Raw genomic sequence first — 55,892 nt, 5'->3', positions numbered from 1 at the left:
GCACGGGCCTGCTTGGTATAGCCCTTGCGCGTTTCTTCGGTGAGCGCCGGCATCGGCACGCGGATGGTGGTGCCGGCGGTTGCCGGGTTCAGCCCCAGGTCGGAGGTCATGATGGCCTTCTCGACCGCCTGGATCATGCTCTTGTCGAAGACGGTCAGCGCCAGGGTGCGCGAATCTTCCGCCACCACGTTGGCCACCTGGCGCAGCGGCGTGTCGGCGCCGTAGTAGGACACCATCACGCTGTCGAGGATGCTCGGGTGCGCCCGGCCGGTACGGATCTTGGCGAAGGCGTAGTCCAGCGACTCCAGGCTCTTCTTCATGCGCTCCTGCGCGTCTTGCTTGATCTCGTTGATCATTGGTTCGCTTCCTCGATCAGTGTTCCTTCGGCGCCGCCGAGCACGATGTTCAGCAGGGCGCCGGGTTTGTTCATGTTGAAAACGCGCAGCGGCATGGTGTGATCGCGGCACAGGCAGATGGCGGTCAGGTCCATCACGCCAAGCTTGCGATCGAGCACTTCGTCATAGGTCAGTTGCGCGAACTTCTCGGCATTGGGGTCCTTGAACGGATCGGCAGTGTAGACGCCGTCGACCTTGGTCGCCTTGAGCACCACATCGGCCTGGATCTCGATGGCACGCAGGCAGGCCGCCGAATCGGTGGTAAAGAACGGATTGCCGGTACCGGCGGAGAAGATCACCACTTCGCCGGACTTGAGATGACGCATGGCCTTGCGGCGGTCGTAGTGATCGGTCACGCCGACCATGGAAATGGCCGACATCACCAGCGCGGGGATGTTCGAGCGCTCCAGCGCATCACGCATCGCCAGGGCGTTCATCACGGTCGCCAGCATCCCCATGTGGTCGCCGGTCACCCGATCCATGCCCGCAGCGGAAAGCGCCGCGCCACGGAACAGGTTGCCACCGCCGATCACCAGACCGACCTCGACACCGATACCCACCAGTTGCCCGACCTCCAACGCCATGCGATCGAGCACCTTGGGATCGATGCCGAAATCTTCGGAGCCCATCAGGGCCTCGCCGCTTAATTTGAGCAGAATGCGTTTATAGCGAGGATTGCGTGCACTCATCTGCTGAGCCATTGGCGTGTAATCTCCTGCGGCGTGCTATGACTAGAACTGGATTGATCAGACAAAAAAATATCTGCGCTTTGACAACGCAACACTGAGTTGGTGCCAGGCGAAGACTATAACGTGACAGAAAAAACAATTCCGCCGCCCCATTCGACAAAGAGGCCGCGCGCGTAAGCGGGCAGCCTCTTCATCAGGACGACAGAGCGACCTTACTTCTTGGTGGCGGCCACCTGGGCAGCTACTTCGGCAGCGAAATCGACTTCGGCCTTCTCGATACCCTCGCCCACTTCGTAGCGAACGAAGGAAACGATTTCGGCACCGGCCTTCTTCGCCAGCTCGCCGACCTTGACTTCCGGGTTCTTGACGAACGCCTGCTCGACCAGGCTGGCCTCGGCCAGGAACTTGTTGATACGGCCCTTGACCATGTTCTCGACGATGTTCTCCGGCTTGCCGGCGATCTTGTCGGCGTTGAGCTGCATGAAGATTTCCTTCTCCTTGGCGATCAGCTCTTCGGACACGTCGGAGGGGTTCAGCACGGCCGGGTTGCTGGCCGCCACATGCATGGCGATTTCCTTCGCCAGCTCGGCATCGCCACCCTTCAGGGTAACCAGCACGCCAATGCGATGACCGTGCAGGTAGGCACCCACCACCTCGCCTTCGACGGCGGTCAGGCGACGGATGTTGACGTTCTCGCCACACTTGGCGACCAAGGCTTCGCGGGCGGATTCGCGGGAAGCGATCAGCGGGGCCACTTCGGTCAGCTTCTGCTCGAAGGCTTCGTCCAGGCTTTCCTTGACGAAGGCCTTGAAGTCGTCCTGCAGAGCCAGGAAGTCGGTCTGCGAATTGACTTCGATGATCAGGCCACGGCCACCTTCGACGCGAACGGCGATCGAGCCTTCGGCGGCGATGTTACCGGACTTCTTGGCGGCCTTGATGGCACCGGAGGCACGCATGTCGTCGATGGCCTTCTCGATGTCGCCGTTCGCGGCAACCAGTGCTTTCTTGCACTCCATCATGCCCTGGCCGGTACGCTCGCGCAGTTCTTTGACCAAGGCTGCAGTGATTTCTGCCATGTAGGGAATCCTCTCGATTGGTTTCTAACCATTCACCCACGGACTCGGGTGATCAATTCGCAAGAGACAAAAAGGGGGCCTAGCCCCCTTTTCGTTTATCGGGTGTCACGCTGCAGTGCGTCGCACTCAGCCCTGAGCCGCTTCGGAAGCCACTTCCTCGACGAACTCGTCGGCACCGCTGGCGCCGTTCTGGCGACCACGCAGGACGGCATCGGCCATCGAACCCAGGTACAGCTGAACGGCGCGGATGGCGTCGTCGTTACCCGGGATGATGTAGTCGACGCCTTCCGGGCTGCTGTTGGTATCGACGATGCCGATGACCGGGATGCCCAGCTTGTTGGCTTCGGAGATGGCGATGCGCTCGTGATCGACGTCGACGACGAACATGGCGTCCGGCAGGCCGCCCATGTCCTTGATGCCGCCCAGGCTGCGCTCGAGCTTCTCGAGGTCGCGGCTGCGCATCAGCGCTTCTTTCTTGGTCAGCTTCTCGAAAGTGCCGTCCTGGGACTGGGTTTCCAGCTCGCGCAGACGCTTGATGGAAGCACGGATGGTCTTGTAGTTGGTCAGCATGCCGCCCAACCAGCGATGATCGACGTACGGCGAACCGCAACGCGCAGCTTCTTCGCGAACGATCTTGCCAGCGGAACGCTTGGTGCCGACGAACAGAATCTTGTTCTTGCCTGCAGCCAGTTTCTCAACGAAGCGCAGGGCGTCGTTGAACATCGGCAGGGTCTTTTCCAGGTTGATGATGTGGATCTTGTTGCGCGCGCCGAAAATGTACTTGTCCATTTTCGGGTTCCAGTAACGGGTCTGGTGGCCGAAGTGCACACCGGCCTTCAGCATATCGCGCATGGTGACTTGAGACATGATAAGTCCTCGAATAAGTCGGGTTAGGCCTCCACGCGTCCCGATATCCAACTCTTTCGAGCACCCAGGATACCGTGTCGACACGTGTGTGGGGTTCAAGCGCAACGGGTAGTCCCGTCGAGCGGCGCGTTTTATAGCATAGAAAGCGGCTACAAGCTACAAGCTGGAAGCTGGAAGCTGGAAGCTGGAAGCTGGAAGCTGGAAGCTGGAACGGGTTCGGAACGGCGCAAAGGCCGTCAAGCCTTATCGAGGCAGATGCGGTTCCTGCAAGAGCGAGCCATGCTCGCGAACACTGGCCACGCAAGAGCGTCGCGGGCATGGTTCCTGCCCATGTCCGCCGGCCGCTTCCAGCTTCAGGGTTCCAGCTTCAAGCTGCTAACATACCGCCCTTTCCTTTCGTGCCCGAGAGCTTGCAATGACTGTCACCATCAAGACGCCCGAAGACATCGAGAAAATGCGCATCGCCGGGCGGCTCGCCGCCGAAGTGCTCGAGATGATCGGCGAACACGTCAAGCCTGGCGTCACCACCGAAGAACTGGACCGCCTTTGCCATGACCACATCGTCAACGTGCAACAGGCGATTCCGGCGCCCCTCAACTACAAGGGCTTTCCCAAGTCGATCTGCACTTCGATCAATCACGTGGTCTGCCACGGCATTCCCAACGACAAGCCGCTGAAGGATGGCGACATCCTCAACATCGACATCACCGTCATCAAGGACGGCTACCACGGCGACACCAGCAAGATGTTCCTGGTCGGCAAGACGCCGGAATGGGCGCAGCGGCTCTGCCAGATCACCCAGGAGTGCCTATATAAAGGTATCGAACTGGTGCGTCCGGGCGCCCGCCTGGGGGATATCGGCGAGGTGATCCAGAAGCACGCCGAAAAGAACGGTTTCTCGGTGGTGCGCGAATACTGCGGCCACGGCATCGGCAAGGTCTTCCACGAGGAGCCGCAAGTCCTGCACTACGGCCGCGCCGGCACCGGCCTGGAGCTCAAGGAAGGCATGACCTTCACCATCGAGCCGATGATCAACCAGGGCCGCGCCGAGACCCGCCTGCTCGGCGACGGCTGGACCGCCATCACCAAGGACCGCAAGCTGTCGGCGCAATGGGAGCACACCATCCTGGTCACCGCCGACGGCTACGAGATCCTCACCCTGCGCAGCGACGACACCATCGCACGCACCTCCGCCTGAGCCAGGCCCCACTCGATCGCGGTACCACGGGAGGATTTCGCATGCCCCAGGTTGATCCGGAACTGTTCGATCCCAGCCAGTTCCAGGCGGAACTGGCGCTCAAGGCAAGCCCCATTGCCGCGTACAAGAAGGCCATCCGCCAGGCCCGGCAGGTGCTGGACGAGCGCTTCAGGAGCGGCCGCGACATCCGCCGCCTGATCGAGGACCGGGCCTGGTTCGTCGACCAGATCCTGTACTCGGCCTGGAGCCGCTTCGATTGGGACAAGGGTGCCGACATCGCCCTGGTGGCGGTCGGCGGCTACGGCCGCGGCGAGCTGCACCCCTATTCCGACATCGACCTGCTGATCCTGCTCGACGACAACGACCAGGAGGTTTTCCGCGATTCCATCGAGGGCTTCCTCACCCTGCTCTGGGACATCGGCCTGGAAGTCGGCCAGGCCGTGCGCTCGGTCGCCGAATGCGCCGAGCAGGCCCGCGCCGACCTGACCGTCATCACCAACCTGATGGAAAGCCGCACCATCGCCGGCCCCGAGCGCCTGCGCCAGGCCATGCTGAAGGTCACCAGCACGCAACAGATGTGGCCAAGCAAGGAATTCTTCCTGGCCAAGCGCAACGAGCAGCGCGTGCGCCACTCCAAGTACAACAACACCGAATACAACCTCGAACCCAATGTGAAAGGCTCGCCCGGCGGCCTGCGCGACATCCAGACGATTCTCTGGATCGCCCGCCGCGAGTTCGGCACGCTGAATCTGCAGGCCATGGTCGACCAGGGCTTCCTCACCGAGGGCGAACACAGCCTGCTGACGGCCGCCCAGGAATTTCTCTGGAAGGTTCGCTACGGCCTGCACATGCTCGCCGGCCGCGCCGAGGACCGCCTGCTGTTCGACCACCAGCGCAGCCTCGCGGCCCTGCTCGGCTATGAAGACAACGATGCCAAGCTGGCCATCGAGCGCTTCATGCAGAAGTACTACCGGGTGGTCATGAGCATCGCCGAACTCAGCGATCTGGTCGGCCAGCATTTCGCCGAGGTGATCCTCTGGGAGGGCGACTCGGGTCCGGCGCAGCCGCTCAACAGTCGCTTCCAGGTACGCGACGGCTACCTCGAGGCGACCAACCCGACGATCTTCAAACGCACGCCGTTCGCCCTCCTGGAAACCTTCGTCCTGCTTGCCCAGCACCCGGACATCCAAGGCGTGCGCTCCGACACCATCCGCCTGCTGCGCGACCACCGCTACCTGATCGACGATGCATTCCGCCAGGACCTGCGCAACACCAGCCTGTTCATCGAACTGTTCAAGTGCAAGGAAGGCATCCACCGCAACCTGCGGCGCATGAACCGCTACGGCATCCTCGGCCGCTACCTGCCGGAGTTCGGCCATATCGTCGGGCAGATGCAGCACGACCTGTTCCACATCTACACGGTCGACGCGCACACGCTGAACGTCATCAAGTACCTGCGCAAGCTGACCAAGCCGGGCGTCGCCGAGAAGTACCCGCTGGCCAGCAAGCTGGTCGAGCGGCTGCCCAAGCCGGAACTGATCTACATCGCCGGGCTGTATCACGACATCGCCAAGGGGCGCGGCGGCGACCATTCGGAGCTGGGCGCGGTGGATGCCGAACAGTTCTGCAACCGCCACAAGCTACCGGCCTGGGATACCCGCCTGGTGGTCTGGCTGGTCGAAAACCATCTGGTGATGTCGACCACGGCGCAGCGCAAGGACCTGTCCGACCCGCAGGTCATCAACGACTTCGCCCAACGGGTGGGCGACGAGACGCACCTGGACTACCTCTACGTGCTGACCGTCGCCGACATCAACGCCACCAACCCGACATTGTGGAATTCCTGGCGCGCCAGCCTGCTGCGCCAGCTCTACACCGAGACCAAGCGCGCCTTCAAGCGCGGCCTGGAAAACCCGCTGGACCGCGAAGAGCAGATTCGCCAGACCCAGCGGGCGGCGCTCGACCACCTGGTACGCAGCGGCACCGACCCGGACGATGCCGAGCAGCTCTGGGCGCAACTGGGCGACGACTATTTCCTGCGGCATACCGCGATGGACGTGGCCTGGCATACCGACGCGATCATCGAGCACCCGGACGATGGCGGGCCGCTGGTACTGATCAAGGAGACCACCCAGCGCGAATTCGAAGGCGGCACGCAGATCTTCATCTATGCGCCCGACCAGCACGACTTTTTCGCCGTGACCGTGGCCGCCATGGACCAGCTGAACCTGAACATCCACGACGCGCGCATCCTGACCTCGAGCAGCCAGTTCACCCTCGATACCTACATCGTGCTGGATGCCGACGGCACTCCGATCGGCAACAACCCCGTGCGCATCGAGGAGATTCGCCAGGGCCTGATCGACACCCTGCGCAATCCGGACGAGTACCCGGCCATCATCCAGCGCCGCGTGCCGCGCCAGCTCAAGCATTTCGCCTTCCCGCCGCAGGTCACCATCCACAACGACACGCAGCGGCCGCAGACCATCATCGAGATCATCGCGCCGGACCGCCCCGGGCTGCTGGCACGAGTGGGCCAGCTGTTCCTGGCCTTCGACCTGTCGGTGCAGAACGCCAAGATCGCGACCCTCGGCGAACGCGTGGAGGACGTGTTCTTCGTCACCAATGCCGATAATCAGCCGCTGTCCGACCCGCAGCTCTGCGAACGCCTGCAACAGGCACTGGTCGAGGAGTTGCAGCAGGAGAACGAGCAGCAGCCCTCGCCCAGCAGCTTCCTGATCTGAAACGCCGCTCGCGGGAGCGGCGTTTCAGATCAGTCCCAGGGCTTGCCGCGGGTCTGCTCCGTGCAAGGCAGTTTCTGCTGCATCGCCGCCTTGGCCAGCATGTGCGCACTGACCGGGGCGGTGATGAAGAGGAACAGGGTGATCAGCAGCTCGTGCAGGCTCAGGCCATCGTTCTGGCTGCTGAAGAAGATCATCGACGCCACCACGATGCCGCCGACGCCCAGCGTCGTCGCCTTGGTCGGCCCGTGCAGGCGGGTATAGAAATCGGGAAGACGATACAGCCCGATCGCTCCGACCAGCGCGAAAGCGCTGCCGACGATCAGGAACACGCAGACCAGCACTTCAATCCAGAAAGGCATATCGCTCTCCTCAGTCGATGATATCGCCGTGCAGCAAGTGCTTGCCCACCGCGACGGTACTGACGAAGCCCATCACCGCGATCAACAGTGCCGCCTCGAAGAACAGATCGGACGCGAGCCAGATACCGAACAGCACGATCAGCGCCAGGGCATTGATGTAAAGGGTATCCAGCGCGAGCACCCGATCCGGCATGTCCGGCCCCTGGATCAGGCGCACGACGTTGAGCACGGCTGCCAGGCCGAGAACGGCCAGGCAGAAAGGAATCACGTAGGCGAGCATTCGAAAATCTCCAGTAGCGGCGCTTCATAGTTGCGCTTCACCTCAGCGACGAGCATCTCGCTATCCGGCACATCCAGCGCATGGAGGATCAGTGTCTTGCGATCCTCACTGAGGCCGGCCGAGACGGTGCCCGGCGTCAGCGAAATGATGCTGGTCAACGTCGCCAGGACGAACTCGCTCTCGATCGCCACCGGCACTTCGACGAAGGCCGGCCGCAGATGACTCCTGGGGCCGAGCACCAGCTTGGCCACGTGGATGTTGGCGACCGCGATGTCGTAGAACACCTTGAACGTGAACAGGACCAGCTTGAGCGGCTTGCGCACCCGTGGCACCTCGATCAGGAAGCCGCGCACCAGCAATGGAATCGCCCAGCCGAGAAACAGCCCCAAGAGCAGATGAGCGAAACTCAGCGTATTGTTCAGCAACAGCCAGATCAGCGTGAGCAGCAGCGTCAGGGCCGGATTGGGTAGCCAGCGGGCCTTCATGCCTCACCTCCCGAGACGATCTGCAGATAGGGCGTCGGATCGAGCAGCTGCGCCGCGGCAGCCTGGACATATGCCTGCAGCGGTTGCGCGACAGCCACCAGCAGCAGGCTGCCGAGCAGCAGGCCGAGCGTGGCCAGCACCCGGACCGGATCGGCCGCCAGGCCGATTGCCGCCTCGCTGGAGCGCCAGAACACCAGGCTGCCGGCGCGGCTCAGGGCAATCAGCATGCCCAGCCCGCCGACCAGTACCACGCCCCAGAGCAGCATCGCCTCCGCCCCCGGGGCGACGGAGCGCAAGAGCATGAGCTTGCCGAGGAAGCCCGAAAAGGGCGGCAACCCGGCCACCGAAATCGCCCCGGCGAAGAACATCGCGCCCAGCAACAACGGCTGGCGCAGGGCCGGAGCGGAAATCAGGTCGGTGCCGAGTTCGCCGCGCTGGCGGGCGATGAGATCGGCCAGCAGGAACAGCGCCCCCGCGATGAGGGTGCTGTGGATCAGGTAATACAGGGCCGCGGCCAGACTCTGTTCGCTGCCGATGGCGACCCCCGCCAGCAACGTGCCGACCGAAGCCACCACCAGATAAGCCAGCAGCACCTGCAGATTGCGTGCGGCCAGCGCCCCGATCACTGCCGCCCCCAGGGTGAGCAGCGCCAGCGGCCAGAGCCAGACCATGACCAGGTTGCTCAGCTCGCCGGCCTCGCCGCCGAAGATCAGCGTGAATACCCGCACGATGGCATACAACCCGATCTTGGTCATGATCGCGAACAGCGCGGCAACCGGCGCAGTGGCCGAGGCATAGGCCCGCGGCAGCCAGAAATACAACGGCATGACCGCCCCCTTGAGGGCGAAAACCACCAGCAACAGATATCCCGCGGCCGCCACCAGCGGCGCCTCGCCTGGCCCGACCCGACTCACGCGCAGCGCCAGATCGGCCATGTTGAGCGTGCCGAGCAGGCCGTAGAGCATGCTCACCCCGATCAGGAACAGCGAAGAGCCCAGCAGGTTCAACACCACGTAATGCATGCCCGAACGTACCCGTCGCGGGCCATGGCCGTGCAGCAGCAGCGCATAGGAGGAGATCAGCAGAATCTCGAAGAACACGAAGAGATTGAACAGATCGCCGGTGAGGAACGCACCATTGATGCCCAGCAACTGGAACTGGTACAGCGCATGGAAGTTCGGCCCACGTTCGTCATCGCCGCGGCAGGCGTAGAGCGCGGCGAAACCGGCCAGCACGGCGGTGACCAGCAGCATCAGCGCGCTCAGGCGATCGAGCATCAGGATGATGCCGAATGGCGGTTGCCAGTTGCCCAGCGCATAGGTGCGCAACTGGCCGTCACCCGCGAGCAGCAGCAACCAGAGGGCGACCGGCACCAGCGCCCAGGTGGCCGCCAGCGAAAGCAGGCGCTTGGCCGGCTTGCCCAGGCGGTGGAACAGCAGCAACGCCGCGCCCGTGAACAACGGCAGGAGGATCGGCAGGATCAAGGCATGCTTCATTTGCTCGGCTCCTGCCCATCCACATGGTCGGTGCGCAGCTCGCCGATGCTGCGCAGCGCCAGCACCACCACGAAGGCGGTCATGGCGAAGCCAATGACGATGGCGGTCAGCACCAGCGCCTGCGGCAGCGGGTCACCGTAACTGCCGCTCTTGCCGATCACCGCCGGCACCCCGGTCGCGAGCCGGCCCATGGAGAAGATGAACAGGTTGACCGCATAGGAGATCAGCGTCAGCCCCATGACCACCGGAAAGATCCGTGCGCGCAGCAACAGATAGACCCCACTCGCCGTCATGACCCCCAGGGTGATCGCGAATAGCGCCTCCATCACACCACCTCCTTGCTGGACTCGTCCTGACTGACGTGACCGATATTGGAAAGAATCAACAGGGTCGCGCCCACCACCACCAGATATACCCCCAGGTCGAAAAGCATCGCCGTCGCCAGCTCGAACTCGCCGATCAGCGGCAGATGGAAATGATCGAACGCCGACGTCAGGAACGGATAACCGAAGAGCCAGCTGCCCAGGCCGGTCAGCCCGGCAATCAGCAAACCAGCCCCGCTCAGGGTGTGATAGCTGAGCGGCTGGCGCTCCTGGGCCCAGGCCACCCCGTGCGAAACGTACTGGAGAATCAGCGCCACGGCGGTGATCAGGCCGGCGATGAAGCCACCTCCCGGCAGATTGTGCCCACGCAGAAAGATGAACACCGAGATCAGCAACGCCATTGGCAGCAGCGTCCGGGCCAGCGTATCCAGCACCATGGGATGCTTATCGGTGGACCAGAGCCGCCCGGCGTAGTCGCGAACCGGGTGCGGCAGGTGCAACCCGTGCAACAGGCCGTAGATCGCCACGCCGGCGATGGCCAGGACACTGATCTCGCCCAGCGTATCGAAGCCACGGAAGTCGACCAGAATCACGTTGACCACGTTGGCCCCGCCACCGCCGGACACGCTGTTCTCCAGGAAATAGGCGGCGATGCTGTCGTACGGGCGGGTCAGCACCGTGTACGCCAGCAAGGCGACCATGGTGCCGCAACCGCCGGCCAGCAGCAGATCCCTGAAACTGCGCAAGCTGCTGGACTCGGCCGGCGTGCGATCCGGCATGAAGAACAGCGCCAGGATCAGCAGGATGATCGTCACCACTTCCACGGACAACTGGGTCAAGGCCAGATCCGGCGCCGAGTAGCGGGCGAAGAGCAGTGCCACCATGAGCCCGACGACACTCAGCACCATCAGCGCCACCAGCCGGCGGCGGTGGAACAGCACGGTGAGCAACGAGGTGAGAACAAGGATAGCCATGCCCAGCACCGTGATAGCGTCCAGCGGTGTCAGGGCCACCGTGCCGTGCAGCGACGCCAGCGGCGTCAGTGCGAACACCACCAGCACCAGGCTGCTGATCAGCATGAGCGCGATGTAGCGCTGCAACGAACCGTTGTCCAGCAGGCAATTGATGTAACGGGCGGCCAGCGTCAGCCCGCCGATGACCCGCTCGAAGACCTCCAGGGAGTCGACCGAAGGCAGCCCGTCATACCAACGGAATGCCCACTTGCGCAGCGAGTAGATGACAATGCCGCCGATCAGCGCGACGAAGCTCATGGCCAGCGGCAGGTTGATGCCGTGCCAGATCTTCAGGCTGTACTCGGGCACGTTGCCGTTCAAGGTGCCCGACACGGCGGCGGCCAGCAGCGGCCCCACCGTGAAGGCAGGCAACATGCCCACCAGCAGGCAGAGCAGCACGAGAATCTCCACCGGAATCTTCATGTAGCGCGCCGGCTCGTGCGGCGGGTATTTCGGCAGGTCGATGGGCTCGCCATTGAAGAACACGTCGTGCACGAAGCGCAGCGAATAGGCCACCGAGAAGGCGCTGGCCAAGGTCGCCACCGCCGGGATGGCCCAGTAGAAGCTGCCGAGCAGATGCTGTTCGAGCGTTTCGGCGAAGAACATCTCCTTGCTCAGGAAGCCATTGAGCAAGGGCACCCCGGCCATCGCCAGCGAAGCCACCATGGCAAGCGCCGCGGTGTGCGGCATGTACTTCCACATGCCATTGATGCGGCGCATGTCACGGGTGCCGGTTTCATGGTCGATGATTCCGGCCGCCATGAACAACGAGGCCTTGAAGGTCGCGTGGTTGATGATGTGGAAGATCGCCGCCACGGCCCCGAGGCGCGAGTCCAGGCCGAGCAGCAGGGTGATCAGCCCCAGGTGGCTGATGGTCGAGTACGCCAACAAACCCTTGAGATCGTGCTGGAACAGCGCCATCACCGCGCCCAGCAGCAACGTGGCCAGGCCGGTCATGCTGACCAGGTAGAACCACCACTCCGATTCCGCCAGCGCCGGATAGAGCCGCGCGAGCAGGAATACCCCGGCCTTGACCATCGTCGCCGAATGCAGGAATGCCGAGACCGGCGTCGGAGCCGCCATCGCCTGCGGCAGCCAGAAATGAAATGGAAACTGCGCCGACTTGGTGAAGACGCCGAGCAGCACCAGAATCAGGGTCAGCGGGTACAACGCGTTGCCCCGGATCAGATCGCCCGCGGCCAGCACCGCGCTCAACTCGAAGCTGCCGACGATATGGCCGATCAACAGAATCCCGGCCAGCAGCGCCAAGCCACCGCCGCCGGTGACCGCCAGTGCCATGCGTGCGCCCTGCCGGGCATCGGCACGGTGGTTCCAGTAGCCGATCAGCAGGAACGACGACAGGCTCGTCAGCTCCCAGAACATCAGCATCAGCAGCAGGTTCTCGGATAGCACCACGCCGAGCATGGCGCCCATGAACAGCAGGAAGAAGCCATAGAAGCGCCCCATCGGGTCCTTCTTCGACAGGTAGTAGCGGGCGTAGAGAATCACCAGCAGGCCGATCCCGAGGATCAGCAGGGCGAAGAGGAAACCCAGGCCATCGAGCCGCAGGCTGAGGTTCAGGCCCAACTCCGGCAACCAGTCGGAATGGGCGATTTCGGTCTGGCCGGCAAATACCCCGGCCCGTTTGGACAGCAAAAGAATCAGCGCCGCCAATGGCGCCATGGCTGCGCCGAATGCACAGGCCGAGCGCCCGAAGCGCTCCAGCAGCAGGGGCAGGAAAATGCCCAGAAATGGCAAAGCGATAATCAGCGCAAGCGCCATGAACGAGACCCCTTAAGCCACCGATTCGGAGGCATTCTTATCCTTGGCAGGCAAAGCAACTGCCTGAAGCAGCACACAAATGTGCGCCCGATTATCCATACGGATGATGCTGGCGTCATGAATTCATGTATTTCGAAAAACGAAAGGCGCTGCCCCCGCTCCTTTCGGAGCGGATGGCAGCGCCTTGCGGGATGGGCCCGGTGTCAACTCATGGCGTCATGGCGCAACGCGGCTGGTACCACTGACGGTCATGATGCGCACCCGCTGGCCGACGCGGAATACCTGGTTGGGCTCGACCTCCTGAACGTAGGCGCGAACATTGCCATCATCTTCACGCACGGTGATTTCCACACCCTGGGTTCGCGTGATCCCCTCCTCGGCCGCCGCACCCAGCATGCCGCCGGCCACCGCACCGATGACCGCAGCCACCGCGCTGCCCCGCCCACCGCCGACACCACTGCCGGCAACCCCGCCGACGACCGCGCCGGCGCCAGCGCCGATGGGCGTCTTGGTGCCCTCGATCTGGACCGGGCGCAGGGACTCGATGGTGCCATAGCGCACAGTCTGAACGGCACGCGCCTCGTCCCGGGAATAGGTATCCCCGGTCAGGCTGGACGCGCATCCCCCCATGGCCAGCGCCAGAGCAGTGAAGGAAGCGACACAAATGGACTTGCGCATTGGGAATTCTCCTGAGAAACAGCTGTTTCACTCCGATGGACTGCAATGGGCGGCCACGATGAAAAAGCGCTTGGCAACTTCACCATCCTGACTCAGCATTCGCCCCCGTCGAGCATACTTATGCCCTATGCGAGTCGAACCTGGCTCGCCTCCTTCCAACGAGACTGCCCATGGATTACTTCATCATAGCCATCACAACCGTGGCCGGCTTGGCTTTTCATGCCTGGTTGATCGTCCGCTTTCGTCGCTGGGCCGACCGCGACCTGGCGTTGTCGATCGCCGGCAGCGATCCGGACAGGCGCGCCTGGATGCTGCAACGGCTCGCCGAGGCCAAGCTGCAGAAGGTCAGACGGCGGGAACTGCAGGCATGGCTCGAGCAGCAGGCGCAGCGCTACCCGGAAGCCTGAGACAACGCATCCCCGGAAGGCTGGCACTGATCCGGGTTAATCTTCGACACCGCTACAGCCTCCGCCCGATACCAGCCTTCGCCATCCGATCCGCGCCTTTCCGGAAACAGCAGGCTCAGGGCGCCAGGCGCTCACGCCGCCAGCCGTTGGCAACCAGACGGTAATCGAGCCGGTCGTGCAGACGGCTCGGGCGTCCCTGCCAGAACTCGATGCGCTCCGGCAAGAGACGATAACCGCCCCAGTGCGGCGGACAGTGCGGCGCCTTGTCGAGGAAGCGTTGTTCGGTCTCGGCCAGCAGCCGTTCCAGCTCTGCCCGATCGCGGATCACCTGGCTCTGCGGCGACGCCCAGGCTCCCAGCCGGCTGCCCAGCGGCCGCACATGGTAATAGGCATCCGACTCCTCTTGAGTCACCTTCTCCACGCGCCCTTCGATACGCACCTGGCGCTCGAGGGTCGGCCAGAAGAAGGTCATCGCCGCATACGGCGTCGCCTGCAGTTCCTGCCCCTTGGCACTGTCGTAGTTGGTGAAGAAGGTGAAGCCGCGCTCGTCCAGCGCCTTGAGCAGCAGGACCCTGCAATGCGGCCGCCCCTCGGCATCGACCGTCGCCAGGGTCATCGCGTTGGGCTCCACCGGGGCCTGCTCGGTTTGCATCGCCTCGGTGAACCACTGACGGAACAGACCGAAGGGCTCGGCCGGCGCATTGGCCTCGCTGAGTCCGTCACGGGTATAGTCGCGGCGCATATCGGCCAGGGTCTGGATCATCGCGTGGCTCCTAGTTATCGAATAGGCAGGCCTCGGCGTAGCGGGTGATTCACAGCTGGCAGAGGGCAATGAACCGGGTCGACCTGCGGAGGACAAGCTTATCCGTTTTCACCTGCGATCCGCTTGATTCAAGGCAAGCCCGCCCAACGAAAACAGGCCCGCATGCGGGCCTGTTCGGATTCACGCCATCTGCATGGCGCCTTATTTGACCGCCTCGGCCGTCGCCACCTGGGTCGCCGCCGGGGCCGGCTGGTTGTACTCGGCGAGCAGGGCCAGCAGCGTGGTCTGCGGCGCCAGCACCATCTCGACCCGGCGATTCAGCGCACGGCCTTCCTTACTGTCGTTGGCCGCACGCGGCATGTCGGAGCCCAGGCCCCGAATGCGCAGCCGATCATGCTTGAGGCCGCTCAGGCGGAAGATGGCCGCGACCGCGCCGGCACGCTCGCGGCTGATGGTGCGATTGATTTCGTCGGAACCGGTGCTGTCGGCATGGCCGAGCACGATCACCGCCGTCTTGTCATCCTGCTCGACCAGCTTCGCCACACGGGTGATCGGTGCAAGGGTGACCGGCAGCAGCATGCCCGGGCGATCCGGGTTGAAGGAGGAGTCCACCGGTGCGGTGACCACCAGCACGCTGTCACGACGCTCCAGTTCGAAACGACTGTCCTTGAGGGCCTCGCGAAGGCGCGTCTCGTAATCGTCGAGCCAGGCTGCATCGATCTTCGGCGCGACGGCCGCGACCTCGGCAGGTTTTTCACTATTGGAGCTACAGCCGGTAACGATCATGCAGAGAATCAGGGAGGCGCTCTTCAGCAGGTTCATGTGCAAGGTTCCGTCGACCAGAAGCGTTCAGGAGAGGCACGCCCCATCCAAGCGGGCGGCTAGTGAAGTATGGGCTGAAATTGTGGACGCAAGTCCTTCTTCTGGAAAGCCTCTGGATTCAGAACTGACGAGTGGTTCAACCCAGGCATTCGGCGACGCAGCGCGCCAGCGACTGCGCGCGCGGGTCCATCAGCACGTAAGGGCCCAGCGTGTTGGTCACGAAGCCGAACGCCAGTTCCCGCTCGGGATCGGCAAAACCGATGCTGCCTCCGGCGCCGGGATGGCCGAACGCCTGCGGCCCCATGGCGAAGGTGGCATTGGCGACCTGGGGCTGGTCGAGCCAGCAGCCCAGGCCGAAACGCGTCTGCGCCAGCAGCGTGCGATCCTCGCCGACACTGTGCTCGCGTGTCATCTCGGCCAGCAACGCATCATCGAGCAGGCGCCCTTGCAGCAGCCCCATGTAGAAGCCGGCCAGCGCACGGGCATTACCGTGACCATTGGCGGCCGGTTGCGCCATGCGCCGCCATTCGGGCTTGTTGCCGCTGTTCATGATCGATGGCGGGTTGTTGAACGCCCGGGCACTGAGCGAAGCCGGCTCGCCGACCATGGCCTGCAGCAGGCGCTGCGCCGCGGCATCGCCGAAGTCGTTGCGGCCACGGGTCAGATGGGCGACGCGGTGGAACTCGCTGTCGGCCAGCCCCACGTGAAGGTCCAGGCCGAGCGGCGTGGCGGTGCGCGCCACGATCGACTCGCCGGGCCCGCAACCATCGACACGCCGCAGCAACTCGCCGACCAGCCAGCCATAGGTCATGGCGGCATAGCCCTGGTCTTCGCCCGGCGTCCACCAGGGTTGCTCGGCCGCCAGCGCCGCGGTCATGCTCGCCCAGTCGTACAGCGCCTCGGCCGGCAGCGGCTGGCGTATCGCCGGCAGTCCGGCCCGATGGCAGAGCAACTGGCGCAGGGTGATCGCCTGCTTGCCGTTCACGGCGAACTCCGGCCAGATCCGCGCGACTGGCTCGTCGAGTTCCAGCTTGCCCTGCGCGACCAGTTGCAAGACCGCCACGGCAGTGAACGCCTTGGTGCAGGAAAACAGGTTCACCAAGGTATCGCTGTGCCAGGCCTGCTCGCCCGAATTGTCGGCGACGCCGGCCCAGAGGTCGACCACCGTCTCGCCGCCGATCTGCACGCAGAGGGCGGCGCCGCGTTGCCCGGCTCGCTCGAACAGCGCGCCGAACGCATCCCTGACCGCCTCGAAGCGAAGATCGAAATATCCCTGAATCTGCACGCCACACCTCGTATCGAATTCACTGCGGGCTCATTCTGGCAAGCGCGAGCGCTCGCGCACAGCCCATTGATGGGTCCCCATCGGAACCGGTGATGGCCGCCCGGCTAACCGATCTGGCGGCGGAACGGCGGCAGCGCGTTGAGGATCGCCTTGCCGTAGCGCTGGGTCACCACCCGCCGGTCGAGCAGCGTGATGGTGCCGCGGTCCGCCTCGGTGCGCAGCAATCGGCCGCAGGCCTGGACCAGCCGCAGCGAGGCGTCCGGCACGGCGATCTCCATGAATGGATTGCCGCCGCGCGCTTCGATCCACTCCGCCAGCGCCGCCTCCACCGGATCGTCCGGCACGGCGAAGGGAATCTTGGCGATGACCACATGCTCGCAATAGGCTCCCGGCAGGTCGACGCCCTCGGCGAAGCTGGCCAGGCCGAACAGCACGCTGGGCTCGCCATCGTCGACCCGCGCCTTGTGCTTGTTCAGCGTCTCCTGCTTGGACAGGTTGCCCTGGATCAGCACCCGCCGGCGCCAGTCGCGCTCGAGGCCGTCGAACACGTCCTGCATCTGCCTGCGCGAGGAGAACAGCACCAGAGTGCCGCGCGAGCCCTCCACCAGTTGCGGCAGTTCGCGCACGATGGCCGCGGTGTGCGCCGCGGCATCGCGCGGGTCGGCCTGCAGGTCCGGGACCCGCAGCACGCCGGCATCGGCATGATGGAAAGGGCTCGGCACCACGGCGGTGACCGCCGCCTTCGGTAGCCCGGCGCGCATGCGGTAGCGATCGAAACTGTTCAGCGCGGTGAGCGTCGCCGAGGTCACCAGCGCGCCGTAGGCCACGTTCCAGAGGTTGCGCCGCAGCGTCTCGGCGGCGAGGATCGGGCTGGCGTTGACCTCGATATCGAACAGCGCGCCGCTGTCGGCCAGGGTCAACCAACGCGCCATCGGCGGACTGTCCTCGGGGTCCTCGACGGTGAAGGCGGTCCACAACTCCCAGTTGCCCTGCGCGCGCGTCAGCAGGCTGCCGAACAGCGGATACCACTCCTCGGCCTGGTGGCTGGCGATGCCGGCCCCCGTTTCGCCATCCATCGCCTCCTTGAGCAGCTCGGCGATACGGCTGAACAGGTCGGTCAACCTGGAAAAGCCCTTCTTCAACTCGCTGCCGAGCTCGATCAGGTGCTCCGGCACCACGCCACCGACGAAGCGGTGGCGTGGTCGCTCGCGACCTTCCATGTCCTCGCCGGCCTTGAAGTCGGCCAGCTGCTCGCAGGCGCTGAACATGAACTGCTGCTGGCTGCGCAGTTCGCGGGCGAGTTCCGGAATGCCCTCGATCAGCCGGCCGAGTTCGCCGGGCAAGGGGTGCTGGGCGAGCAGCTTGGTCAGGTTCTTTTCCACCTGGCCCAGCCAGTCGGCCGTCGAGCGTAGGCGGGTGAAGTGGGCGAAGTGGCCGATGGCCTTGTCCGGCAGGTGGTGCCCTTCGTCGAAGACGTAGATCGTCTCGCGCGGATCGGGCAGCACCGCGCCGCCGCCGAGCGCCAGGTCGGCCAGGACCATGTCGTGGTTGGTGACGATCACATCGACCTTGGTCATGCCCTCGCGCGCCTTGTAGAAGGCGCACTGCTGGAAGTTGGGGCAGTGCCGGCCGGTGCACTGGCTGTGGTCGGTGGTCAGCTGCGCCCAGTCGGCATCGCCGAGCTCTTCCGGCCAGCTGTCGCGGTCACCATCCCAGCGGTTGCCGGCCAGCTTCTCGATCATGTCGCTGAACAGCTTCTGGCTGCGCTCGTCGACCTCGAGGCGAAAGCCCTCCTCCTCGAACAGCTGGGCGGTGGCGCTCTGCGCCTGGCCTTCCTGCAGCAGCATGTCCAGCTTGGACAGGCACAGGTAGCGACCACGGCCCTTGGCCAGGGCGAAGCTGAAGCTGAGCCCGCTGTTGCGCATCAGGTCCGGCAGGTCCTTGTGCACGATCTGCTCCTGCAGCGCCACGGTGGCCGTGGCGATGACCAGCCGCTTGCCGGCGGCCCTGGCGGTGGGGATGGCCGCCAGGCTGTAGGCGACCGTCTTGCCGGTGCCGGTGCCGGCCTCGACCGCGACCACCGCCGGCTCGCCGTCGCGGCGACCCTCGTCGTCGACCTTGATCGCACCGAGCACCTTGGCCACCTCGGCGATCATCAGGCGCTGGCCATAGCGGGGCTTGAGCCCCTTGGCCTCGAGAAAGCGGGAATAGGCGCCCTGGATCTGGGACTTGAGTTCGGTACTGAGCATGGGCGCGGAGCTGTATATATTTTCAGTGTCTCGATGGGGCGGCTATGATAGCGCGCGATCGCCCAACCGCCACCGGAGATTTGCCCATGACGCCTTTCGCCCTGCTCTACGCACTCCACGTACTCGCCGCGACGATCTGGGTGGGCGGCATGTTCTTCGCCTGGATGGTGCTGCGCCCGGCGGCCGGCGCCATGCTACAGGCCCCGGACCGGCTGAAGCTCTGGGCCGACGTGTTCCGCCGCTTCTTCCTCTGGGTCTGGGTGGCCGTGCTGGTACTGCCCATCGGCGGTATCGGCATGTGGCACATGCGCTTCGGCCCCCTGGAAAGCGCGCCACGCTACGTGCACATCATGGCTGGCCTGTACCTGGTGATGCTGGCGTTGTTCCTGCGCATCCAGCTGCTGCAGCTGCCGGCGCTCAAGCGGGCGATCAGCACCGAGGATTGGCCCGCGGGCGGCGCGGTACTCGGCAGGATCCGCCGGCTGGTGGTGATCAACCTGGCGCTGGGCCTGGCCGTCGTCGCACTCGCCAGCGCCCGCCCCCCGCTCTGAGCCAGGCGGACAATAAAAAGCCGGGCCCATAGCCCGGCTGGAAGCCAATCACCAGTCCGAATCAGGGACGGGCTTCGACTTCGGCTTCTACCCGACGGTTGATCGCCCGACCTTCCGGAGTCGCGTTATCGGCGACGGGGCGGGACTCGCCATAACCGACCGCATTCACCCGGCCGCCTTCCACGCCGTACTGGTTGACCAGCACTTCACGCACCGCATTGGCACGCCGCTCGGACAGGCGCTGGTTATAGGCATCGGTACCGATCGAGTCGGTATGACCTTCCAGCACAGTCGAGGTCTGCCCGTACTCTTTCATGAAGTCGGCGAGGTTCTGGATATCGGCGAAACTGTCGGGCTTGACCACGGCGCGATCGAAGTCGAACTTGACGTCCAGCTCGACCCGCACCGGCTCGGCAGCAGGTTCCGGCTCGGGCTCAGGCATCGGCTGCACCGTCTCCACCACCGCGACGGTTTCCTCTTCCATACCGTTTGCCCAACAATAGGCGGCACCGACACCACCGCCGATCAGCGCGCCCCAACCGGCATAGGTGCTGCTTTCAATGGCCCCCAGCGCGGCACCGGTCACGCCACCGACGGCTGCACAGGTGGGCCAATCCTGTTTCTGCACGCCTGCACAACCCGCCAGGAACGTGGTCATGACAATAACGGGTACTGCTGTCCGTAAAGTACTCATCGGTTAAAACCTCCAGTGTGGAATTCAGCCAGAATCGCCACGCACGAGACTCCGGGCGGCTCCGGTTACTTTGAGACTAGGCCGACAAACGGCACCACGCTAGTCTGTACGCTTAAAACGAGGATTCTCGATTGACTGAAAACCCTGTAGCGCGCACGCCCCAGCAAGCCTTGGCGGCCCTGCTCGAACATCACGCACCATCACGCCTCCTGCATGTGGGACACAGCGACCAACCGGCACTCACCGCCTACGCCCAAAGCCATCCGGGCAGCCATGTCGATCGCGCACACACGGCGCCACTACCGCAAGAGCTGGCCCAACAGCGCTACGACCTGGCGTTGCTCGTCGACTGCCTCGAACACCTGCCCAAGCGCAGCGGCCTGGAGCTGCTCGGCGGGATTCGCAATCTGAACGCCAGCCGCATGGCCGTGCTCGTCGACCTGGATGCCTGCGACTGGCAGGCCACCGATTTCTATGCCCTGGCCCTGCAGATTGGCGAACGTTTCCAGCGCGACGGACAGACCTTGACGCTATTCACCTACGACCTGCTCCAATACAAGCAGGTTCCGGACTGGCTGAACGCCCGGTTCTGGGCCAATCCCGAGATGTTCGGCAAATACTGGTGGTGAACATGAGCGATCGGCACGCGCACGAAACCAGCTGCCCTTGCGGCAGCGGCGACTCCCTCGACCAGTGCTGCGGTCGTTATCACGCTGGGACGGCGGCTCCCAGCGCCGAACGACTGATGCGCTCGCGCTACAGCGCTTATGTGCTGGGGCTGATCGACTATCTGCAGGCCACCACGCTACCGGCGCAGCAGGCCGCCCTGGACCTCGAGGCGATGCGCCGCTGGAGCCTGGACAGCACCTGGCTGGGACTGGAAGTGGAAGAAAACGCGGTGCTGGGCGGCAAGCCCGAGCATGCGCTGGTGACCTTCACCGCCCACTGGCACGACCAGAACGGTGAACATGCCCACCGGGAGCGTTCGGCCTTCGTCCAGCGCAACGGACACTGGTACTTCATCGACCCCACGGTTCCCCTGAAGGCCGGGCGCAACGACCCCTGCCCTTGCGGCAGCGGGGAGAAATTCAAGAAATGCTGCGCCGCCTACATCTGATCTCCGTCCCTTGGCTTGCAGCGCGGCAGCCCAAGGGACGGCACGGGCATCGCTCTTACTTCTCGACGAAGGCTCGCTCGATCAGGTAATGCCCCGGATCGCCCATGCGCGGCGACACCTTCAGCCCGAAACTGTCCAGCACCTGGCTGGTTTCATCGAGCATGCTCGGGCTGCCGCAGATCATCGCGCGGTCGTCCTGCGGGTTGATCGGCGGCAGGCCGATGTCGCTGAACAGCTTGCCGCTGCGCATCAGGTCGGTCAGGCGCCCCTGGTGCTCGAAGGGTTCGCGGGTCACCGTCGGGTAGTAGATCAGCTTTTCCTTCACCGCCTCGCCGAAGAACTCGTTCTGCGGCAGATGTTCGGTGATGAATTCGCGGTAGGCGACCTCGTTGACGTAGCGAACGCCGTGCACCAGCACAACCTTCTCGAACCGTTCGTAGGTCTCCGGATCCTGGATCACGCTCATGAACGGCGCCAGCCCGGTGCCGGTGCTGAGCAGGTAGAGATGCTTGCCCGGCAGCAGGTCGTCGAGCACCAGGGTGCCGGTCGGCTTGCGGCTGATCATGAGCTGGTCGCCTTCCTGCAGGTGCTGCAGGCGCGAGGTGAGCGGACCGTCCGGCACCTTGATGCTGAAGAACTCGAGGTGTTCTTCATAGTTCGGGCTCGCGATACTGTAGGCGCGCATCAGCGGACGGCCTTCGACTTCCAGGCCGATCATGACGAACTGGCCATTTTCGAAGCGCAAGCCGGGATTACGGGTAGTCTTGAAGCTGAACAACGTATCGTTCCAATGGTGCACACTGAGGACACGCTCAACGTTCAGGTTACTCATGCTGCGGATTCCTCATTGAGTCGCGGCGGCGTTATGTAGTTGGCAGTTTATCGGCGCCAGCCTTATTCGTTAATCGAATAATAAAGATATAGGTTATCGGTTATATAGATATGCATTTCACTCTTCGCCAGCTCGAAGTGTTCGCCGCGGTTGCCCGCCAGGAGAGCGTCTCGCGCGCGGCCGAAAGCCTTTCGCTGTCGCAGTCGGCCACCAGCACGTCACTGGCCGAATTGGAGCGCCAGTCCGGCTGCCAGTTGTTCGACCGCGCCGGTAAACGTCTGTGCCTGAACGCCCTGGGCCGCCAGCTGTTGCCGCAGGCGGTCGCCCTGCTCGATCAGGCACGAGCCATCGAGGATCTGCTCAACGGCAAGAGCGGCTTCGGTTCGCTGGCGGTAGGCGCGACACTGACCATCGGCAACTACCTCGCCACCCTGCTGATCGGCAGCTTCATGCAGCGCCACCCGGAATGCCGGGTAACGCTGCATGTGCAGAACACCGCGCATATCGTGCAGCAGGTTGCGCAACATGAACTTGATTTGGGTCTAATCGAGGGCGAGTGCCAGCATCCCGACCTAGAGGTCCAGCCCTGGATCGAGGACGAGCTGGTGGTGTTCTGTGCGCCACAGCACCCGCTGGCCCGGCGCGAGACCCTGGACCTGGACGAACTTTCGGGCGAGGCCTGGATCCTGCGTGAACGGGGCTCCGGCACCCGCATGACCTTCGAGCAGGCCATGCGTCATCGACCAGGCAAGCTGAACGTGCGCCTGGAGCTGGAACACACCGAAGCGATCAAACGTGCCGTGGAGTCGGGGCTGGGAATCGGCTGCATCTCGCGACTGGCGCTGCGTGACGCCTTCCGCCGCGGCAGCCTGGTGCCGGTGGTGACGCCGGAGCTGGATCTGCGTCGGCAGTTCTATTTCATCTGGCACTCGCACAAATACCAGACGGCGGCCATGCGCGAATTCGTCGAACAGTGCCAGGCCATGACGTCCGGCGTGCGGCGTAGCGATGAAATCATGCTGCCGCCGATCGCCTGAGGTGCGTCGTCAGCTGGTGGGGATGGAGCCCATCTGCTGCAGCAGCAACGCCGCCTGGGTCCGGGTACGCACACCGAGTTTGCGGAAGATGGCGGTGACATGCGCCTTGATGGTCGCCTCGGAGACGTTCAGCTCGTAGGCGATCTGCTTGTTCAGCAGGCCGTCGCAGACCATCGTCAGCACCCGGAACTGCTGCGGTGTCAGGCTGGCGAGCCCGGCACTGGCCGCCTTGGCTTCGTCGCTGACATTGGCCACGTCCTGGATATTGCTCGGCCACCAGACGTCGCCGTCGAGCACTGCCCGCACCGCTTCCTGGATGGTTTCCAGCGAACTCGATTTCGGAATGAAGCCGCTGGCGCCGAATTCGCGCGAACGCGCGACGACCGCCGCATCCTCCTGCGCCGAAATCATCACCACCGGCAACTGGGGATACTGGCCGCGCAGCAGCACCAGGCCTGAAAAGCCATAGGCGCCCGGCATGTTCAGATCCAGCAGAACCAGGTCCCAGGCTGCGCCCTGATTGAGAAAGCTTTCCAACTCGGCGATGCTGGCCGCCTCCACCAGCCGGACGTTGTCCCCCAGCCCCATGGTGAGTGCCTGCTGCAACGCGCTGCGAAACAGCGGGTGATCATCGGCAATGATTATTTCGTAAGCAGCCATTGGCAGACCTGTAGTTTTTATTGGCGCTTTTCATCGGCTAATAGCCGATGCCGACAAGATGACGGCAAAACCCGACAAATTCCGTCGGGAATTCCCGAGATGGCATTCGGTCGGCAAATGGGAATATCGACTGCCGGCCACAACAAATCAAGCGGCGCAAGCATGCCCACCCACGAATAAGTGGTCAAGCGCGATGCTTTGTAGCAAAGTCTGCGCCTTTTCCTCCGACGAGCCGAAAGATGCGTAGCCAAGCCCTCCGCGCCGACTTCCTGATGCTGATTACCGCCATGATCTGGGGCACCGCCTTCGTCGCCCAGCGCATCGGCATGGACAACATCGGCCCCTTTCTCTTCACTGGCCTGCGCTTCGCCCTCGGCGCCCTGGCCCTGCTGCCGCTGGTGATCTACCGCGGCCGGACCGCCGCGCGTCACGAACCCTTCCTGCAGCGCGGATTGCTGTTCGGCGGCCTGTCCATGGGCCTGGCACTGACCCTGGGTATCAACCTGCAGCAGGTCGGCCTGCTGTTCACCAGCGTGACCAATTCCGGCTTCATCACCGGCCTGTACGTGATCGTGGTGCCGTTGCTGGGGCTCGTTATCGGCCACCGGACCGGCCTGGGCACCTGGCTCGGGGCCTTTCTCGCGGTCGCCGGCATGGCCCTGCTGAGCATCGGCGAGGACTTCCAGGTGGCATCCGGGGATTGGATCCAGTTGGCCGGCGCCTTCGTCTGGGGCCTGCACGTGCTGCTGGTGAGCTTCTTCGTCAGCCGCCACGATGCGATCCGCCTGGCCTTCCTGCAGTTCGCCACCTGTGCGGTGGTGAGCCTGCTGCTCGCGCTGGCCTTCGAGGAAACCGATCCGGCCAGCATCTGGCTCGCCGGACCGGCACTGATCTACGGCGGGCTGTTCGCGGTCGCGGTCGGCTATACCCTGCAGGTGGTGGCACAGAAGCACGCGATCGCCTCCCATGCGGCGATCATCCTCTCCCTCGAGGCGGTGTTCGCGGCCATTGCCGGTGCGCTGTTCCTCGACGAGAGCCTCACCCCGCGCGGCTACCTGGGCTGTGTGCTGATGTTCCTCGGCATGCTGGCCGCCCAACTGTGGCCGCGCAGGCCGGAACCCCTGGCCGTCGAAGCCGCCAAGGCCTGATTGCCGCACCGCGCGGCTATGGCGCGGGCGCTGCCTGCAGGGCCCGATGCGCGGCGTTCTGCAGGTCCGGCTGGCGATGGTGCTTGGCGCCGAGGTAGTGCTCGGTAAAGACGTCCAGCCAGGCATCCAGGGTGTTGGCCGCGGTCGCATCGCCGGCCAGATCGAGACAGAGCGCCGCGACTTCCGCGGTGCACAGGTGATCGCTGCGGGTCGAGCGCCGCAGGCGATAGCGCGACAGGGCCTCCGGCCGCAGGCTGAGCACCGGCAGGCCATCCAGATAGGGACTCTTGCGGAACATCTTGCGCGCCTCGGTCCAGGTCGCATCGAGCAGGACGAACAGTGGCCGCTTGCCGGGCTGTGGCTCGATGCGCTCGACCACGCGCGACGGCTCGGCGTATTCGCCCGGGAAGACCACCAGCGGTTGCCACTGCGGATCGACGAGCAGTTGCAGCAGGTGCGGATCCACACCCGTGCGCTGCCAGGTGAAGGCGAAGGTATCGGGCACCACATCGGCGATCAGCCAGCCGGTATTGCTCGGTTTCAGCGGTTCGATGTCGTGCATCAGCAGGCAGACGCCACTGCGGCTGTCGACCTCCGGCAGCCACGGGCACAGGCAGTGGCTGAACGGTACACGGCAGCGCGCGCAGCGTGGCGCGCGCGATCCGCGGGCGACGAAGGGTTTCAGACTGCGCGCCAGGCGCTCGTCGCGCAGGCGGGCTACGGCATGGGGCATGGATCGGCTCGGGGTCGTTCGGAAGGACGGGATCGGGACGGGGCACACGGCACCGAAACCCGGCGCACAGCGGTCCGCTCAGAGGTTGCGCGACAATCAGGGCCAAGCTACCGGCCCGCGGCGGAAATGGCAAATGAACCGTACCCCACCCCGTCGGTCGAACAAGCGCAGTCATAAGGAGAGCGCCATGTACCGTCTGACCATCCTGCTCGCTCTGAGCCTCGCCCTTCCCATCGCCCATGCCACCTCGCTCCAGGAGCAGCAACTGGGCCAGCTACTCGACCAGGTCGCCCGGGAAAGCAGCGTCGGCACGCCGCGGGCGATCAACGAAGACATCCTCGACCAGGGCTACACCGTCGACGGCAACGAACTGGTCAACCACCTCAGCGTGCAGCCGCGGCATGCCGCCCAGATGCGCGACAACCCGGCCGACGTGCGCAGTCAGCTCGGCGTCAGCGTCTGCGGCAACCAGGGCCTGCGCACGCTGATGAGCCAGGGCGCCGTGCTGCGCTACGAGTTCAGCGAGTACAAATCTAACAGGCCGATCGCCACCGAGCGCTACAAGGCCGCGGATTGCGGCCTGTAGCGGGCCGCCCTCAGGGAAGCCCGGCTCAGTGCCTGGCGCTGTAGTCGTCGCGCAGGGTCTCGGGATCGCCCCTGCCGGCCACCGCAGCCGCTTCCTCACGCGTCAGCAAGGCGGTGCGCGGCACGTTGCGCAGCCGTGCACAGGCGGCTAGCACATTGGCCCAGCTGGCGCGGTTGGCGAACTGCATGCCGAACTCGTCCAGCGTGCCGCCACGATTGCGATAGCCGAGTACCGAACTCTTGCGTGCATCCGGCAGGATCGGCCACAGGTGCCCACGCGCCACCTCCGGGCGCATGTGGGTCAGCAGCACGCGCATTTCCATGCGGTCGGGAAAGAGCCGCTCCGCCATCCCGTCGCTCGCCCGCGCCTCCACCTCCCAGTGGTCGCGCGGCGCCCTGAAACGACCGGGCTCCTGTAGATACACCAGCCGGTAGGCGCATTCGGCTTCCTTGAGGCGCTCTGCGGCACGCAGCATCTCACCCAGCTGGTAGCTGCCGTTGGCGATCAGTAGCAGCGCCCCCTCCCCCGGATTCTCTTCGACGACGATAGCGCCATCGCGGGCCAGCTGCTCGGCCTGGGCCTGGTTGAAATAGCACGGCCGATCGCGCTTGGGCATCACCAGGCAAGCCAGCTCCCCTCGCGCCTTGTAGATCGACGGCAACAGGGCCAGGGCGCTGTTGTGGTCGGCCGGGAACAGCACGCGCACCATGTCGCTCATTTCCCCGAGCAGCGCCTCGCAGAAGGTGGTGTCCTGGTGCGACTGCTGGTTCTTGCCGTTTTCCCAGGTATGCGAGGTCGCGATCAGCGGCCAGCCGAGCCAGCCGGCCGGCCGGCCGATTTCCTTTTGCTGGCGGGAGAAGATGATGCTCTGGCGCACCACACCGAGCATCTTCACGCAGAACGCTTCGTAGCTGGCGACCAGGTTCAAGCCACCCTGGTTGGCGAGGCAGGCGGACACCACGGCCTCTTCGTTGAGCGCGGTGATGACGGCCCCATCGATCGCTTCGAGTTCGCTTTCCGGGTCGATCACCCGGTGCTTGAGCGCCTTGAGCACGCCGGCCAGGCGATTGCTCGCCAGTTCGTCCGGATTGCCCACGCGCGGACGCAGCGACGGGTTGGCCTGGGTCAGTTCGACGAAGAAGCGGTCGACCGCCGCCATCGGCGAGCAGGCATCGTCACGGTAGTTCAGCTGTGGCATGCGCGGTTCCGCGGGCCGGCGCAGCGCCAGCGGGTTGTCACGCTCGAGCGGACGGCCCTGGCGATGGCGGACGAACAGCCCCAGTGCGGCATCCAGTTCCGCCTGCGGGACGAACAGGCGCGCCGCGTGCTCGTTGAACAGTTCGCGGGCCTCGGAATCCAGACGCGGATTACCCGGCAGCGGCAGGTTGTGTGCGGCATTGGTGCCGGCGCCATAGAAGCCGAAGCCCTTGACCGTCTCGGCGATGCCATAGGGTATCGGCAGCGGGTAGTTGAGGATGCCCCGGTCCTTCTCTTCGACCCGGCGCCCCAGGCGCAGCTCCATCTCCCAGAGCGTGGCGACGAAGGCGGCGGGGTCGCGGCCATCGAAGGGAATCGGGTCGAAACCGCACTGCCCCAGGTGCTGGCGGAAATCCTCCAGCCCCTTTTCGGTGCCCAGGGAGGTGCGCTGCTCGATACGCCGACCGTTGGCGATCATCACCGGCAACGCCATTCCGCAATCTTCGGCCCGCCACCAGCGCGGAATCCAGTCGCTGCCGCGCTGCTCTTCCGCGGCGCCATCGGAGAGGAAGGCCACCAGCGTCTCGCCCGGCAAGGGCATGTGCGCGTATTGCAGTTCGGCGAAACCGAGATAGCCGCCCTCGGCGATACCGCCTGCGGTATGAGGATTGACGTGGCTGCCCAGCGGCGCCAGCGGGCTGCCGTCGGCGGCCTGGCGATAGCCGTAGAAATCCTGCAGCAGGCGATTCATGCCCTTTTCGCCTTCACCGTAGGCCTGCGCCTGTTCGGGGTGCAGGTTGCCGGTCAGCAGGTTGAGCGCATCGACCGCCGCCACGCAATGGCCCTGCCCCATCAACCAGGCGCGGGTCCGGCCGGTCAAGGCATTCAGCGCCAGGTAGCCGGCATAGGCCGGCACCATGTTCAGCGCACCGCCGGTATGCCCTTCGGGGCTGCGCTTGAAGTCCTCGGCGCCCAGCGGCGTGCCATCGAGCCGGACATGGCGTGCGTAGGTCATGTGCACCACCAGCCAGAGGCCGGCGCTGGCAACGCGATCGACGGCCTGCAGCACCCGGTAGACGCTGGCGAGATCCGGCTGATGCCCTGCTTGTACCAACTGGTGGGCCAGGCGGAATACGGCCGCCTGGGTCTCCAGCGCATGCTCGAACGGTCCGAAGCCGCCGCGCCAGGCAGCGAATTCCGGCTCGGCTTGGGCATGTTGATCCAGCTCGGTAAGGCTGGGCAGTAGCTGACTCATGGGATCACTCCGTCGGTAAGCAGGATGTGCTGTAGTCTAGGCAGGGCTCGTTTCGTTATCTCTGATATGTATCAAGTGCTCCTGGCAACCGAGCCTGCAAAGTGGACACCATCGTACAGACAGGAAGGCAACATGGCTTTGCTCAGTTTTCTCGGCGCGATACAACAGGTCACCGGCTCCTGCTATCTCATTGAGACCCATGACGGCGCGAGGGTTCTGCTCGAATGCGGCATGCACCAGGGACGCCGGCAGGAGGAAAGCGACAACCGCGCGCCCTTCGCCTTCGACCCCAAGACCCTCGACGCGGTCGTGCTTTCCCATGCCCATATCGATCACAGCGGCCTGTTGCCGCGCCTGGTCGCACTCGGCTATCGCGGCCCGGTGCATTGCACCGATGCCACGGCCGAACTGCTCGAGCTGATGCTGCTGGATTCGGCGCAGATCCAGGAAAAGGACGCCGAATGGGAGAACAAGTGGCGCGCACGTATCGGCAAGCCGTTGATCCAGCCGCTCTACACCCGGGTCGACGCCGAACGCATGCTCGGCCAGCGCGCACCGCATCGGTATGGCGAGACATTCGAAGCCGCAGCCGGGGTCAGCGTGACCTTCCACGATGCCGGCCATATCCTCGGCTCGGCCATCGTGCAGATGGATGTACGGGACCACGGCCGGACCCGCCGCCTGGTATTCTCCGGAGACTTGGGCAACACCTGCTCGCCGCTGATGCACGCGCCCACCGTGCTCAAGGAAGCCGACGTGGTGCTGATGGAGTCGACCTACGGCGACCGCGACCACCGCAGCCACGACGCCACGCTCGAGGAACTGGCCGGCATCCTGCAGCAGGCCCATCGCGATGGCGGCAACGTGCTGATGCCGTCCTTCGCCGTCGGGCGCACCCAGGACCTGATCTACTACCTCGGCCGCTTCCATCGCGAAGGCCGCCTGCCACAGCAGGCGGTCTTCCTCGACAGCCCCATGGCGATCGGCGCCAACGCCATCTACTCGCACTACAAGGACCAGCTGGACCTCAACGGCATCGCCCCCGCGCTCAGCGCAACCAGCAGCAAGCTCTACGCCGAACGCTGGTTGCCGATACTCAAGCCCACGCCGACGCCCGAAGAGTCGATGGCCATCAACCGCTTCAAGAGCGGCGTGATCATCATCGCCGGCAGCGGCATGTGCACCGGCGGGCGCATCCTGCACCACTTCAAGCACAACCTCTGGCGCGAGGAGTGCCATCTGGTGATCCCCGGCTTCCAGGCCCGCGGTACCCTCGGCCGCGCCATCGTCGACGGGGCGAAAAGCGTCAAGCTGCTGCACCAGCGCATTGCCGTGAATGCCAAGGTCCATACGCTCGGCGGGTTTTCCGCGCATGCCGGCCAGTCGCAGCTGATCGACTGGGTCAGTCAGTTCGAGAACCGCCCGGAGCTCTATCTGGTCCACGGCGAACTGGAAAAGATGCAGGTCCTGCAACAGGCCATTCGCGACCGCCTCAACTGGGAAGCCCGGATACCGGAACCCGGTGATCGCATCGCGCTCTGAGTGCTAGCGCCCATCCGAACGCGCCGGAGCCCCGGGTTCCGGCAGCGGAACGGCCCTGCCCAAACGCCTTCGGCTTGAATTCCGCCGATTGCGGCCTCAGCCTGGGCGTAGCACTCATACATGGAGAAGTTGTATGTCTTTCGATCCGGACGACTACCTGTCGCGACACTTCAAGACCAGCGGCGCCGACCTCGAAAGCAGGATCGATGAACTCGTCACCATGGTCGTCCCCGAAACCAGCCCCAACCTGCCGCTGTACCGGGAAATGCTGGTCACCGTGATGCGCATGGCCCAGGCCGACCGCAGCCGTTGGGATGCCAAGATCCTGCTGCAGACGATGCGCGAGATGGAGCACGCCTTCAGCCGCCTGGACCAGTTCAAGCGGCGCCGCAAGGTCACGGTGTTCGGCTCTGCCCGCACGCCGATCGAGCACCCGCTGTATGCACTGGCGCGCCAGCTGGGCAGCACCCTGGCGCACTACAACTTCATGGTCATCACCGGCGCCGGCGGCGGCATCATGGCTGCCGCCCACGAAGGCGCCGGGCGCGACAACAGCCTCGGGCTCAATATCACGCTTCCCTTCGAGCAGCATGCCAACCCGACGGTGGACGGCACCGACAACCTGCTGTCGTTCCACTTCTTCTTCGTGCGCAAACTGTTCTTCATCAAGGAGGCGGACGCCCTGGTACTCTGCCCCGGCGGCTTCGGCACGCTCGATGAAGCACTGGAGGTGCTCACGCTGATCCAGACCGGCAAGAGTCCGCTGGTACCGGTGGTGCTGCTCGACGAACCGGGCGGCTCGTATTGGAGCGATGCGCTGCGGTTCATGCGCGGCCAGCTGGAAGGAAACCGCTACATCCTGCCCAGCGACATGCGCCTGATGCGCCTGGTGGACGATGCCGAGCAAGCCGCCAAGGAAATCGCCGACTTCTATCGCAATTTCCACTCCAGCCGCTGGCTCAAGGACCGCTTCGTCCTGCGCATGAACCACCCGCTGAACGAACTGGCCATGGAGTACCTGAACGACGAGTTCGCCGACCTGTGCCTGAGCGGCGCATTCGAACAGCAAGCGTGCTGCGAATCGGAACTGGACGAGCCGGAACTGCAGCGTCTGCCGCGGTTGAGCTTCGTCTTCAACGGTCGCGACCATGGACGGCTGCGCGAGCTCACCGACTACATCAACGAGCCCACCAGCTGGGCACCGCTGCTGGCGACCGAGGACTGATGGACGAAGGTTCGGGCCTGCGGCCTGCAATCACCACGGGGGCGCGCACAGGGAGTGATGCGCATCCGCAGATGTGTGGGCCCGAGCCCGGATTTCTGTAGGAGCCAGCTTGCTGGCGATACTGTTGAAAAGCTAATCGCCAGCAAGCTGGCTCCTACAAACAGCGTGCCCCTACTTGTAATCCACATGCGCAGACCAACCTGCAGGCAAGGTACTCAGTCGTCTGAAGCGCCACCACGCAGCAGCCGGCCGATCAGCTCCGGCGGATAGCCCCGGTAGCTGAGGAAGCGCCCCTGCTTGGCGCGTTCGCGGGCGTCTGCTGGCAGCCGGCCGAACTTGCGTTGCCAGGCATCGCGCAGTTGCTCGCCCCAGTCGAAGCCGCTGTCGCGCAAGGCCTGCTCGATATCCGCGCGCGGCAGCCCGCGCTGGGCCAGCTCCTCACGGATGCGCAACGGCCCATAGCCGGCATTGGCCCGGCTCCTGACGAAATTTTCGAGGTAACGCGATTCGGACAGCAGGCCCTGCTCGCAGAGACGATCCAGGGCCTGTTCGATCAGTTCGGGCGGGGCGCCGCGCTGGCGCAACTTGCGGAAGAGCTCGACGCGACCATGCTCGCGTCGGGCCAGCAGGTCCATTGCCGCCCGCCGCACCGCGGCGGGGCTATCGAGCACGACGGGCATGCGGATCAGAGATCGGCGTCGACCAGGTCTTCGCTGACCACGTTCGCCTTGCCGCTGCCGCTGACCACCAGCAGTTTCTCGCGAATCTGCTGCTCGATCTCGCGGCCGATCTCCGGATTGTCTTCCAGGTACTTGGCGGCGTTGGCCTTGCCCTGGCCGATCTTGTTGCCCTTGTAGGCGTACCAGGCGCCGGACTTCTCGACCAGGCCCTGCTGCACGCCGAGATCGATGATCTCGCCGTTGCGGTAGATGCCCTTGCCGTAGAGGATCTGGAACTCGGCCTGGCGGAACGGCGGCGCCACCTTGTTCTTCACTACCTTGACGCGGGTTTCGCTGCCGACCACCTCGTCGCCTTCCTTCACCGCGCCGGTACGACGGATGTCCAGGCGCACCGAGGCGTAGAACTTCAACGCGTTACCACCGGTGGTGGTTTCCGGGCTGCCGAACATCACGCCGATCTTCATGCGGATCTGGTTGATGAAGATGACCAGGCAGTTGGCGTTCTTGATGTTGCCGGTGATCTTGCGCAGCGCCTGGGACATCAGACGTGCCTGCAGGCCGACGTGGGCATCGCCCATTTCGCCTTCGATCTCGGCCTTGGGCACCAGCGCCGCCACGGAGTCGACGATGATCACGTCCACCGCGTTGGAGCGCACCAGCATGTCGGTGATTTCCAGCGCCTGCTCGCCGGTGTCCGGCTGCGACACCAGCAGGTCGTCGACATTGACGCCCAGCTTGCCGGCGTAATCCGGGTCCAGCGCGTGCTCGGCATCGACGAAGGCGCAGGTGGCGCCCATCTTCTGCGCCTCGGCGATGACCGAGAGGGTCATGGTGGTCTTGCCCGACGACTCCGGACCGTAGATCTCGACGATGCGGCCTTTCGGCAGGCCACCGATGCCCAGTGCGATATCCAGCCCCAGCGAGCCGGTGGAAATGGCCGGGATCGCCTGGCGATCATGATCGCCCATGCGCATCACCGCGCCCTTGCCGAACTGCTTCTCGATCTGGCCCAGGGCTGCAGCCAAGGCGCGCTTCTTGTTCTCGTCCATCGAATCCTCACTTGATCAAGAGGGCCAGAGGCCACAACAACTGTATAAGTAGACAGTATTAGAACATAGGCAAATTTGCTCGCCTAGCCCTGCGCCGGATTTTCTCCAGCCGCCAGGCGCAACAGTCCTTGCAGCGCGGCCACCACCGTCTGCTCACGCACCGCCTGGCGGTCGCCGGCAAACAGATAGCGCCGGGTATGCAGCTGCGCGCTATCGGCCCAGGCGATCCAGACCGTGCCCACCGGCTTGTCCGCCGAACCGCCGCTCGGCCCGGCGATACCACTGACCGCCACCGCGAAACGCGCACCGCTGTGCTGCTGCGCACCTCGCGCCATGGCCTGCACCACCTCGGCACTGACCGCCCCCACCTGCTCGAACAGCTGCGCCGGCACGCCGAGCTGCAGGGTCTTCTGCGCATTGGAATAGGTGACGTAGCCGGCCTCGAACCAGGCCGAGCTGCCGGCGATCCGGGTGATCGCCTCGGCGATCCCGCCGCCGGTACAGGATTCGGCGGTGGTGACCTGTGCATCCTGTCGTTGCAGGGCTTCGCCCAATCGCGAGGCGAGATCGGTGAGCGTCATCGGGGCTCCGGAAGCGGAAAAACCGCTACCCTACACCAGCTGCCCACACACTTCAGCCCGCCGGATCGCCGGACCGCTCGAGCGGCGCCCCTGCGCCAGCATTACGCCTGCGGCCGCGCCGGTCGGGCCAGTCCGCCCTGGCGACGGCGGCCCAGCCGGCTGACCACCCGGTCGCCGTAACCCTGGATCGGATCGGCCAGGGTACGCTTGATGAAGAAGGCCAATAGTGTAACGACCGCCAGCATGATGCCGATGTACAGCGGACCGGGAATGACCAGCGCCGAGGGATGGAAGTGCAGGCGCTCGGCGATGGCGAACACCGAGGGGTGGGTCAGGAAGATGATGTAGCCCACGCCCCCGACGGGCGCCAGCCAGCGCAGCCCCTGCCCCTTGATTCGCGTCGCCAGCAGGAAGATCGCCATCCCCAGGCTGTAGCTCACGAGATAGCGATACCAGGTTTCACCGAGCCCGGTATCGTGGGAATAGGCGAGCACGCAGGTCGGCAGGAGGAAGACATAGAACAGCGCGACCGCGGCCCAGGCGTAGCCGCCGGAACTAGTGGCGCGTCCGTTGTCGGTGCTTTTCCACAGCGCGCCGAGGAAGCACACACTCACCATCAACGGCAGCGCCACCGGCAACTTGGCCTCCAGGCTGTAGCGCAGGTAGGCGAGCAACAAGGTGAAACCGTACTGCAGGACCAGCAAGAGCAGATCCAGCCGCGCGGAGCTACCCGGCCTGAAGGCGAACATCACCATGCAAAGCACGTAGAAGGTGATCTCGATCTGCAGTGTCCAGTACAGACCGATCACGTTCTCGACCAGGAAGAAGCCCTGCAGCATCGTCGCGTTGACGGCGATGACCAACGCCGAGAACAGCCGCGCCGGGTCGTCCCAGGGAAACATCGTGCCGAGCAGCAGCGACAGCCAGTACAACGGGAACAGGCGGAAGAAACGCTGGCACACGAACGCCGCCACCGGCCGCTCGAAAGTCTGTCGGTTCCGGTACAGGCCGGCGACGATGAAATAGCCGCTCAGGGCGAACAGCACCAGCACGCTGGCCTTGCCGACATCCAGCACCGTCTTGGTCGACAGGAACAGGTAGCTGGTCAGTTCGTCGAAGAGGCCGTCGCGCTTCATCTTGGCGATCAGATGGGAATAGGCGACGCACAGCGCCGCTCCACCGCGCAGGGCGTCGAGTCCGAGGAGTCGGGGCATGTCTGCAGCTCACGTGGGTGTGATGAGAGGGAAAGTCGCCAGAAATCGACGCGAGAAACGCCCAGGCAAGCCGTGTTGCCTTCGCGGGCCGCAGCGACGGCAAAACCCGGGCAAGCTACCGCGACAGCTGCCACAGGGCGCTGCGCAACTGCGAGGCCGGAAGAAATGCATCGAAGGCCCCGCGAAAGTACGGCTCCGGCGCTTCGATAGAACGCAGGTTATCGGCGGCGCCGGCCCGCTTGTCAATGCGCGCGCCGCGCGTACCGACCGCTGACAGCGCGCACGCTATCGCGCCCCCTTGCGCAGCCCGCCGCTGTGCAGCTCCATACCTGCTGAGTGTGGCAGGCCCGTGGTAACCTTGCCGGCTTTCAGCGGGAAGCGCATCCCTTGCCAGGCCGATGTCCACGCCTGGCCCTTCCACTCCACAACGAACCGCACCGCAAGCTGATGACCAAGCCCAACTCCGATCTCTCCGCCCACACCCCAATGATGCAGCAGTACTGGAAGCTCAAGCGCGAGCATCCGGACCAGCTGATGTTCTATCGCATGGGCGACTTCTACGAGCTGTTCTACGACGACGCCAAGAAGGCGGCCGCGCTGCTGGACATCACCCTGACCGCGCGCGGTCAGTCGGCCGGCACCGCGATCCCCATGGCGGGCATTCCCTTCCATTCGGTGGAAGGCTACCTCGCGCGCCTGGTCAAGCTCGGCGAATCGGTGGTGATCTGCGAGCAGATCGGCGATCCCGCCGCCAGCAAGGGGCCGGTGGAGCGCAAGGTGGTGCGCATCATCACCCCGGGCACGGTGAGCGACGAGGCGCTGCTCGACGAGCGCCGCGACAATCTGCTGGCCGCGGTGGTCGGCGACGAGAAGCTGTTCGGCCTGTCGGTGCTGGACATCGCCAGCGGCCGCTTCAGCGTGCAGGAACTCAAGGGTTGGGAAACCCTGCTGGCCGAGCTGGAGCGCCTGAGCCCGGCCGAGCTGCTGATCCCCGACGACTGGCCGCAGGGCCTGCCGCTGGAGAAACGCCGCGGCGTGCGCCGCCGCGCGCCCTGGGATTTCGACCGCGACTCGGCGTTCAAGAGCCTCTGCCAACAGTTCGCCACCCAGGACCTCAAGGGCTTCGGCTGCGAGAACCTGACGCTGGCCATCGGCGCCGCCGGCTGCCTGCTGGCCTACGCCAAGGAAACCCAACGCACCGCCCTGCCCCACCTGCGCAGCCTGCGCCACGAGCGCCTCGACGACACGGTGATCCTCGATGGCGCCACGCGCCGCAACCTGGAGCTGGACGTCAACCTCGCCGGCGGCCGCGACAACACTCTGCAGTCGGTGATGGACCGTTGCCAGACCGCCATGGGCTCGCGCCTGCTGACCCGCTGGCTGAATCGTCCGCTGCGCAACCGCGAGATTCTCGAGGCACGCCAGGACTCGATCACCTGCCTGCTGGAACACTACCGCTTCGAGCAACTGCAGCCACAGCTCAAGGACATCGGCGACCTCGAGCGCATCCTCGCCCGCATCGGCCTGCGCAACGCCCGCCCGCGCGACCTGGCGCGCCTGCGCGATGCCCTGGCTGCGCTGCCGCAACTGCAGGCCGGCATGCAGGAACTGGTCGCCCCGCACCTCAATGCGCTGGCGACGAGCATCGCCACCTATCCCGAGCTGGCCGAGCTGCTGGCCCGCGCCATCATCGACAACCCGCCGGCGGTGATCCGCGACGGCGGCGTGCTCAAGACCGGCTACGACGCCGAACTGGACGAGCTGCAGTCGCTCTCCGAGAACGCCGGTCAGTACCTGATGGACCTGGAAACCCGCGAGAAGGCGCGCACCGGCCTGGCCAACCTCAAGGTCGGCTACAACCGCGTGCACGGCTACTTCATCGAACTGCCGAGCAAGCAGGCCGAATCCGCCCCGGCCGACTACATCCGCCGGCAGACGCTCAAGGGCGCCGAGCGCTTCATTACCCCCGAGCTCAAGGAGTTCGAAGACAAGGCGCTGTCGGCCAAGAGCCGCGCCCTGGCGCGCGAGAAGCTGCTCTACGACGAGCTGCTGGAAACGCTCATCGAGCACCTGGCGCCGCTGCAGGAAAGCGCCGCCGCGCTGGCCGAGCTGGACGTGCTGAGCAACCTCGCCGAACGCGCGCTGAACCTCGACCTCAATCGCCCGCGCTTCGTCGAGCAGCCGTGCATGCGCATCGAGCAGGGCCGCCATCCGGTGGTCGAGCAGGTACTGGAGACACCCTTCGTCGCCAACGACCTCGGCCTCGACGACGCCACCCGCATGCTGGTGATCACCGGGCCGAACATGGGCGGTAAGTCCACCTACATGCGCCAGACCGCGCTGATCGTGCTGCTGGCGCAGATCGGCAGCTTCGTCCCGGCGGCGGCTTGCGAGCTGTCGCTGGTCGACCGTATCTTCACCCGCATCGGCTCGTCGGACGACCTCGCCGGCGGGCGCTCGACCTTCATGGTGGAAATGAGCGAGACCGCCAACATCCTGCACAACGCCAGCGACAAGAGCCTGGTGCTGATGGACGAGGTGGGCCGCGGCACCAGCACCTTCGACGGCCTGTCGCTGGCCTGGGCGGCGGCCGAGCACCTGGCCAAGCTGCGCGCCTTCACCCTGTTCGCCACCCACTACTTCGAGCTGACCGTGCTGCCGGAAAGCGAGCCGGTGGTGGCCAACGTGCACCTCTCGGCCACCGAGCACAACGAGCGCATCGTCTTCCTCCATCACGTACTGCCGGGCCCGGCCAGCCAGAGCTACGGCCTGGCGGTGGCGCAACTGGCCGGCGTGCCGGGCGAGGTGATCCAGCGCGCACGCGACCATCTGTCGCGGCTGGAAACCACCAGCCTGCCCCACGAAGCGCCGAGAATAGCGCCCGGCCAGCCAGCACCCCCCTTGCAGAATGACCTATTCGCCAGCCTGCCGCACCCGGTGATCGAGGAATTGGGACGCATCGATCCCGATGACATGACGCCGCGTCAGGCCCTGGAGCTGCTATACAGCTTGAAATCGCGCGTTTGATGCACCGAGAAAGCTGCTAGAATCGCGCGCATTTTTTGGATATGCGGCATTTGCCTGATGCCGCCTAGCCGCAGGGGCGTCACCGTAACGCCAACCTGACACGCCTGAGGAGATAGCTAGACATGACCTTCGTCGTCACCGACAACTGCATCAAGTGCAAATACACCGACTGCGTGGAAGTCTGCCCGGTGGACTGCTTCTACGAAGGCCCGAACTTCCTGGTGATCCACCCGGACGAGTGCATCGACTGCGCCCTCTGCGAGCCGGAGTGCCCGGCCCAGGCGATCTTCTCCGAGGACGAGGTGCCCGACGACCAGCAGGAATACATCGAGCTGAACGCCGACCTCGCCGAGGTCTGGCCGAACATCACCGAGAAGAAGGATGCGCTGCCGGACGCCGAGGAATGGGACGGCGTGAAGGACAAGTTGCAGTACCTGGAGCGCTGATCCTTCAGCCCGGCCAGCCACGCAGAAATGCCCGCAGCGATGCGGGCATTTTCGTTTGCGCAGCCGACAGCGGCCTCAGGTCCTGTCGATTCCCCGTTTCAGGGCATCCTTCACCTCGCCCTTGACCTGCTGGGCTTCGCCCTTGATCTCCTGGCGCTGGCCTTCGCCCTTCAGGCGCTGGTTGTCCGTCGCTTCGCCCACGCCCTGCTTGATCTTGCCGACGGCTTCGTTGGCGTTGCCCTTGATCTTGTCTTCGCTGCCGCTCATGACGGTCCCCTTCTGTTTTTATCGATGGCATGGGAGTGGACCGGGCGGGCGCAGCGATGGTTTCTCCCGGCCATCGGATCGCTGGTTCAGGCCTGCCGTGCGCGCAGCAGGCGGCGGAGCAAGGGCCGGCCGGCCAGGTGCAGGAACACCGGCGCACCGACGATCAGGTAGAAGTAATAGGTCACGAAGCGCCAGATCAGGATCGCCGCGGCAGTGGCCGACTTGCCCACCATCGGTGTCAGCAGCGCCGCCGACGCCAGCTCGGCACTGCCGGCGCCGCCCGGCAGGAGACTGAGCTGGCCGGCCGTCAGCGCCAGCAGCTGCACCAGGAAGGTCCATGCCCAGGCGATCTCGCTGCCCAACCCCCGCAACGTCAGGTAGAGCACGCTGTAGCGCAGCAACCAATGTGCAATGGTCAGGCCGAACACCGCCAGCAGGATCCGGCGCGGCAGGCGGAAGCAGTCGACCAGCGCATTGCGGAAGCCCAGCAGCTTGCGCGCCCAGCGGCGCTTGCGCGAGGCCTGCACGCCCAGGCGGGTGACCAGCCAGCCGTTGAGCAGGAACACCTGGCGATGGAAGCGCCCGAGCAGCGCCAGCAGCACCATCACCCCGATCAGCAGCGCCGCGCTGAAGCCCAGCAGGCTGGCCATGTAGGCGTTCAGCGCGTGGGTCAGCGCATAGAACAGTACGCCGACCAGCGCACAGGCGAAGAACAGCAGGTCGCTCAGTTGCTCGACCGCATAGGTCGCCGTCCCTCTCGCCGGTGCCACGCCCTGGCGCATCAGCAGGGCCATCAAGGTCAATGGCCCGCCGGCGCCGCCCGGCGTGGCGCAGATGGCGAACTCGGTGGCGATGACGATACCGAACGCACGCCGCTGCCCCAGCCTGCGTCGCCCCAGCAACAACCGCAGGCGCAGGGCATTGAGATACCAGCCCAGCAGGATCATGCCGAGCATGATCGCCAACAGGCTGGCCGGGAAGCGCCCCAGCCGCTCGAACAGGCCGGTGCCGCCCAGCAGCAGCGGAACCAGCGCCGCGGCGAACAGTGCGCCCAGCAGCCACCAGCGACGGTTCATGCCGCCGGACTCGACGGCGCGTAGCGGCGCAACCAGTCGACCTTGGTGGTCGGCTGCCGGCCTTCCTGCAGCAGGCGCTGCAGCACGGCCAGCCAGTAGTCCCGGGAAAACCCATGGCGCATGTCCACCGGGTGCAGCCCCAGGCGCAGCAGCGGCGCCTGGCGCTGCTGGCGCCGCTGCCCCTCGCTGACCAGCCAGGACAGACCGCGACGCCAGGCACTGCGTGCACTCCAGACCAGCCCCGGCGCCACGATGGGCGTGAAGTCCGGCAGCAGGTAGAAATGCCGCGGGTCGCTGGTGTACAGCAGCCCGCTGCCGGCCAGCGCACGGCGGGTGCCCGGGCTCATCAGCCAGGCCGGCGCGACGAAGCCGTGCAGCGGCCAACCGTAGTGACGGAACAATGCCAGCCCCTGCCCCAGCCGCTCGCGCGCGGCATCCTCGTCCAGCGAATAGAACTCGCCTTCATGGGTGTAGACCCGGCGCATGAACCAGTCCTTCGGCGTGCGTGGCGGCGCTGCCTGATCGGCGTGATAGCAGCCGTGCAGCACCAGTTCATCGCCACGAGCCAGGCGCCCGTCGAGCAGGCGGCGGAATGCCGGATGTGCCCGCAGCGGGTTGCGGTTATGGAAATCCGGCACCACCAGCCAAGTCATGGGCACGCCGCCGATCGCATCCACCGCCTCGACGAACGGCCGGTAGTCCGCCCAGGTTTCCGGCGCCACGTCGTGCAACACCAGCATCAGCGCGCGTTCAGACATTCAAGGCGACCGGCAGATCGGCGGTGCCGAGCACCGCGTGATAATGCGCGAGCAGCCCGGCGACCACCGCATCCCAGGCATGGTGCGCCTCCACGTGCTGACGGGCCTGCAGGCCGAGCATGCGCGGGCCGACCTCGAACAGCTCGCGCACGGCCCGGGCCATGGCATGCGCATCCAGCGGCCGGCACAGCCGCCCGCTGTGGAAGGGCACCAGTTCGGGGAGCGCGCCGGCGCGCGCCGCCACCACCGGAATACCGCAGGCCATCGCCTCCAGCACCACCAGGCCGAAGGTTTCCTGGTTGCCGGCATGCAGCAGCACATCGCTGCTGGCCAGCAAGCGTGCCACCTCGCTGGCGGGACAGAAGCGGTCGATCACCGTCACGTTGTCCGGCACCCGGTGCGGCATGCTCGAGCCCACCAGCAGCAAGTGATAGGGCTTGCCCAGCTGGCGCGCGGTGTCCAGCAGGACATGCAGGTTCTTTTCCCGCGAGCCGCGGCCGGCGAAGATCATCAGCCGTGTATCGTCCGCCAGCCCCAGCTCGGCGCGCAGGCCGGGCGCCCGGCGGCCGGGCTGGAAGGTGTCGAGGTCCACCCCCAGCGGCTGCACGAAGACGTTGTTCACCCCCAGCTCGATGAGCTTGTCGGCCATCACCTGGCTGGGCGCGAGTACGCGGTCGAAGCTGCCGTACAGCCGCGAGACGTAGCCGTTCAGGTTGGTCCCCAGCCAGTGGCCAATCCGGTTGCTGACCAACAGCGGCAGGTCCGAATGATAGAAACCGATCACCGGCACATCCAGCCGGCGCCCAGCATCCAGCGCGGCCCAGGCGGTCATGTACGGGTCGCCGACCTCGATCAGGTCGGGGCGTAGCGAGCGCAGCAGATTGCGCCAGGGCGCACGGCGCACCGGGAAACGGTAGCCCTTGCCGAACGGCAGCACCGGCGCGGGCACCTGGTAGACGCCGTTGTTGTGGCCATAGCAGCTGCCCGGCACCAGGATGCTGTGCCGAACGCCCGGGTAGAACTGAAGTCGACGGTGCTTCGCCTCGAGGTAGGTGCGCACGCCACCGCTGGCGGGTGCGTAGAACATGGTCATATCGGCAATATGCAAGATGCAGCGTCTCCGTTCGGTCCTCTGCGGGCCTGCGTAGCGTCCGGGCGCCGCACCGGTCGGTCCCACGCGAAGAACCCTGTATTGCAATAAATGACCGTTAGGCTGGAGAGTCGTTCGCGCCGCCGGGCCAGTAAGACCTTAGGAGTCGAGGCGCTTGTCGCCGGGGTCCTTGCCCTCGGCCGAGGCATGCTCGATCACCGCGTTGAGTTCGGCGCCGAGCAACAGCACCGCGGCGGAGATGTAGAAATACAGCAGCAACACGATGATTGCCCCGATACTGCCGTAGGTCGCGTCGTAATTACCGAAGTTCTGCACATAGATGCCGAAGCCGACCGAGGCGACGATCCATACGATCACCGCCAGCACCGAGCCCGGCGTGATGAAACGGAACTCCTGCTCGACGTCCGGCGCGACGTAGTACAGCACCGCCACCACCAGCATCATCAGCAATACCGCGATCGGCCAGCGCAGCCAGCTCCATAGCAGCACCACGACGTCTTTCAGCCCGACCTGCTCGGCCAGCCAGCTGATCACCTGCGGTCCGATCACCATCAGGCCGGCGGCCAGCAGCAGCATGACCGCGATGCCGACGGTGTAGACGAGCGACAACAGGGCCAGCTTCCAGCTCGGGCGACCTTCCTGTACGTCGTAGGCCTTGTTCATCGCATTCATCAGCGAGCGCACACCCACCGAAGCCGTCCACAGCGCGACCAGGATACCGATGGAGAGCAGGCCGCCCTTCTGCTCCTGCAACTGGTCGATGACCGGGTTGACCTGATCCAGTGCCACCGGCGGCAGCACCAGCGAGGCCTGCTCGCGCAGCCAGGCGAAGAACTCCGGCAAGTGCAGGAAGCCCAGCAGGGCCATGAGGAAGAGCAGGAAGGGAAACAGCGAGAACAACGCCCGATAGGCCAGCGCCGAGGCGTAGGTGGACATGTCGTCGTTGCTGAACTCCTTGAAGGTGCGCTTGAGCAGGGTCAGCGCTCCGACCCCGCGCGTATCCAGGATTGCCATGCCTTCCCCCAACCGGAACAGAACTGTCTGAATTGGGACGATGGCGCCGTGCAAGAGTTCGGCAGGTGTCGGGCGCGGGAGGCTCGGTGCGACGACCCCGGATCAGCGCAGCGCGACGACGCGCAACTGCTCGGCGAACACCTCGGCCGTGAAGCGCCGGCAGTCGGGATTGTCCAGCATGGCCTGCGCCAGCGCCGGTTCCAGCTGGGTCCGCAACCGGCGCGCCAGGTCGCGCGCGCCGAAACGGGCGTCGTGGCCGCTACACAGCCAGTCCCGCGCCGGGGTGCTGACGAACAGCTCGCAGCGGGCCTTGCGCAACCGCTGGCCGAGCTTGCCGAGTTCGATGTCCAGCAGCGCCTGCAGCCATTGCCCATCGATCCGCTCGAAGGCCAGGATGCGGTCGATCCGGTTGAGGAATTCCGGCTCGAAATGCCGGTGCAAGGCCCGCTCCAGCAGCGTGCCCTCGCCTCGCGGCCGCAGGCGCAGCGCGCGGCGCCAGCCCCGCTGGAAGCGCGAGCGGTACTCGGCGGCGTCCTGCGCGCCGATATTGCTGGTCATGAAGACCAGGCTGTTGCGAAAGTCGATGCGCCGCGTGCCGGCGGCGAGCGTCAGCTGGCCGCTGTCGAGCACGTTGAGCAGGCTGCGCACCACTTCCCGGCTGGCCTTCTCCAGCTCGTCGAAGAGGACGATGCCCGGCCGGCCGAAGCTGCCGGCGATGGCCTCGACATCGAACAGCGTGGTGCCCTCCTTGCTACCGACGTAGCCCGGTGGCGCGCCGGTGAGCGCGGCGGCGTAATGTTCCTGGGCCAGGGTATTCATGTCGATGCGGCAGAAGGCGTCCGGCCGGCCATGGATGGCCTGCGCCAGCAGCCGCACGATCTCGGTCTTGCCGACCCCGGTGGGCCCCATGAACAGGTTGACCGCCAGCGGCCGCTCGGGGTCTCCGATATCGGCCTTGACCACCTTGAGCATCGCTTCGACCTGCGCCAGCACGGCGTCCTGGCCGACGATACGTGCGCGCAGCGATGCCATCACCACATCCGGCTCGAACAGGAAGCGCGACGGCTGCAGCCTGGCCGCCACGTCCTGATCGGCCAGGCGCTCGCGGTTGTGCTCGATCAAATCGTTGACGAAGGGCATGGCGTTCCTTCCGTAAACCTCAAGAGCATCGCCGGCAAGCCGGCTCCTACAGAAAACCGGGCCTGCCGGCGGGCACAGGTCAGCCAGCCGCCTTTTCCTTACCCGGATGCGGCAGCTCGTATACCGGGCAATCGGCGACGCCGACGGTCCGGCGGGTGAGTTTCTCCACATCCTCCCGGGCCTTCTCGGCATCCAGCACCCAGGTGCGGTAGAACTCGAACGGGCAGTCGGCCACGCCCCGGTCGCCGTCGCCGGAGTTGTAGACGCCGGTGTAGCCGCGATGCAGCAGCTTGAACAGGTGGTTCTGCGACTGATCGTTGGCGCGGGCGTCGCGGATCTGCGAGATGGACAGCTGGGCGTACTGGATGCCCATTTCCTCCTCGCCGCATTCGCCCAGGGTACGGCCGTCGAAGCCGATGATCGCCGAGTGGCCGAAGTAGCTGTACACGCCGTCGAAGCCGGCGGCGTTGGCCACCGCCACGTAGCAGTTGTTGGCCCAGGCCATGGTCTTGGACATCAGCACCTGCTGCTCCTTGGCCGGGTACATGTAGCCCTGGCAGCGCACGATCAGCTCGGCGCCCTTCATCGCGCAGTCGCGCCAGATCTCCGGATAGTTGCCGTCGTCGCAGATGATCAGGCTGATCTTCATGCCCTTCGGGCCTTCGGTCACATAGGTGCGGTCGCCCGGGTACCAGCCCTCGATCGGGCACCAGGGGATGCACTTGCGGTACTTCTGCACGATCTCGCCCGCATCGTTTATCAGCACCAGGGTGTTGTAGGGCGCCTTGGCCGGGTCTTCGTTGCGTTCGCCAGTCAGCGAGAAGATGCCCCAGGTCCTGGCCTCGCGGCAGGCGGCGGAGAAGATCGCGGTCTCCTCGCCGGGGATGGTGGTGGCGGTCTCCATCATCTCGCCGGGGTCGTACATGATGCCCATGGTGCTGTACTCGGGGAACACCACCAGGTCCATGCCCGGCAGGCCGAGCTTCATGCCCTTGATCATCTCGGCGATCTTGCGGGCGTTATCGAGCACTTCGGTCCTGGTGTGCAGGCGCGGCATCTTGTAGTTGACGACGGCGACGCCGACGGTATCGGGACTGCTGGAAATATCTCCGTGACGCATGGTGGGTCTCCGTTTGGTTCGGTTTGGCTCGCGGGCGGGCTCTCGGTGGAAAAGGCTTCGCCGTTTTCCACCCTACGCCGGAGGGCTTGACAACGTAGGGTGGAAATCCGCGTAGCGATTTCCACGCTGCTGGAAACAATGGTTAGTGGCTGATCATCCACGGCCGCGCCGAGGGGCTGGCTTTCAGCCCGTGCGGGTTGGCCTTGGTCGGTGTGTTCGGCTTGCTCGGCCCGCAGCAGCTGCAGCCGGCGCCGTGCTTGCGGTTGGCCTTGTATTCGGCCAGCGACTGCGGCGCATGGGCGCTGCGCTCGTTGGTCTCGATGGCGCGGCGTTGGCTGCCGGCCATGGTCGCCAGGCCGGGTGCACTGAGGATCACCCGCCGCGCCTCGCCGCCGCAGGCCGGGCAGGCGCACGGCTGGTCGCGGTCGGCCATGAGCCGCAGCATGGTGAAATCGCCGCAGGCGGCGCAATCGTATTCGTAGATGGGCATGCTGATCGTCCTCTCGGCAACGTAGGTTGGGTCGGCTTAGTCCGCCCGTTGGGCTTCGCTTTCGCTCAACCCAACCCACGTTCCGGTCATTTGTCGTATGCGATGGGCATGTCGATGCTGCCGTCGAGGTGCTTGATCGGGCCGGCGGCGCTGGGGTTGATGTCGAACTCGAAGATATCGGTCGGCAGCCACAGCGTGGCGCAGGCGTTGGGGATGTCGACCACGCCGCTGATGTGCCCCTGCACCGGCGCCGAGCCGAGCAGCGAGTAGCCCTGGGCACCGGAATAGCCGAACTTCTTCAGGTACTCGATGGCATTCAGGCAGGCCTGCTGGTAGGCCAGGTTGACGTCCAGGTAGGCCTGCTTGCCGCTGTCGTCCACCGAGATGCCTTCGAAGATCAGGTAGTTGTTGTAGGTGGGCACGATCGGGCTGGGCTTGAAGATCGGGTTCTTGATGCCGTACTTGGCCATGCCGCCCTTGATCAGCTCGACCTTCATGTGCACCCAGCCGGCCATCTCGATGGCGCCGCAGAAGGTGATCTCGCCGTCGCCCTGGCTGAAGTGCAGGTCGCCCACCGACAACCCGGCACCGTCGACGTAGACCGGGAAGAAGATCTTCGAGCCGCGCGACAGGTCCTTGATGTCGCAGTTGCCGCCGTGCTCGCGCGGCGGCACGGTGCGCGCGCCCTCGGCGGCGATCTTGTCGCGCAGCGCGCCGGAGGCCTTGCCGGCGTGGGCGGTGGCGGCGAACGGCGGGTTGGCCAGCGGCGGCACGCGGGTCGGGTTGGTGTCGATCAGCGCCTGCTCGCGCTCGTTCCAGGCCGACAGCAGCTTGGGGTCGGGCAGGCAGCCGATCAGCCCGGGGTGGATCAGGCCGGCGAAGCGCACGCCGGGAATGTGCCGGCTCTTGGTGAACATGCCCTCGAAGTCCCAGATGGACTTCTGCGCCGCAGGGAAATAATCGGTGAGGAAACCGCCGCCGTTGGTCTTCGAGAAGAAGCCGTTGAAGCCCCACAGCGAGTCCTGCTTGGCGCCGATGTCGAGCAGGTCGACCACCAGCAGGTCGCCCGGCTCGGCGCCCTTCACGCCCACCGGGCCGGACAGGTAGTGCACGGTGGACAGATCCACGTCGCGCACGTCGCTGGCGTCGTCGTCGTTCTTGATCGCGCCGCCGGTCCAGTCGTAGGTCTCGAGGATGAAATCATCACCCGGGTTCACCCAGCAGGCCATGGGAATGTCCGGGTGCCAGCGGTTGTGGATCTGTTCGTTCTCGGGGGCGGGCTGGTTCAAATCGACCTTGATCAGGGTATCGGTCATGACGAAGCTCCTGGGACGTGGATGGAAATCAGCGTTGCGCTGAACACGGGAACTAGTCTTCGCCGTCCTCGGTATTTGCGAAATACGTTGGATGACGTAGGGCAGCGGCAAGCTGTAAACGGCGAGAAAGACAAAAGCCGAGGCCCTGCGGTTGCGCAGTACCTCGGCTCTCGCTTGTAGCGTGCGGCTTGAAGCTTGCGGCTGCTGTTCAGACCGACAGATAGCGGCTGATGGTCGCCTCATCGGCATTGGCCGCGCTTTCCTCGAGCACGAAGCGGCCCTTCTCGATCACCAGGAAGCGGTCGGCGATCTCCATGGTGAAGGACAGCACCTGCTCGGACACCACGATGGTCAGGTCGCGCAAGTTGCGGATTTCCTTCAGCGTGCGGGCGATGTCCTTGATGATCGACGGCTGGATGCCCTCGGTGGGCTCGTCCAGCAGCAGCACCTTGGGATTGGTCGCCAGCGCGCGGGCGATGGCCAGCTGTTGCTGCTGGCCGCCGGAGAGGTTGCCGCCCTTGCGCTTGCGCATCTCGTGCAGCACCGGGAACAGCGCGTAGAGGTCCTCCGGCACCTGGCCGCCGGCCGAGGCCGGCAGGCCGGTCTGGATGTTTTCCAGCACGGTCATGCTGGGGAAGATCATCCGCCCCTGGGGCACGTAGGCGACGCCGCTGGCCACCCGCTGGTGGGTCTCCAGCCCGGCGACCTCCTGGCCGTCGACCTTCACGCTGCCGGCCATCTGCGGCACGATGCCCATCAGGGTCTTGAACAGCGTGGTCTTGCCCATGCCGTTGCGGCCCATGACCGCGACGATTTCCTGCTTGTCGACCTTCAGCTCGAGGTCGTGAAGGATCTGGCTCTGGCCGTAGCCGGAGGCGAGATTGCTGATCTGGAACATGCTGAACTCCTTTTTTGTGCCTGTTGGGCGACACGCGTGGACATGCCTGCGGCGATGTCCACCCTACGGTTGGCCCGGCGTAGGGTGGATAACCGCGAAGCGTTATCCACGCGTTGCCAGGGCCCGCACCGCCTCAATGCCCCAGGTACACCTCGATCACCTTGGGATTGCTCTGCACCGCCTCCATGCTGCCCTCGGCCAGGACCTTGCCCTGGTGCAGCACCGTGACCTTGTGCGCGATGCTCTTGACGAACTCCATGTCGTGCTCGATCACCAGCACCGAGCGGCCCTGGCTGATGCGCTTGAGCAGCTCGGCGGTCTGCGCCCGCTCGCTGACGCTCATGCCCGCCACAGGTTCGTCGAGCATCAGCAGCGCCGGGTCCTGCATCAGCAGCATGCCGATCTCCAGCCACTGCTTCTGCCCGTGGGAGAGCAGCCCGGCCTCGTCGTGCAACTGGTTGGCCAGGCCGATTTCCGCGGCGATCTCCTCGACCCGCGCCACCACCTCGGCGCTGCGCTTGAAGAACAGCGCGCCGAACACCTTGCGCCCGGCCGGGTAGGACATTTCCAGGTTCTCGAACACGCTGAGGTTCTCGTAGATCGAGGGATTCTGGAACTTGCGCCCGACCCCGGCGCGGACGATGTCGAACTCCTTCATCTTCGTCAGCTCGCGGCCGTCGAACTGGATCGAGCCACCGCTGGCCTTGGTCTTGCCGCAGATCAGGTCGAGCACCGTGGTCTTGCCAGCGCCGTTGGGGCCGATCACCACGCGCACCTCGTTGCGGTCCAGGTAGAGATTGAGGTCGTCGACCGCCTTGAAGCCGTCGAAGGAAACCGTCAGGCCTTCGATGGCCAGCACCGGTTTGGGCATCTGAAATCCACTCATGGGGTGCTCTCCAGTTGCTTGGCGGGAACCGCATCGATCATTCCGGCGCCCAAGGTCGACTGCTGCTCGACGGGTTGCGCCGTCGCTGGTCGCCGCCGGTCCGGCAGGCGCAAGCGCGCCAGCCACTTGCGGCCATGGCTCTGCCAGAGACCAGCCAGGCCGTTGGGGAAGTACATGACCACGGCGATGAACAGCCCGCCCATGAAGTACAGCCACAGCTCCGGGAAGCTCTCGGAGAACACCGTCTTGCCGTAGTTCACCAGCAGCGCGCCGTACACCGCGCCAAGCAGCGACATGCGCCCACCAACGGCGGCGAAGATGACCATCTCGATCGACGGCACGATGCCGACGAAGCTCGGCGACATGAAGCCCACCTGCAGGGTGAACATCGCCCCGCCGATGGCCGAGAAGCTCGCCGCCACGCAGAACACGAAGATCTTGAAGCTGGCCACGTCGTAGCCGGAGAAACGCACCCGCTCCTCCTTGTCGCGCATGGCCATCAGCAGGCGGCCGAGCTTGGAGGCGAGGATGAAGCGGCCGAGCAGGATGCAGCCCAGCAGCAGCGCGGCGTTGACGAAGTAGAGGATGGTCTTCGCCTCGTGGCTGCGGATGTCCCAGCCGAGCAGGGTCTTCAGGTCGGTGATGCCGTTGACCCCGCCGGTCAGGCCCTGCTGGCCGATGATCAGGATGGTCAGGATCGCCGCGATGGCCTGGGTGACGATGGAGAAGTACACGTCGCCCACGCGGCGCTTGAACATCGCCATGCCGATGATCAGCGCGAGGATCGCCGGCACCGCCACCACCGCGACCAGGGTGAAGCCGAAGCTCTGGAACGGTTGCCAGAACAACGGCAGCTCGGTGAGCTGGTTCCAGTCCATGAAGTCCGGAATGCCGGGCGTGGACTGGATGCGGGTGCTCTCCGGGTCCGACGCCTCGAGCTTGAGGAACATCGCCATGCAGTAGCCGCCGAGGCCGAAGAAGATGCCCTGGCCGAGGCTGAGAATGCCGCCATAGCCCCAGCACAGCACCAGCCCCACGGCGACGAAGGCGTAGGTCAGGTACTTGCCGACCATGTTCAGGCGGAAGGCATCCAGCACCAGCGGGAACACCACCAGAATCAGCGCGGCGAGGATCAGCAGGCCGATGCCCCCCTGCTTGCCGCCGAGGAATTTATCGAGTGTCGTCGTCTTCATGCCCTGGTCCTCACGTCGTTCGCCATCCCCACAAGAAAACAGCCCATCATTTGCGCACCTTGATCGAGAACAGCCCCTGCGGGCGCAGCATCAGGATCAGGATCACCGCCGACAGGGTCAGCACCTTGGCCATCGAGCCGCTGATGAAGAACTCGGCGATCGATTGCGTCTGGGCGATGGAGAACGCCGAGGCGATAGTGCCAAACAGGCTGGCGGCGCCGCCGAAGACCACCACCAGGAAGGTGTCGACGATGTACAGCGAGCCGGAGGTCGGCCCGGTCGAGCCGATGGTGGTGAAGGCCGCGCCAGCGACCCCGGCCACGCCGCAGCCGAGGGCGAAGGTCATGCGGTCGACCTTCTTCGTGTTGATCCCCACCGCGCGGCTCATCACCCGGTTCTGCACCGTGGCGCGCACCTGCAGGCCCCAGCGCGAGCGGTACAGCAGGAAGAAGATCGCCGCGGTCAGCAGCAGCGTCACGGCCATCACGAACAGGCCGTTGCGCGGAATGTCGATGGCGTCGGTGGGGTTGAACGAGCCCATCAGCCAGTCCGGCATGCTGGCGCTGACCTCGCGCGCGCCGAAGATCGAGCGAAACGCCTGCTGCATCACCAGCGACAGCCCCCAGGTGGCCAGCAGCGTGTCCAGCGGGCGCTGGTAGAGCTTGCTGATCAGTGCCCATTCGGCCAGCCAGCCCAGCGCCCCGGCGATGACGAAGGACAGCACGATGGCGACGAAGAAGTAGTAGGGCTGCAGCTCGGGCATATATTTGAGCGTCAGCACCGAGACGAGATAGGTGGTGTAGGCGCCGACGGTGAGGAACTCGCCGTGGGCCATGTTGATCACCCCCATCTGGCCGAAGATGATCGCCAGGCCGAGCGCCATCAGCAGCAGCACGCAGAACACCGACAGCCCGTTGAAGCCCTGCATGGCCGCGATGGCACCGAACTCCGTTAGCCATTCCATGATGGTCTCCTGAATCGTAAGAGAAGGCCGCAAGCCGAAAGCTGGAAGCTAAGAGCAGATTGCTTTTGCTTCCAGCTTCAGGCTTTCCGCTTCAAGCTGCCGTTACTGATAGCCCTTCGGGAACGGGTTGGGTTCGATCAGATCGGACTCGTAGACCACCTGGAACTGGCCGTCGGCCTGCACCTGGCCGATGCGGGTCTTGCTCCACAGGTGATGGTTCTCGTGCACCTTGACGTAGCCTTCGGGAGCGGTGTTCAGCTCGATGTCCCTGGAGGCGGCGACCACCTTGTCGACGTCGAAGCTGCCGGCCTTCTCCACCGCGGCCTTCCACAGCCAGGGGCCGAGGTAGGCGGCCTGGGTCACGTCGCCGATCACCGCGTCGCTGCCGTACTTGGCCTTGAAGGCCTTGACGAATTCGGCGTTGTTCGGGTTGTCCAGACTCTGGAAGTACTTCATCGAGGCGTAGAAGCCGGCCATGTTCTCGCCGCCGATGCCCAGCAGCTCGTCCTCGGTGACCGACAGGGTCAGCAGGGTCTGCTTGTCCGCGGTGATGCCGGCGGCCTTGAGCTGCTTGTAGAAGGCGACGTTGGAGCCGCCGACCACCGCGGCGAAGATCACGTCGGGCTTCTTCAGCTTGATCTTGTTGGTCAGCGAGCCGAACTGGGTGTTGCCCAGCGGGTAGTACTCCTCGCCCACCACCTTGCCGCCGAGCACGTTCTCGATGTGCTTGCGGGCGATCTTCATCGAGGTGCGCGGCCAGATGTAGTCCGAGCCGAGCAGGTAGAAGGTCTTGGCGCCCTTCTCCTTGGCGACCCAGTCGAGCCCGGCGAGGATCTGCTGGGTCGCCTCCTGGCCGGTGTAGACGACGTTCTTCGACTGCTCCAGTCCTTCATAGAAGGTCGGGTAGTAGAGCAGGCCGTTCTCGCGCTCGAAGATCGGCAGCACCGCCTTGCGCGAGGCCGAGGTCCAGCAGCCGAACACCGCGGCGACCTTGTCGCGTTCCAGCAGCTTCTTGGCCTTCTCGGCGAAGGTCGGCCAGTCGGAGGCGCCGTCTTCCTGGATCACCTTGATCTGCCGGCCGAGGATGCCGCCCGCGGCGTTGATCTGCTCGATGGCCAGGCGCTCGGCCTGGATCGAGCCGGTCTCGGAAATGGCCATGGTGCCGGTGGCCGAATGCAGCTGGCCGACCACCACTTCCGTATCGGTGACGGCCAGCCCGGTGGTGTTGACCTCGGCGCTGGCGGTCGAGGCGAAGATGCTCATCGCCAGCAGCGAGAGTGCTGCAGCCCCCTGCGCGAGCCGGCGGGGAAGGCGGCGTGACGAACCCGTCAGTTTTGAATCCATGATGAATGCTCCTGTCTCGGTGGGCCGTGCATGGCTTGCGGCAGCCTCGCGGCTGCGGGCCGGCATCGGGTCGGGAGCAAGAATGGGCTCGGCGGGCGGGCCGGGGTATACGCAGGATGACGTAAAGGGGTACGTCATCTGACGTATCCGCGCCGGAGCGTTGCTGGTGCATCCTTGCGCCCGTATGGAGCACGACCGCGCATGCGCACCTGCCCGCTGCCACGCGGCGGCGGAGCGCCGCTGCGCAGACGTCTGGCACGCAGCCCGCCGTTCAATGCCAGGCAGTGCCGCACGGGGCACGGAAGTTGCTTGACCCATGAAACGACCATCAGCCGGGGCCGCCCGCGTGCAACTCACAGGAACACAGCGCATCGTCAAGATCCGCCGCGACTACAACAGCTGGGTCGCCGACGAGACGCTGGAAGACTACGCCCTGCGCTTCACTCCCAAGTCGTTCCGCAAGTGGTCGGAATTCCGCATCGCCAACACCGCCCTCGGCGCGGTGTCGTTCCTCGCCCTGGAGGCCATCGGCGGTACCCTGGCGCTTTCCTACGGGTTCACCAACACCCTCTGGGCGATCCTCGCCGTGGCCCTGGTGATCTTCCTCACCAGCCTGCCGATCAGCTACTACGCCGCGCGCTACGGCGTGGACATGGACCTGCTGACCCGCGGCGCCGGCTTCGGCTACTTCGGCTCGACCATCACCTCGCTGATCTACGCCAGCTTCACCTTCCTGTTCTTCGCCCTCGAGGCGGCGATCATGGCGCTGGCGCTGGAGCTGTACTTCGCCCTCCCGCTGGCGCTGGCCTACGTGGTCTGCTCGATCATCATCGTGCCGCTGGTGACCTACGGCATCACCCTGATCAACCGCCTGCAACTGTGGACGCAGCCGGTCTGGCTGGCGCTGTTGCTGCTGCCCTATGCCTTCGTCATCGCCAAGAACCCCGGGGCGCTGGCCGACCTGACCAGCTTCGCCGGCCGCGAGGCCGATGGCGGCGCGTTCAACCTGCTGTCGTTCGGCGCCGCCTGCACCGTGGCGCTGGCGCTGATCACGCAGATCGGCGAGCAGGTCGACTACCTGCGCTTCCTGCCGGAGAAGACCCGCCACAACCGCCGCCGCTGGTGGCTGGCGATGCTCGCCGCCGGCCCCGGCTGGATCGTCCCCGGCGCGCTGAAGATGCTCGCCGGCGCCTTCCTCGCCTTCCTCGCGCTGCAGCACGAGATCCCGCTGGACAAGGCAGCCGAGCCGACGCAGATGTACCTGATGGCCTTCAGCTACGTGTTCGCCTCGCCGGAATGGGCGCTGGGCGCGATGGTGCTGTTCGTCATCGTCTCGCAGGTGAAGATCAACGTGACCAACGCCTACGCCGGCTCGCTGGCCTGGTCGAACTTCTTCGCCCGCGTCACCCACAGTCACCCCGGCCGGGTGGTCTGGCTGGTGTTCAACGTGTCGATCGCGCTGATGCTGATGGAGCTCGGCGTGTTCGAGGCCATCGAGCAGGTGCTCGGGCTCTACGCCAACGTCGCCATCGCCTGGATCGGCGCGCTGGTGGCGGACCTGGTGATCAACAAGCCGTTGGGCCTGTCGCCGCGGGAGATTGAATTCAAGCGCGCGCACCTCTACGACATCAACCCGGTGGGCGTCGGCGCCATGCTGATCGCCTCGCTGCTGGCCATCCTCGCCCACAGCGGCGCCCTCGGCGCGCTGGCCCAGGCGGCCTCGCCGATCATCGCGCTGGGCACGGCGCTGGTCTGCGCGCCGCTGATCGCCTGGCTCACCGGCGGGCGTTACTACATCGCGCGGCAACGCCAGCCGCAGTTGCTCTACCCCTACAGCGTGCGCGGCAAGGTCGCCTGCGTGCTGTGCAGCAATGCCTTCGAGGAGCCGGACACAGCCTTCTGCCCGGCCTACGGCGCGCCGATCTGCTCGCTGTGCTGCTCGCTCGATGCCCGCTGCGGCGACCTTTGCAAGCCCGACGCGCGCTTCTCCGCGCAATGGGAAAACCTCCTCCGCTGGGTCTTCCCGCAGGTCTCCATCCCTCGCCTGCACACGCGCCTGGCGCAGTATCTCGGCGTGCTCGGGCTGATCGTCGGGCTGCTCTCGCTGGCGCTCTGGCTGATCTACAGCCAGGTCTCGCCGGGCGTCGCGGCGGGTTCCCGGGAGGCCGGCGAAAGCCTCTACCAGGCCTTCATCAAGGCCTTCCTGACGCTGTCGCTGTTCGCCGGAATCCTCGCCTGGTGGGTGGTGCTGACGCGCGAGAGCCGCCGCGTCGCCCAGGAGGAATCCGACCGCCAGACCCACCTGCTGATGCAGGAGATCGAGGCCCACCGCAAGACCGACGAGCAGCTGCAAAAGGCCAAGGAAGCTTCCGAGGCTGCCAATGCCGCCAAGAGCCGCTACGTCACCGGCCTCTCCCACGAGCTGCGCACGCCGCTCAACAGCATCCTCGGCTACGCGCAGATCCTGCTGCGCGATACGGCGATGGCGACCCGGCACAAGGATGCCCTGGGCACCATCCACCGCAGCGGCGCGCACCTGCTGTCGTTGATCGACGGCCTGCTCGACGTGGCCCGGATCGAGGCCGGCAAGCTCAACCTCGAGCCTTCGGAGATCGCCTTCCCGGAATTCCTCGTCCAGCTGCGCCAGATGTTCGCGCCGCAGGCCGAGGAAAAGGGCCTGCGCTTCCACTTCGAAAGCCAGGGCCGCATGCCCGCCGTGGTGCGCGGCGACGAGAAGCGCGTGCGGCAGATCCTCATCAACCTGCTCGGCAACGCCGTGCGCTACACCGACGCCGGCAGTATCAGCCTGCGCACCAGCTACCTGCGCGAGACCGCCACCTTCGAGATCGCCGACACCGGCATCGGCATCCCCCCCGAGCAGGTCGAGCGGCTGTTCCAGCCCTTCGAGCGCGGCGATCCGCTGCGCCAGGACAACGGACTGGGCCTCGGCCTGACCATCACCCGCATGCTGACCGCGCTGATGGGCGGCGAGCTGTCGGTGAAGAGCGAGCAAGGACGCGGCACCGTGTTCCAGCTGCGGCTGTTCCTCTCCGAGGTGCGCGTGCCGCAGGCGGTGGTGCACGTCGAGCACGACATCGTCGGCTACCTCGGTCCGCGCCGGCGCGTGCTGGTGGTCGACGACCATATCGAGCACCGCCGGGTGCTGGCCGGCATGCTCGAGCCGCTGGGCTTCGAGGTCCTGATGGCAGCCAACGGCCAGGAGGCGCTGAGCCAGGTGTCGCTGCACAATCCCGACCTGATCCTGATGGACCTGTCCATGCCGCAGCTGGACGGCTGGCAGACCGCCGCGCTGATTCGCCGCTCCATCGGCTCGACGGCGCCGATCATCGTCATCTCGGCCAATGCCTTCGTCGACGGCTCCAGCGTGGCCGCCGACTGCAACGACTACCTGCCCAAGCCGGTGCACGCGCCGATCCTGCTGGACAAGATCAGGCAGCAGCTGGCGCTGGAATGGATCCGGCGCGATGCGGGCCAGCCCAGGCCCCGCCCCGCCGGCCTGCCGGCGGCGGCCCTGCTGGCGCTCCAGCAACAGGCTTCGCTGGGTTACCTGCGCGGCGTGTTGCAACTGCTCGACCAGCTGGAGCGCGACGAACCCGCCGCCGCCCAGCAGATCGAGGCATTGCGCCAGCTGGCCAGGCGTTTCCAGCTCGACGAGCTGGGTCGGCGCCTCGACCAAGCGCTGCAGGCCGCCGAAAGCCCGCCCCCCATGGAGAACAGCCATGCATCCAGTTGATCATCCGCAGACCCAGGGCGTCGTGATGATCGTCGATGACGTCCCCGACAACCTCGCCCTGCTGTCGGGCGCCCTC

General features: G+C 65.3%; 53 protein-coding genes (2 of these 53 cut by a window edge). 15 read left to right on the top strand and 38 right to left on the bottom strand.

Features of this window, described 5'->3' with window-relative positions; translation table 11 throughout:
* From frr to rpsB, 4 genes are all read right to left on the bottom strand, one after another.
* Positions 1-356 carry the 5' portion of a ribosome recycling factor gene (gene frr / locus CXK94_RS04255; RefSeq protein ID WP_037037719.1) on the bottom strand. It extends 202 nt beyond the left edge of the window, so the window shows 356 of its 558 coding nt (coding positions 1-356); the start codon lies at positions 354-356; the stop codon falls past the left edge of the window.
* Positions 353-1,096 carry a UMP kinase gene (gene pyrH, locus CXK94_RS04250; RefSeq protein ID WP_037037717.1) on the bottom strand — a complete coding sequence of 248 codons (744 nt, stop codon included), beginning with the start codon at positions 1,094-1,096 and terminating at the stop codon, positions 353-355. Before pyrH ends, frr begins: the two co-directional genes overlap by 4 nt.
* 200 nt (positions 1,097-1,296) lie before the next feature.
* Positions 1,297-2,160 carry a translation elongation factor Ts gene (tsf, locus tag CXK94_RS04245; protein ID WP_102893416.1) on the bottom strand — a complete coding sequence of 288 codons (864 nt, stop codon included), beginning with the start codon at positions 2,158-2,160 and terminating at the stop codon, positions 1,297-1,299.
* 126 nt (positions 2,161-2,286) lie between these two features.
* The gene (rpsB, locus tag CXK94_RS04240; RefSeq protein ID WP_037037714.1) at positions 2,287-3,027 is read right to left on the bottom strand and encodes a 30S ribosomal protein S2; all 741 of its coding nucleotides are present in this window, start codon (positions 3,025-3,027) and stop codon (positions 2,287-2,289) included.
* A gap of 415 nt (positions 3,028-3,442) precedes the next feature.
* Between rpsB and map the strand changes: the two genes are divergently transcribed.
* Together map and CXK94_RS04230 are read left to right on the top strand one after the other, a co-directional pair.
* The gene (gene map / locus CXK94_RS04235) at positions 3,443-4,225 is read left to right on the top strand and encodes a type I methionyl aminopeptidase (RefSeq protein WP_102893415.1); all 783 of its coding nucleotides are present in this window, start codon (positions 3,443-3,445) and stop codon (positions 4,223-4,225) included.
* A gap of 41 nt (positions 4,226-4,266) precedes the next feature.
* Positions 4,267-6,969, top strand: coding sequence for a [protein-PII] uridylyltransferase (locus tag CXK94_RS04230; RefSeq protein ID WP_102893414.1), 2,703 nt, complete (start codon positions 4,267-4,269; stop codon positions 6,967-6,969).
* A 29-nt stretch (positions 6,970-6,998) separates the two neighbouring features.
* On the opposite strand, the gene CXK94_RS04225 is transcribed toward CXK94_RS04230, so the two are convergent.
* From CXK94_RS04225 to CXK94_RS04195, 7 genes are all read right to left on the bottom strand, one after another.
* Positions 6,999-7,328, bottom strand: coding sequence for a Na+/H+ antiporter subunit G (locus CXK94_RS04225; protein WP_102893413.1), 330 nt, complete (start codon positions 7,326-7,328; stop codon positions 6,999-7,001).
* 10 nt (positions 7,329-7,338) lie between these two features.
* Positions 7,339-7,608: a K+/H+ antiporter subunit F gene (locus CXK94_RS04220; protein ID WP_102893412.1), complete on the bottom strand. Its 270-nt coding sequence runs from the start codon at positions 7,606-7,608 to the stop codon at positions 7,339-7,341.
* Complete coding sequence (locus tag CXK94_RS04215; protein WP_102893411.1) at positions 7,593-8,093, bottom strand: Na+/H+ antiporter subunit E; 501 nt, start codon at positions 8,091-8,093, stop codon at positions 7,593-7,595. Before CXK94_RS04215 ends, CXK94_RS04220 begins: the two co-directional genes overlap by 16 nt.
* Positions 8,090-9,589 carry a monovalent cation/H+ antiporter subunit D gene (locus CXK94_RS04210; RefSeq protein WP_102893410.1) on the bottom strand — a complete coding sequence of 500 codons (1,500 nt, stop codon included), beginning with the start codon at positions 9,587-9,589 and terminating at the stop codon, positions 8,090-8,092. The genes CXK94_RS04215 and CXK94_RS04210 overlap by 4 nt, the downstream gene beginning before the upstream one ends.
* Entirely contained in the window at positions 9,586-9,915 is a 330-nt protein-coding gene (locus CXK94_RS04205; protein WP_037037706.1) for a Na+/H+ antiporter subunit C, read from the bottom strand. The genes CXK94_RS04210 and CXK94_RS04205 overlap by 4 nt, the downstream gene beginning before the upstream one ends.
* The gene (locus tag CXK94_RS04200) at positions 9,915-12,707 is read right to left on the bottom strand and encodes a monovalent cation/H+ antiporter subunit A (protein ID WP_102893409.1); all 2,793 of its coding nucleotides are present in this window, start codon (positions 12,705-12,707) and stop codon (positions 9,915-9,917) included. The genes CXK94_RS04205 and CXK94_RS04200 overlap by 1 nt, the downstream gene beginning before the upstream one ends.
* A 216-nt stretch (positions 12,708-12,923) precedes the next feature.
* Entirely contained in the window at positions 12,924-13,385 is a 462-nt protein-coding gene (locus tag CXK94_RS04195) for a glycine zipper domain-containing protein (RefSeq protein ID WP_102893408.1), read from the bottom strand.
* Positions 13,386-13,555: 170 nt separating this feature from the next.
* Here CXK94_RS04195 and CXK94_RS04190 point away from each other — a divergent pair, with 170 nt between their 5' ends.
* Complete coding sequence (locus CXK94_RS04190) at positions 13,556-13,792, top strand: hypothetical protein (protein ID WP_102893407.1); 237 nt, start codon at positions 13,556-13,558, stop codon at positions 13,790-13,792.
* Between the two features lie 115 nt (positions 13,793-13,907).
* Here the strand turns inward: CXK94_RS04190 and pdxH are convergent, their stop codons facing one another.
* From pdxH to dinG, 4 genes are all read right to left on the bottom strand, one after another.
* Positions 13,908-14,555 (bottom strand): pyridoxamine 5'-phosphate oxidase, encoded by a 648-nt coding sequence (gene pdxH / locus CXK94_RS04185; protein WP_102893406.1) that lies wholly within the window; start codon positions 14,553-14,555, stop codon positions 13,908-13,910.
* Between the two features lie 201 nt (positions 14,556-14,756).
* Entirely contained in the window at positions 14,757-15,377 is a 621-nt protein-coding gene (locus CXK94_RS04180; protein WP_037037702.1) for an OmpA family protein, read from the bottom strand.
* Between the two features lie 136 nt (positions 15,378-15,513).
* Positions 15,514-16,662 carry a serine hydrolase domain-containing protein gene (locus CXK94_RS04175; RefSeq protein WP_102893405.1) on the bottom strand — a complete coding sequence of 383 codons (1,149 nt, stop codon included), beginning with the start codon at positions 16,660-16,662 and terminating at the stop codon, positions 15,514-15,516.
* Between the two features lie 104 nt (positions 16,663-16,766).
* Complete coding sequence (gene dinG / locus CXK94_RS04170; RefSeq protein ID WP_102893404.1) at positions 16,767-18,911, bottom strand: ATP-dependent DNA helicase DinG; 2,145 nt, start codon at positions 18,909-18,911, stop codon at positions 16,767-16,769.
* A gap of 86 nt (positions 18,912-18,997) precedes the next feature.
* On the opposite strand from dinG, the gene CXK94_RS04165 reads away from it, so the two are divergent.
* Positions 18,998-19,462, top strand: coding sequence for a CopD family protein (locus tag CXK94_RS04165; RefSeq protein WP_102893403.1), 465 nt, complete (start codon positions 18,998-19,000; stop codon positions 19,460-19,462).
* A 61-nt stretch (positions 19,463-19,523) separates the two neighbouring features.
* Here CXK94_RS04165 and CXK94_RS04160 read toward each other — a convergent pair whose 3' ends face one another.
* Positions 19,524-20,120, bottom strand: a complete 597-nt coding sequence (locus CXK94_RS04160) for an OmpA family protein (RefSeq protein ID WP_102893402.1) — start codon at positions 20,118-20,120, stop codon at positions 19,524-19,526.
* A 167-nt stretch (positions 20,121-20,287) separates the two neighbouring features.
* Here CXK94_RS04160 and CXK94_RS04155 point away from each other — a divergent pair, with 167 nt between their 5' ends.
* Together CXK94_RS04155 and CXK94_RS04150 are read left to right on the top strand one after the other, a co-directional pair.
* On the top strand, positions 20,288-20,785 hold the full coding sequence (locus tag CXK94_RS04155; RefSeq protein WP_102893401.1) for a DUF6231 family protein: 498 nt from the start codon (positions 20,288-20,290) through the stop codon (positions 20,783-20,785).
* A gap of 2 nt (positions 20,786-20,787) precedes the next feature.
* On the top strand, positions 20,788-21,273 hold the full coding sequence (locus tag CXK94_RS04150; RefSeq protein WP_102893400.1) for a YchJ family protein: 486 nt from the start codon (positions 20,788-20,790) through the stop codon (positions 21,271-21,273).
* Positions 21,274-21,328: 55 nt separating this feature from the next.
* Here CXK94_RS04150 and fpr read toward each other — a convergent pair whose 3' ends face one another.
* Positions 21,329-22,105 carry a ferredoxin-NADP reductase gene (fpr, locus tag CXK94_RS04145; protein WP_037037691.1) on the bottom strand — a complete coding sequence of 259 codons (777 nt, stop codon included), beginning with the start codon at positions 22,103-22,105 and terminating at the stop codon, positions 21,329-21,331.
* 110 nt (positions 22,106-22,215) lie between these two features.
* Between fpr and CXK94_RS04140 the strand changes: the two genes are divergently transcribed.
* Positions 22,216-23,142: a LysR family transcriptional regulator gene (locus CXK94_RS04140; protein ID WP_102893399.1), complete on the top strand. Its 927-nt coding sequence runs from the start codon at positions 22,216-22,218 to the stop codon at positions 23,140-23,142.
* Positions 23,143-23,151: 9 nt separating this feature from the next.
* Here the strand turns inward: CXK94_RS04140 and erdR are convergent, their stop codons facing one another.
* Entirely contained in the window at positions 23,152-23,802 is a 651-nt protein-coding gene (erdR, locus tag CXK94_RS04135; protein ID WP_037037687.1) for a response regulator transcription factor ErdR, read from the bottom strand.
* 239 nt (positions 23,803-24,041) lie between these two features.
* Between erdR and CXK94_RS04130 the strand changes: the two genes are divergently transcribed.
* Entirely contained in the window at positions 24,042-24,950 is a 909-nt protein-coding gene (locus tag CXK94_RS04130) for a DMT family transporter (protein ID WP_102893398.1), read from the top strand.
* 16 nt (positions 24,951-24,966) lie between these two features.
* On the opposite strand, the gene CXK94_RS04125 is transcribed toward CXK94_RS04130, so the two are convergent.
* A complete protein-coding gene (locus CXK94_RS04125) occupies positions 24,967-25,683 on the bottom strand; it encodes a tRNA-uridine aminocarboxypropyltransferase (RefSeq protein WP_102893397.1) in 717 nt (238 codons plus the stop codon).
* 187 nt (positions 25,684-25,870) lie between these two features.
* On the opposite strand from CXK94_RS04125, the gene CXK94_RS04120 reads away from it, so the two are divergent.
* Entirely contained in the window at positions 25,871-26,269 is a 399-nt protein-coding gene (locus tag CXK94_RS04120) for a quorum-sensing-regulated virulence factor family protein (RefSeq protein WP_102893396.1), read from the top strand.
* 25 nt (positions 26,270-26,294) lie between these two features.
* Here CXK94_RS04120 and CXK94_RS04115 read toward each other — a convergent pair whose 3' ends face one another.
* Complete coding sequence (locus tag CXK94_RS04115) at positions 26,295-28,721, bottom strand: xylulose 5-phosphate 3-epimerase (RefSeq protein WP_102893395.1); 2,427 nt, start codon at positions 28,719-28,721, stop codon at positions 26,295-26,297.
* A gap of 132 nt (positions 28,722-28,853) precedes the next feature.
* Here CXK94_RS04115 and CXK94_RS04110 point away from each other — a divergent pair, with 132 nt between their 5' ends.
* Together CXK94_RS04110 and CXK94_RS04105 are read left to right on the top strand one after the other, a co-directional pair.
* On the top strand, positions 28,854-30,263 hold the full coding sequence (locus CXK94_RS04110) for an MBL fold metallo-hydrolase RNA specificity domain-containing protein (protein WP_037037682.1): 1,410 nt from the start codon (positions 28,854-28,856) through the stop codon (positions 30,261-30,263).
* Positions 30,264-30,396: 133 nt separating this feature from the next.
* Complete coding sequence (locus CXK94_RS04105) at positions 30,397-31,488, top strand: LOG family protein (RefSeq protein ID WP_037037681.1); 1,092 nt, start codon at positions 30,397-30,399, stop codon at positions 31,486-31,488.
* 215 nt (positions 31,489-31,703) lie between these two features.
* On the opposite strand, the gene recX is transcribed toward CXK94_RS04105, so the two are convergent.
* The 4 genes from recX to CXK94_RS04085 all read right to left on the bottom strand — a co-directional run bounded on the left by recX (position 31,704) and on the right by CXK94_RS04085 (position 35,012).
* Complete coding sequence (recX, locus tag CXK94_RS04100; protein WP_102893394.1) at positions 31,704-32,168, bottom strand: recombination regulator RecX; 465 nt, start codon at positions 32,166-32,168, stop codon at positions 31,704-31,706.
* 5 nt (positions 32,169-32,173) lie between these two features.
* The gene (recA, locus tag CXK94_RS04095) at positions 32,174-33,217 is read right to left on the bottom strand and encodes a recombinase RecA (protein ID WP_037037679.1); all 1,044 of its coding nucleotides are present in this window, start codon (positions 33,215-33,217) and stop codon (positions 32,174-32,176) included.
* Between the two features lie 83 nt (positions 33,218-33,300).
* On the bottom strand, positions 33,301-33,798 hold the full coding sequence (locus CXK94_RS04090) for a CinA family protein (RefSeq protein ID WP_102893393.1): 498 nt from the start codon (positions 33,796-33,798) through the stop codon (positions 33,301-33,303).
* Positions 33,799-33,899: 101 nt separating this feature from the next.
* Entirely contained in the window at positions 33,900-35,012 is a 1,113-nt protein-coding gene (locus CXK94_RS04085; protein WP_102893392.1) for an acyltransferase family protein, read from the bottom strand.
* Between the two features lie 447 nt (positions 35,013-35,459).
* On the opposite strand from CXK94_RS04085, the gene mutS reads away from it, so the two are divergent.
* Together mutS and fdxA are read left to right on the top strand one after the other, a co-directional pair.
* Positions 35,460-38,039 (top strand): DNA mismatch repair protein MutS, encoded by a 2,580-nt coding sequence (gene mutS, locus CXK94_RS04075; protein ID WP_102893390.1) that lies wholly within the window; start codon positions 35,460-35,462, stop codon positions 38,037-38,039.
* A 122-nt stretch (positions 38,040-38,161) separates the two neighbouring features.
* Positions 38,162-38,485, top strand: coding sequence for a ferredoxin FdxA (gene fdxA, locus CXK94_RS04070; protein WP_037023371.1), 324 nt, complete (start codon positions 38,162-38,164; stop codon positions 38,483-38,485).
* Positions 38,486-38,560: 75 nt separating this feature from the next.
* On the opposite strand, the gene CXK94_RS04065 is transcribed toward fdxA, so the two are convergent.
* The 14 genes from CXK94_RS04065 to urtA all read right to left on the bottom strand — a co-directional run bounded on the left by CXK94_RS04065 (position 38,561) and on the right by urtA (position 51,981).
* Complete coding sequence (locus CXK94_RS04065; protein ID WP_102893389.1) at positions 38,561-38,752, bottom strand: CsbD family protein; 192 nt, start codon at positions 38,750-38,752, stop codon at positions 38,561-38,563.
* Between the two features lie 86 nt (positions 38,753-38,838).
* Positions 38,839-39,828: a lysylphosphatidylglycerol synthase transmembrane domain-containing protein gene (locus tag CXK94_RS04060; RefSeq protein ID WP_102893388.1), complete on the bottom strand. Its 990-nt coding sequence runs from the start codon at positions 39,826-39,828 to the stop codon at positions 38,839-38,841.
* Positions 39,825-40,586, bottom strand: a complete 762-nt coding sequence (locus CXK94_RS04055; protein ID WP_102893387.1) for a DUF2334 domain-containing protein — start codon at positions 40,584-40,586, stop codon at positions 39,825-39,827. Before CXK94_RS04055 ends, CXK94_RS04060 begins: the two co-directional genes overlap by 4 nt.
* Positions 40,579-41,694 carry a glycosyltransferase family 4 protein gene (locus CXK94_RS04050; RefSeq protein WP_037037673.1) on the bottom strand — a complete coding sequence of 372 codons (1,116 nt, stop codon included), beginning with the start codon at positions 41,692-41,694 and terminating at the stop codon, positions 40,579-40,581. The genes CXK94_RS04055 and CXK94_RS04050 overlap by 8 nt, the downstream gene beginning before the upstream one ends.
* 141 nt (positions 41,695-41,835) lie before the next feature.
* Positions 41,836-42,711 (bottom strand): YihY/virulence factor BrkB family protein, encoded by an 876-nt coding sequence (locus CXK94_RS04045; protein WP_102893386.1) that lies wholly within the window; start codon positions 42,709-42,711, stop codon positions 41,836-41,838.
* A gap of 102 nt (positions 42,712-42,813) precedes the next feature.
* Entirely contained in the window at positions 42,814-43,851 is a 1,038-nt protein-coding gene (locus CXK94_RS04040) for an AAA family ATPase (protein ID WP_102893385.1), read from the bottom strand.
* Positions 43,852-43,930: 79 nt separating this feature from the next.
* Positions 43,931-44,971, bottom strand: coding sequence for an aliphatic amidase (locus tag CXK94_RS04035; RefSeq protein WP_102893384.1), 1,041 nt, complete (start codon positions 44,969-44,971; stop codon positions 43,931-43,933).
* 142 nt (positions 44,972-45,113) lie between these two features.
* Positions 45,114-45,461, bottom strand: a complete 348-nt coding sequence (locus CXK94_RS04030; protein WP_102893383.1) for an FmdB family zinc ribbon protein — start codon at positions 45,459-45,461, stop codon at positions 45,114-45,116.
* Positions 45,462-45,547: 86 nt separating this feature from the next.
* Positions 45,548-46,777: a formamidase gene (gene fmdA, locus CXK94_RS04025; RefSeq protein WP_037037669.1), complete on the bottom strand. Its 1,230-nt coding sequence runs from the start codon at positions 46,775-46,777 to the stop codon at positions 45,548-45,550.
* A gap of 208 nt (positions 46,778-46,985) precedes the next feature.
* A complete protein-coding gene (gene urtE, locus CXK94_RS04020) occupies positions 46,986-47,675 on the bottom strand; it encodes an urea ABC transporter ATP-binding subunit UrtE (protein WP_037037668.1) in 690 nt (229 codons plus the stop codon).
* A gap of 133 nt (positions 47,676-47,808) precedes the next feature.
* On the bottom strand, positions 47,809-48,561 hold the full coding sequence (gene urtD, locus CXK94_RS04015; protein WP_102893382.1) for an urea ABC transporter ATP-binding protein UrtD: 753 nt from the start codon (positions 48,559-48,561) through the stop codon (positions 47,809-47,811).
* A complete protein-coding gene (urtC, locus tag CXK94_RS04010; RefSeq protein ID WP_102893381.1) occupies positions 48,558-49,754 on the bottom strand; it encodes an urea ABC transporter permease subunit UrtC in 1,197 nt (398 codons plus the stop codon). Before urtC ends, urtD begins: the two co-directional genes overlap by 4 nt.
* 46 nt (positions 49,755-49,800) lie before the next feature.
* The gene (urtB, locus tag CXK94_RS04005) at positions 49,801-50,718 is read right to left on the bottom strand and encodes an urea ABC transporter permease subunit UrtB (RefSeq protein WP_102893380.1); all 918 of its coding nucleotides are present in this window, start codon (positions 50,716-50,718) and stop codon (positions 49,801-49,803) included.
* A 102-nt stretch (positions 50,719-50,820) separates the two neighbouring features.
* Complete coding sequence (gene urtA / locus CXK94_RS04000) at positions 50,821-51,981, bottom strand: urea ABC transporter substrate-binding protein (protein ID WP_423835236.1); 1,161 nt, start codon at positions 51,979-51,981, stop codon at positions 50,821-50,823.
* A 397-nt stretch (positions 51,982-52,378) separates the two neighbouring features.
* Between urtA and CXK94_RS03995 the strand changes: the two genes are divergently transcribed.
* A complete protein-coding gene (locus CXK94_RS03995; RefSeq protein ID WP_272888614.1) occupies positions 52,379-55,816 on the top strand; it encodes an ATP-binding protein in 3,438 nt (1,145 codons plus the stop codon).
* Positions 55,803-55,892 carry the beginning of a response regulator gene (locus CXK94_RS03990; RefSeq protein WP_037037662.1) on the top strand. Its footprint extends 582 nt past the window's final position, so the window shows 90 of its 672 coding nt (coding positions 1-90); the start codon lies at positions 55,803-55,805; its stop codon lies off the right edge, out of view. Before CXK94_RS03995 ends, CXK94_RS03990 begins: the two co-directional genes overlap by 14 nt.

The sequence above is a fragment of the Stutzerimonas stutzeri genome (genome assembly GCF_002890915.1).
Taxonomy (GTDB): Bacteria; Pseudomonadota; Gammaproteobacteria; order Pseudomonadales; family Pseudomonadaceae; genus Stutzerimonas; species Stutzerimonas stutzeri_AF.
Note: the sequence above shows the minus strand (reverse complement) of the source record. Positions and strands in the feature narration are given on the sequence as shown.

What these genes read in the sequence shown, in the direction of transcription:
- pyrH (WP_037037717.1), bottom strand. Translation starts at nt 1,096, where the DNA reads ATGGCTCAGCAGATGAGTGCACGCAATCCTCGCTATAAACGCATTCTG.
- tsf (WP_102893416.1), bottom strand. Translation starts at nt 2,160, where the DNA reads ATGGCAGAAATCACTGCAGCCTTGGTCAAAGAACTGCGCGAGCGTACC.
- rpsB (WP_037037714.1), bottom strand. Translation starts at nt 3,027, where the DNA reads ATGTCTCAAGTCACCATGCGCGATATGCTGAAGGCCGGTGTGCACTTC.
- map (WP_102893415.1), top strand. Translation starts at nt 3,443, where the DNA reads ATGACTGTCACCATCAAGACGCCCGAAGACATCGAGAAAATGCGCATC.
- CXK94_RS04230 (WP_102893414.1), top strand. Translation starts at nt 4,267, where the DNA reads ATGCCCCAGGTTGATCCGGAACTGTTCGATCCCAGCCAGTTCCAGGCG.
- CXK94_RS04225 (WP_102893413.1), bottom strand. Translation starts at nt 7,328, where the DNA reads ATGCCTTTCTGGATTGAAGTGCTGGTCTGCGTGTTCCTGATCGTCGGC.
- CXK94_RS04220 (WP_102893412.1), bottom strand. Translation starts at nt 7,608, where the DNA reads ATGCTCGCCTACGTGATTCCTTTCTGCCTGGCCGTTCTCGGCCTGGCA.
- CXK94_RS04215 (WP_102893411.1), bottom strand. Translation starts at nt 8,093, where the DNA reads ATGAAGGCCCGCTGGCTACCCAATCCGGCCCTGACGCTGCTGCTCACG.
- CXK94_RS04210 (WP_102893410.1), bottom strand. Translation starts at nt 9,589, where the DNA reads ATGAAGCATGCCTTGATCCTGCCGATCCTCCTGCCGTTGTTCACGGGC.
- CXK94_RS04205 (WP_037037706.1), bottom strand. Translation starts at nt 9,915, where the DNA reads ATGGAGGCGCTATTCGCGATCACCCTGGGGGTCATGACGGCGAGTGGG.
- CXK94_RS04200 (WP_102893409.1), bottom strand. Translation starts at nt 12,707, where the DNA reads ATGGCGCTTGCGCTGATTATCGCTTTGCCATTTCTGGGCATTTTCCTG.
- CXK94_RS04195 (WP_102893408.1), bottom strand. Translation starts at nt 13,385, where the DNA reads ATGCGCAAGTCCATTTGTGTCGCTTCCTTCACTGCTCTGGCGCTGGCC.
- CXK94_RS04190 (WP_102893407.1), top strand. Translation starts at nt 13,556, where the DNA reads ATGGATTACTTCATCATAGCCATCACAACCGTGGCCGGCTTGGCTTTT.
- pdxH (WP_102893406.1), bottom strand. Translation starts at nt 14,555, where the DNA reads ATGATCCAGACCCTGGCCGATATGCGCCGCGACTATACCCGTGACGGA.
- CXK94_RS04180 (WP_037037702.1), bottom strand. Translation starts at nt 15,377, where the DNA reads ATGAACCTGCTGAAGAGCGCCTCCCTGATTCTCTGCATGATCGTTACC.
- dinG (WP_102893404.1), bottom strand. Translation starts at nt 18,911, where the DNA reads ATGCTCAGTACCGAACTCAAGTCCCAGATCCAGGGCGCCTATTCCCGC.
- CXK94_RS04165 (WP_102893403.1), top strand. Translation starts at nt 18,998, where the DNA reads ATGACGCCTTTCGCCCTGCTCTACGCACTCCACGTACTCGCCGCGACG.
- CXK94_RS04160 (WP_102893402.1), bottom strand. Translation starts at nt 20,120, where the DNA reads ATGACCACGTTCCTGGCGGGTTGTGCAGGCGTGCAGAAACAGGATTGG.
- CXK94_RS04150 (WP_102893400.1), top strand. Translation starts at nt 20,788, where the DNA reads ATGAGCGATCGGCACGCGCACGAAACCAGCTGCCCTTGCGGCAGCGGC.
- fpr (WP_037037691.1), bottom strand. Translation starts at nt 22,105, where the DNA reads ATGAGTAACCTGAACGTTGAGCGTGTCCTCAGTGTGCACCATTGGAAC.
- CXK94_RS04140 (WP_102893399.1), top strand. Translation starts at nt 22,216, where the DNA reads ATGCATTTCACTCTTCGCCAGCTCGAAGTGTTCGCCGCGGTTGCCCGC.
- erdR (WP_037037687.1), bottom strand. Translation starts at nt 23,802, where the DNA reads ATGGCTGCTTACGAAATAATCATTGCCGATGATCACCCGCTGTTTCGC.
- CXK94_RS04130 (WP_102893398.1), top strand. Translation starts at nt 24,042, where the DNA reads ATGCGTAGCCAAGCCCTCCGCGCCGACTTCCTGATGCTGATTACCGCC.
- CXK94_RS04125 (WP_102893397.1), bottom strand. Translation starts at nt 25,683, where the DNA reads ATGCCCCATGCCGTAGCCCGCCTGCGCGACGAGCGCCTGGCGCGCAGT.
- CXK94_RS04120 (WP_102893396.1), top strand. Translation starts at nt 25,871, where the DNA reads ATGTACCGTCTGACCATCCTGCTCGCTCTGAGCCTCGCCCTTCCCATC.
- CXK94_RS04115 (WP_102893395.1), bottom strand. Translation starts at nt 28,721, where the DNA reads ATGAGTCAGCTACTGCCCAGCCTTACCGAGCTGGATCAACATGCCCAA.
- CXK94_RS04110 (WP_037037682.1), top strand. Translation starts at nt 28,854, where the DNA reads ATGGCTTTGCTCAGTTTTCTCGGCGCGATACAACAGGTCACCGGCTCC.
- CXK94_RS04105 (WP_037037681.1), top strand. Translation starts at nt 30,397, where the DNA reads ATGTCTTTCGATCCGGACGACTACCTGTCGCGACACTTCAAGACCAGC.
- recX (WP_102893394.1), bottom strand. Translation starts at nt 32,168, where the DNA reads ATGCCCGTCGTGCTCGATAGCCCCGCCGCGGTGCGGCGGGCGGCAATG.
- recA (WP_037037679.1), bottom strand. Translation starts at nt 33,217, where the DNA reads ATGGACGAGAACAAGAAGCGCGCCTTGGCTGCAGCCCTGGGCCAGATC.
- CXK94_RS04090 (WP_102893393.1), bottom strand. Translation starts at nt 33,798, where the DNA reads ATGACGCTCACCGATCTCGCCTCGCGATTGGGCGAAGCCCTGCAACGA.
- CXK94_RS04085 (WP_102893392.1), bottom strand. Translation starts at nt 35,012, where the DNA reads ATGCCCCGACTCCTCGGACTCGACGCCCTGCGCGGTGGAGCGGCGCTG.
- mutS (WP_102893390.1), top strand. Translation starts at nt 35,460, where the DNA reads ATGACCAAGCCCAACTCCGATCTCTCCGCCCACACCCCAATGATGCAG.
- fdxA (WP_037023371.1), top strand. Translation starts at nt 38,162, where the DNA reads ATGACCTTCGTCGTCACCGACAACTGCATCAAGTGCAAATACACCGAC.
- CXK94_RS04065 (WP_102893389.1), bottom strand. Translation starts at nt 38,752, where the DNA reads ATGAGCGGCAGCGAAGACAAGATCAAGGGCAACGCCAACGAAGCCGTC.
- CXK94_RS04060 (WP_102893388.1), bottom strand. Translation starts at nt 39,828, where the DNA reads ATGAACCGTCGCTGGTGGCTGCTGGGCGCACTGTTCGCCGCGGCGCTG.
- CXK94_RS04055 (WP_102893387.1), bottom strand. Translation starts at nt 40,586, where the DNA reads ATGTCTGAACGCGCGCTGATGCTGGTGTTGCACGACGTGGCGCCGGAA.
- CXK94_RS04045 (WP_102893386.1), bottom strand. Translation starts at nt 42,711, where the DNA reads ATGGCAATCCTGGATACGCGCGGGGTCGGAGCGCTGACCCTGCTCAAG.
- CXK94_RS04040 (WP_102893385.1), bottom strand. Translation starts at nt 43,851, where the DNA reads ATGCCCTTCGTCAACGATTTGATCGAGCACAACCGCGAGCGCCTGGCC.
- CXK94_RS04035 (WP_102893384.1), bottom strand. Translation starts at nt 44,971, where the DNA reads ATGCGTCACGGAGATATTTCCAGCAGTCCCGATACCGTCGGCGTCGCC.
- CXK94_RS04030 (WP_102893383.1), bottom strand. Translation starts at nt 45,461, where the DNA reads ATGCCCATCTACGAATACGATTGCGCCGCCTGCGGCGATTTCACCATG.
- fmdA (WP_037037669.1), bottom strand. Translation starts at nt 46,777, where the DNA reads ATGACCGATACCCTGATCAAGGTCGATTTGAACCAGCCCGCCCCCGAG.
- urtE (WP_037037668.1), bottom strand. Translation starts at nt 47,675, where the DNA reads ATGTTCCAGATCAGCAATCTCGCCTCCGGCTACGGCCAGAGCCAGATC.
- urtD (WP_102893382.1), bottom strand. Translation starts at nt 48,561, where the DNA reads ATGAGTGGATTTCAGATGCCCAAACCGGTGCTGGCCATCGAAGGCCTG.
- urtC (WP_102893381.1), bottom strand. Translation starts at nt 49,754, where the DNA reads ATGAAGACGACGACACTCGATAAATTCCTCGGCGGCAAGCAGGGGGGC.
- urtB (WP_102893380.1), bottom strand. Translation starts at nt 50,718, where the DNA reads ATGGAATGGCTAACGGAGTTCGGTGCCATCGCGGCCATGCAGGGCTTC.
- urtA (WP_423835236.1), bottom strand. Translation starts at nt 51,981, where the DNA reads ATGAGCATCTTCGCCTCGACCGCCAGCGCCGAGGTCAACACCACCGGG.
- CXK94_RS03995 (WP_272888614.1), top strand. Translation starts at nt 52,379, where the DNA reads ATGAAACGACCATCAGCCGGGGCCGCCCGCGTGCAACTCACAGGAACA.